47 protein-coding genes are annotated in these 52,923 nt (G+C 48.8%); 33 read left to right on the top strand and 14 right to left on the bottom strand.

Annotated elements, in window-relative coordinates; translation table 11 throughout:
• On the bottom strand, positions 1 to 734 hold a 734-nt coding region (locus AS034_RS23350), incomplete at its 3' end, for a LysM peptidoglycan-binding domain-containing protein (protein WP_272867406.1).
• Between the two features lie 544 nt (positions 735 to 1,278).
• Here AS034_RS23350 and AS034_RS15640 point away from each other — a divergent pair.
• Together AS034_RS15640 and AS034_RS23190 are read left to right on the top strand one after the other, a co-directional pair.
• Complete coding sequence (locus AS034_RS15640; protein WP_058299244.1) at positions 1,279 to 3,258, top strand: acyltransferase family protein; 1,980 nt, start codon at positions 1,279 to 1,281, stop codon at positions 3,256 to 3,258.
• Between the two features lie 213 nt (positions 3,259 to 3,471).
• On the top strand, positions 3,472 to 3,903 hold the full coding sequence (locus AS034_RS23190) for a transposase (RefSeq protein WP_244888176.1): 432 nt from the start codon (positions 3,472 to 3,474) through the stop codon (positions 3,901 to 3,903).
• A 366-nt stretch (positions 3,904 to 4,269) separates the two neighbouring features.
• On the opposite strand, the gene AS034_RS15630 is transcribed toward AS034_RS23190, so the two are convergent.
• Positions 4,270 to 4,614, bottom strand: coding sequence for a DUF192 domain-containing protein (locus tag AS034_RS15630; protein ID WP_058299243.1), 345 nt, complete (start codon positions 4,612 to 4,614; stop codon positions 4,270 to 4,272).
• Positions 4,615 to 4,820: 206 nt separating this feature from the next.
• Between AS034_RS15630 and AS034_RS22795 the strand changes: the two genes are divergently transcribed.
• From AS034_RS22795 to AS034_RS15585, 10 genes are all read left to right on the top strand, one after another.
• Complete coding sequence (locus tag AS034_RS22795; protein WP_141687741.1) at positions 4,821 to 4,976, top strand: Flp family type IVb pilin; 156 nt, start codon at positions 4,821 to 4,823, stop codon at positions 4,974 to 4,976.
• A gap of 63 nt (positions 4,977 to 5,039) precedes the next feature.
• Positions 5,040 to 5,555 (top strand): A24 family peptidase, encoded by a 516-nt coding sequence (locus AS034_RS15625; RefSeq protein ID WP_244888175.1) that lies wholly within the window; start codon positions 5,040 to 5,042, stop codon positions 5,553 to 5,555.
• On the top strand, positions 5,552 to 5,902 hold the full coding sequence (locus AS034_RS15620; protein ID WP_058299242.1) for a TadE family protein: 351 nt from the start codon (positions 5,552 to 5,554) through the stop codon (positions 5,900 to 5,902). Before AS034_RS15625 ends, AS034_RS15620 begins: the two co-directional genes overlap by 4 nt.
• 1 nt (position 5,903) lies before the next feature.
• Positions 5,904 to 6,812 carry a pilus assembly protein TadG-related protein gene (locus AS034_RS15615; RefSeq protein ID WP_058299241.1) on the top strand — a complete coding sequence of 303 codons (909 nt, stop codon included), beginning with the start codon at positions 5,904 to 5,906 and terminating at the stop codon, positions 6,810 to 6,812.
• 18 nt (positions 6,813 to 6,830) lie between these two features.
• Entirely contained in the window at positions 6,831 to 7,421 is a 591-nt protein-coding gene (gene cpaB, locus AS034_RS15610; RefSeq protein WP_058299240.1) for a Flp pilus assembly protein CpaB, read from the top strand.
• On the top strand, positions 7,418 to 8,617 hold the full coding sequence (locus AS034_RS22790) for a CpaE/TadZ family protein (protein ID WP_058299239.1): 1,200 nt from the start codon (positions 7,418 to 7,420) through the stop codon (positions 8,615 to 8,617). The genes cpaB and AS034_RS22790 overlap by 4 nt, the downstream gene beginning before the upstream one ends.
• Complete coding sequence (locus AS034_RS22785; RefSeq protein ID WP_058299238.1) at positions 8,618 to 9,943, top strand: TadA family conjugal transfer-associated ATPase; 1,326 nt, start codon at positions 8,618 to 8,620, stop codon at positions 9,941 to 9,943. It abuts the gene before it with no gap.
• Between the two features lies 1 nt (position 9,944).
• Entirely contained in the window at positions 9,945 to 10,907 is a 963-nt protein-coding gene (locus tag AS034_RS15595) for a type II secretion system F family protein (RefSeq protein ID WP_058299237.1), read from the top strand.
• Positions 10,908 to 10,910: 3 nt separating this feature from the next.
• On the top strand, positions 10,911 to 11,834 hold the full coding sequence (locus AS034_RS15590) for a type II secretion system F family protein (protein ID WP_058299236.1): 924 nt from the start codon (positions 10,911 to 10,913) through the stop codon (positions 11,832 to 11,834).
• 173 nt (positions 11,835 to 12,007) lie between these two features.
• On the top strand, positions 12,008 to 12,880 hold the full coding sequence (locus tag AS034_RS15585; RefSeq protein WP_058299235.1) for an ROK family protein: 873 nt from the start codon (positions 12,008 to 12,010) through the stop codon (positions 12,878 to 12,880).
• Between the two features lie 88 nt (positions 12,881 to 12,968).
• Here the strand turns inward: AS034_RS15585 and AS034_RS15580 are convergent, their stop codons facing one another.
• Together AS034_RS15580 and AS034_RS15575 are read right to left on the bottom strand one after the other, a co-directional pair.
• Positions 12,969 to 14,798 (bottom strand): bifunctional diguanylate cyclase/phosphohydrolase, encoded by a 1,830-nt coding sequence (locus tag AS034_RS15580; protein WP_058299234.1) that lies wholly within the window; start codon positions 14,796 to 14,798, stop codon positions 12,969 to 12,971.
• Between the two features lie 196 nt (positions 14,799 to 14,994).
• On the bottom strand, positions 14,995 to 15,561 hold the full coding sequence (locus tag AS034_RS15575) for a DUF5317 domain-containing protein (RefSeq protein WP_058299233.1): 567 nt from the start codon (positions 15,559 to 15,561) through the stop codon (positions 14,995 to 14,997).
• A 260-nt stretch (positions 15,562 to 15,821) separates the two neighbouring features.
• Between AS034_RS15575 and AS034_RS15570 the strand changes: the two genes are divergently transcribed.
• Both AS034_RS15570 and AS034_RS15565 read left to right on the top strand, forming a co-directional pair.
• The gene (locus tag AS034_RS15570) at positions 15,822 to 17,444 is read left to right on the top strand and encodes an alpha-glucuronidase family glycosyl hydrolase (protein ID WP_058299232.1); all 1,623 of its coding nucleotides are present in this window, start codon (positions 15,822 to 15,824) and stop codon (positions 17,442 to 17,444) included.
• Positions 17,434 to 19,026 (top strand): FAD-dependent oxidoreductase, encoded by a 1,593-nt coding sequence (locus AS034_RS15565; RefSeq protein ID WP_082641713.1) that lies wholly within the window; start codon positions 17,434 to 17,436, stop codon positions 19,024 to 19,026. The genes AS034_RS15570 and AS034_RS15565 overlap by 11 nt, the downstream gene beginning before the upstream one ends.
• 383 nt (positions 19,027 to 19,409) lie before the next feature.
• On the opposite strand, the gene AS034_RS15560 is transcribed toward AS034_RS15565, so the two are convergent.
• Both AS034_RS15560 and AS034_RS15555 read right to left on the bottom strand, forming a co-directional pair.
• Positions 19,410 to 21,635: an FIMAH domain-containing protein gene (locus AS034_RS15560; RefSeq protein ID WP_058299231.1), complete on the bottom strand. Its 2,226-nt coding sequence runs from the start codon at positions 21,633 to 21,635 to the stop codon at positions 19,410 to 19,412.
• Between the two features lie 575 nt (positions 21,636 to 22,210).
• A complete protein-coding gene (locus AS034_RS15555) occupies positions 22,211 to 22,843 on the bottom strand; it encodes a YesL family protein (protein ID WP_058299230.1) in 633 nt (210 codons plus the stop codon).
• Positions 22,844 to 23,185: 342 nt separating this feature from the next.
• Here AS034_RS15555 and AS034_RS15550 point away from each other — a divergent pair, with 342 nt between their 5' ends.
• From AS034_RS15550 to AS034_RS15535, 4 genes are all read left to right on the top strand, one after another.
• Entirely contained in the window at positions 23,186 to 24,442 is a 1,257-nt protein-coding gene (locus tag AS034_RS15550; RefSeq protein WP_058299229.1) for a sugar ABC transporter substrate-binding protein, read from the top strand.
• Positions 24,443 to 24,558: 116 nt separating this feature from the next.
• Positions 24,559 to 25,470, top strand: coding sequence for a carbohydrate ABC transporter permease (locus AS034_RS15545; protein ID WP_058299515.1), 912 nt, complete (start codon positions 24,559 to 24,561; stop codon positions 25,468 to 25,470).
• A gap of 25 nt (positions 25,471 to 25,495) precedes the next feature.
• Positions 25,496 to 26,299: a carbohydrate ABC transporter permease gene (locus tag AS034_RS15540; protein WP_058299228.1), complete on the top strand. Its 804-nt coding sequence runs from the start codon at positions 25,496 to 25,498 to the stop codon at positions 26,297 to 26,299.
• Between the two features lie 23 nt (positions 26,300 to 26,322).
• On the top strand, positions 26,323 to 27,237 hold the full coding sequence (locus tag AS034_RS15535; protein WP_058299227.1) for a Gfo/Idh/MocA family protein: 915 nt from the start codon (positions 26,323 to 26,325) through the stop codon (positions 27,235 to 27,237).
• A gap of 90 nt (positions 27,238 to 27,327) precedes the next feature.
• Here the strand turns inward: AS034_RS15535 and AS034_RS15530 are convergent, their stop codons facing one another.
• The gene (locus AS034_RS15530; RefSeq protein WP_058299226.1) at positions 27,328 to 28,689 is read right to left on the bottom strand and encodes a GGDEF domain-containing protein; all 1,362 of its coding nucleotides are present in this window, start codon (positions 28,687 to 28,689) and stop codon (positions 27,328 to 27,330) included.
• Positions 28,690 to 28,897: 208 nt separating this feature from the next.
• On the opposite strand from AS034_RS15530, the gene AS034_RS15525 reads away from it, so the two are divergent.
• The 12 genes from AS034_RS15525 (at position 28,898) to AS034_RS15470 (ending at position 43,698) form a co-directional block, all read left to right on the top strand.
• Positions 28,898 to 29,914: an NAD-dependent epimerase/dehydratase family protein gene (locus tag AS034_RS15525; protein WP_058299225.1), complete on the top strand. Its 1,017-nt coding sequence runs from the start codon at positions 28,898 to 28,900 to the stop codon at positions 29,912 to 29,914.
• Positions 29,915 to 30,970, top strand: a complete 1,056-nt coding sequence (locus tag AS034_RS15520; protein ID WP_176716105.1) for a dihydrodipicolinate synthase family protein — start codon at positions 29,915 to 29,917, stop codon at positions 30,968 to 30,970.
• A gap of 32 nt (positions 30,971 to 31,002) precedes the next feature.
• Entirely contained in the window at positions 31,003 to 32,007 is a 1,005-nt protein-coding gene (locus AS034_RS15515) for a zinc-dependent alcohol dehydrogenase (RefSeq protein ID WP_058299224.1), read from the top strand.
• 12 nt (positions 32,008 to 32,019) lie between these two features.
• Positions 32,020 to 33,099, top strand: coding sequence for a Gfo/Idh/MocA family protein (locus tag AS034_RS15510; RefSeq protein ID WP_058299223.1), 1,080 nt, complete (start codon positions 32,020 to 32,022; stop codon positions 33,097 to 33,099).
• Positions 33,093 to 34,145, top strand: coding sequence for a Gfo/Idh/MocA family protein (locus tag AS034_RS15505; protein WP_058299222.1), 1,053 nt, complete (start codon positions 33,093 to 33,095; stop codon positions 34,143 to 34,145). Before AS034_RS15510 ends, AS034_RS15505 begins: the two co-directional genes overlap by 7 nt.
• Positions 34,142 to 35,692, top strand: coding sequence for an FAD-dependent oxidoreductase (locus AS034_RS15500; protein WP_058299221.1), 1,551 nt, complete (start codon positions 34,142 to 34,144; stop codon positions 35,690 to 35,692). The genes AS034_RS15505 and AS034_RS15500 overlap by 4 nt, the downstream gene beginning before the upstream one ends.
• 22 nt (positions 35,693 to 35,714) lie before the next feature.
• On the top strand, positions 35,715 to 36,707 hold the full coding sequence (locus AS034_RS15495; protein ID WP_074440058.1) for an acetylxylan esterase: 993 nt from the start codon (positions 35,715 to 35,717) through the stop codon (positions 36,705 to 36,707).
• Complete coding sequence (locus AS034_RS15490) at positions 36,704 to 37,543, top strand: sugar phosphate isomerase/epimerase family protein (protein WP_058299219.1); 840 nt, start codon at positions 36,704 to 36,706, stop codon at positions 37,541 to 37,543. Before AS034_RS15495 ends, AS034_RS15490 begins: the two co-directional genes overlap by 4 nt.
• Positions 37,544 to 37,553: 10 nt before the next feature.
• On the top strand, positions 37,554 to 38,216 hold the full coding sequence (locus tag AS034_RS15485) for a hypothetical protein (protein ID WP_058299218.1): 663 nt from the start codon (positions 37,554 to 37,556) through the stop codon (positions 38,214 to 38,216).
• Positions 38,216 to 39,190: a Gfo/Idh/MocA family protein gene (locus AS034_RS15480; RefSeq protein WP_058299217.1), complete on the top strand. Its 975-nt coding sequence runs from the start codon at positions 38,216 to 38,218 to the stop codon at positions 39,188 to 39,190. Before AS034_RS15485 ends, AS034_RS15480 begins: the two co-directional genes overlap by 1 nt.
• A gap of 54 nt (positions 39,191 to 39,244) precedes the next feature.
• The gene (gene nagA, locus AS034_RS15475; protein WP_058299216.1) at positions 39,245 to 40,384 is read left to right on the top strand and encodes an N-acetylglucosamine-6-phosphate deacetylase; all 1,140 of its coding nucleotides are present in this window, start codon (positions 39,245 to 39,247) and stop codon (positions 40,382 to 40,384) included.
• Between the two features lie 248 nt (positions 40,385 to 40,632).
• A complete protein-coding gene (locus AS034_RS15470; RefSeq protein ID WP_141687740.1) occupies positions 40,633 to 43,698 on the top strand; it encodes an FIMAH domain-containing protein in 3,066 nt (1,021 codons plus the stop codon).
• 212 nt (positions 43,699 to 43,910) lie between these two features.
• Here AS034_RS15470 and glaH read toward each other — a convergent pair whose 3' ends face one another.
• From glaH to AS034_RS15440, 6 genes are all read right to left on the bottom strand, one after another.
• Positions 43,911 to 44,846 carry a glutarate dioxygenase GlaH gene (glaH, locus tag AS034_RS15465; RefSeq protein ID WP_058299214.1) on the bottom strand — a complete coding sequence of 312 codons (936 nt, stop codon included), beginning with the start codon at positions 44,844 to 44,846 and terminating at the stop codon, positions 43,911 to 43,913.
• A 286-nt stretch (positions 44,847 to 45,132) separates the two neighbouring features.
• Positions 45,133 to 45,480 carry a DUF3870 domain-containing protein gene (locus AS034_RS15460; protein WP_058299213.1) on the bottom strand — a complete coding sequence of 116 codons (348 nt, stop codon included), beginning with the start codon at positions 45,478 to 45,480 and terminating at the stop codon, positions 45,133 to 45,135.
• A gap of 32 nt (positions 45,481 to 45,512) precedes the next feature.
• Positions 45,513 to 46,727, bottom strand: coding sequence for an L-2-hydroxyglutarate oxidase (gene lhgO, locus AS034_RS15455; RefSeq protein ID WP_058299212.1), 1,215 nt, complete (start codon positions 46,725 to 46,727; stop codon positions 45,513 to 45,515).
• Positions 46,728 to 46,760: 33 nt separating this feature from the next.
• The gene (locus AS034_RS15450) at positions 46,761 to 47,084 is read right to left on the bottom strand and encodes a DUF4387 domain-containing protein (protein WP_058299211.1); all 324 of its coding nucleotides are present in this window, start codon (positions 47,082 to 47,084) and stop codon (positions 46,761 to 46,763) included.
• A gap of 83 nt (positions 47,085 to 47,167) precedes the next feature.
• Positions 47,168 to 48,547, bottom strand: a complete 1,380-nt coding sequence (locus AS034_RS15445) for an acyclic terpene utilization AtuA family protein (RefSeq protein WP_058299210.1) — start codon at positions 48,545 to 48,547, stop codon at positions 47,168 to 47,170.
• A gap of 335 nt (positions 48,548 to 48,882) precedes the next feature.
• Complete coding sequence (locus AS034_RS15440) at positions 48,883 to 49,629, bottom strand: GntR family transcriptional regulator (protein ID WP_058299209.1); 747 nt, start codon at positions 49,627 to 49,629, stop codon at positions 48,883 to 48,885.
• Positions 49,630 to 49,860: 231 nt separating this feature from the next.
• Between AS034_RS15440 and AS034_RS15435 the strand changes: the two genes are divergently transcribed.
• From AS034_RS15435 to AS034_RS15425, 3 genes are read left to right on the top strand one after another with little or no spacing between them, the layout of a single operon-like run.
• Positions 49,861 to 51,231, top strand: a complete 1,371-nt coding sequence (locus AS034_RS15435; protein WP_058299208.1) for a TRAP transporter large permease subunit — start codon at positions 49,861 to 49,863, stop codon at positions 51,229 to 51,231.
• Positions 51,232 to 51,247: 16 nt separating this feature from the next.
• Positions 51,248 to 51,562 (top strand): hypothetical protein, encoded by a 315-nt coding sequence (locus AS034_RS15430; protein WP_058299207.1) that lies wholly within the window; start codon positions 51,248 to 51,250, stop codon positions 51,560 to 51,562.
• Positions 51,562 to 52,314, top strand: coding sequence for a gamma-glutamyl-gamma-aminobutyrate hydrolase family protein (locus AS034_RS15425; protein ID WP_058299206.1), 753 nt, complete (start codon positions 51,562 to 51,564; stop codon positions 52,312 to 52,314). Before AS034_RS15430 ends, AS034_RS15425 begins: the two co-directional genes overlap by 1 nt.
• 125 nt (positions 52,315 to 52,439) lie before the next feature.
• Here the strand turns inward: AS034_RS15425 and AS034_RS15420 are convergent, their stop codons facing one another.
• On the bottom strand, positions 52,440 to 52,919 hold the full coding sequence (locus AS034_RS15420) for a hypothetical protein (RefSeq protein ID WP_058299205.1): 480 nt from the start codon (positions 52,917 to 52,919) through the stop codon (positions 52,440 to 52,442).
• Between the last annotated feature and the right edge of the window lie 4 nt (positions 52,920 to 52,923).

The following is a 52,923-nucleotide window of genomic DNA, read 5'->3' as shown; positions in this document are numbered from 1 at the left end:
CTGTCATTGTTGGCTGGCTTTGCAGCAGTTCCGGACATCTTCAGTACTTGTCCGACATAAATGCGGTCGCTCTTTAAGCTGTTGAGCTTTTTCAGACTGCTTACCGTCGTACCATATTTTTTTGCAATCGCGGAAAGCGTGTCGCCGCTTTTTACTTTGTATGTGCTTGTTTTACCCGGTTGTTCTGGTTTAGCAGGCGGGTTTTCTTCAAGGAGGTAATACATATCTTTACTGAAAGTCACCCCGTGCTTTGATTGGTAGCTTTTTGCTGTCTTCTTGAACAAGGCCTCCTGCTCTGAGACATTCGCCTCCATTGCTTCCAAGGCGTCGTTGTAATCTTCCTCTGATAAATCCCCATTATAAAAATCAATTGTATCAATTTCAGCGTTATATACTTCTATTAAACTGTTATAAATGTATTCATCCAATTGTCCGATGGCTGTGTTTTTAACATTGACGGGAGCTTCTTTCTCAAGTGCTGCGTCAAAATACCCCATGTATTCATCGTACAGATCCATCATTTCATTTTCAGATTTTGCAGCATTGATTTTCTTTGTATAGCTTTCCAGAGTGCGGATGATAGTCGCATAATGCGATGCGAACTTATCGAGCTCCACCTGATAATTGATTGTTTGAGCGGCCTCCACCGAATATCCCGGCTGCACCATTGCAGTGCCGGAAAATAAAAGGGATGTTGCTAATACAGAAGCCGTTAAAGTCTTCTTCGTAATCATGTTCATTTCTCCTTCAAGAAAATATAAGTATAGGAAACTACTTCCTGACATAATTATAATGACCCGGCAAATAATTGGGAATAGCTTTGGAAGGCCATGCCAAAAAATATTTTTCGACAAGTGGGACAGGGGGACAGGTACCTTGTCCCGTTTATACAAACGCTTGATTGAAAGTCATTAAGGGTGTAAGAGAGGGCTGGATGGGGTTGAACGATTGTTCAAATGATTTTTGTTAAGGTGGCGCGGGAGGTGGGACGCGGTACTTGTCCCCCCGTCCCGCAATAAGGAGAGGTTAAATCCCCTCTTGATTGCTAAAAATGAATACTGAGATCTGAAATCGAATATTTACATAAAACTAACGTGAGTGGAGCCTACTGTTTACATGCGTTTACTATAATACGTACTAACTATAATGCGGGACCGGGTTTTGGTTGCTGCAGTTATCAATTAGAAAACAGAAGGATATCAGTGGGCAGAAGTGCTTGCTCATGCCGGGGCAGTGGGACAAGGGACCTGTCCCGCCTTTGGAATGGAGTTGGTTTGGATGGGTGATTTGAGGGCGCCTGAGAAGAGGTTTCGGCCGGAGCTTGAGGGGGTGCGGACGGTTGCTGCGTTTTTGGTTGCTGTCTATCATATTTGGGTCGGGGCGGTTTCCGGCGGCGTGGATGTTTTCTTTATTGTTTCCGGTTATTTGATCACGACTTCTTTGCTATCGAAGATGGAGAAGACCGGCCGCATCCACTTGATTGATTACTGGCTGGGGCTTGCAAGGAGATTGTTTCCGATTGCATTCACGGTCCTCTTGTTCACTGCGGTTGTGTCCATTTTGATCATGCCGCAGGTACAGTGGAAACAGATCATCGGGGAGATCTTTGCTTCGGCCTTGTATTTTGAAAATTGGTATTTAGCCAATAGCTCAGTGGATTACCTGGCCCAGAACAATCAGGCGAGTCCGCTCCAGCATTTCTGGGCGTTATCTCTACAGGGACAGTTTTATCTAACGTGGCCGTTTGTGGTTTGGTTGGCTTATTTTCTAGCAAAAAAAGTGCTAGGGACACCGGTTAGAAAGACGATGCTGGGCGTGCTCGCAGCTCTCTTCACTTTATCGATTAGTTATTCTATCTTTAAGACTGCGGTGAATCAACCATGGGCCTACTTCGACACATTCGCCCGTGTTTGGGAGTTCAGCCTTGGCGGCATCCTGGCACTTCTCCTGCCTTACTTGAGACTGAATAAATCAGTGAGTACGGTGATGGGGTGGCTAGGGTTGGCAATCATCTGCTTTACGGGGATTCTCCTTCCTGTTTCAACCGTGTTTCCTGGATATGCAGCGCTGCTGCCTACCGGAGGCGTCATCCTTGTCATCATTGCAGCCGAGAACAGCACCCGGTACGGGGTAGATAGGCTGCTTGGTTCCAAACCGTTTCTGTATTTCGGCGGGTTGTCATACGGATTCTATTTGTGGCACTGGCCGCTGCTTATTTTCTCCTATGCTTATTTTGATGTGGAAAAAGTGCCTTTAGCAGGCGGACTTGCAATCATGGCAGCGGCATTTGTGCTCTCCTTCCTATCGGTAAAAGTACTTGAAACACCGGTCCGGAATATCAATATCAAACAATCTAAAAGGAAACTTGCGGTTGTGCTAGTGAGCCTGCTGTTCCCGTTATTCTGCGTCAACAGTGTTTGGGCTTATTATGTTTCCGGACAGGATCATAAGGAATATGACATGAAAAAGTATCCCGGGGCTATGGCCATTTCAGACGGCGTGAAGCCGGATCCGGGAAAAAAGCCGGTTCCATCAGCGCTTGCAGTCAAAGAAGATCTGCCTGCTTTCTACGATGACCCTGAATGTTTTTCGGGAATTGAAGAGGAAAAAGTAACGAAGTGTTCGCGGGGAGAAACGGAAAATCCTGTACACACAATCGCCTTGGTCGGAGGCTCTCATTCAGGGCACTGGTACCCGGCGCTTGAAGAGCTCGCCAAGAAAATGAAGCTGGAAATCGAAATCTACAATAAGGATGCCTGCCGCTTTTCATCTGATGATTTTGACGGGTTGTTGAATGCTTCTTGCATGGATTGGAATGAGAAAGTTCTTGATATGTTGAAAAAAGATCCGCCGGACCTGGTCTTCACAACGGCAAACGTCGGGGCCGGTGATCAAGTACCTGAAGGGTATATAGAGCAGTGGAGGAAACTCGAGGGAACCACAGAAGTGTTCGCTGTTCGGGACAACCCGGCGATGGAAGGAGACCCGCCGACGTGCGTGGAGCAAAAAAAAGATATTGAAGATTGCTCAATGCCAAGGGATAAAGTATTATCAGAAGCCATACCATGGGAAAACACCCAAGGGATCCCGGACAACGTCACCTTCGCCGACCTATCCCAGTACTTCTGTGATGATAAATCATGTCCCCCAGTAGTCGGGAACGTCCTGGTATACCGGGATTACCACCATATCTCCACCCTATACTCCCGCACAATGGCCGGAGCATTAAAACAACCACTCGGGAAGGCACTGGAATAGTGGGACAGGGAGCTTGTCCCACTTGTTAAGAATCACATTTCTATATCGGTACAGCATAGGGACAGTGAACCTGTCCCTATGTTCCGTTAAAGAGGAATTTCTCTATTTATGTCGAATAGAGTAAAGGTGGTACAAGGGGACAGGTACCTTGTCCTTTTCGGGACGCGGTACCTGTCCCCCTGTCCCACCAAAACAAACAAAGGAGATGGTCCATTGCCAAGAACGAAAAGACAGAAGAGCGGCACAGGAATTTACCACATTATGCTGAGGGGAATCAACAAACAGACAATCTTTGAAGGGGAGGAGGATAAGAGGGCGTTCATTAAGAGATTGAAAAAGTATAAAGGTATTTGTGATTATAAACTTTATGGTTATTGCTTGATGGATAATCATGTGCATCTCTTGATGAAAGAAAATGGAGACAGCATATCAGACTGCCTCCAGAGAATCAGCTCAAGTTATGTATACTGGTATAATAATAAATATGAACGATGCGGACACCTGTTCCAAGAGAGGTTCAAAAGCGAAACGATTGAAACCGAAGTGTCATTTAAAAAAGTTCTTCGATACATCCACCAAAACCCATTGAAAGCCGGACTCGCCAAAACGATCTACGAAAGCAAATGGACCAGCTTCCACGAGTAACTCAAAAAAGAAACCTTCATAGACAATCAAGCTCCACTTCTTCTATTTTCAAAAAACCTCCAAAATTCTAAAAACCTATTTCAAGAATACATGCAGGAGCAAAATGATGATCAATTCCTTGAAGAAAGTTATATCAGCAGAAGAACCGATGCTGAGGTCCTGGGGCTTCTGAGTCTTGCAGGCGTACCCAGTATAAGCATGTTGCAGCAACTGGACAAATCCAAAAGGAATCAAATAATAAAAGAGATGAAAGAAATAGAAGGGGTGTCAATCAGGCAGTTATCAAGAATAACCGGGGTTTCGAAAAGTGTGATTGCCAGGATTTAAATAGGGGAAAGGTGGGACAGTGACCCTGTCCCACTGTCCCTATGGCAATTCAATAACCTGCTGAATTTTTAAATTCAGCTTTACTATACTCCCTGCTGGCAGTTCTAAAACAGAACGGGCTTCCTTTACAGGTTTTACTATTGACCAGGGCCTCAGATCCCTTGCCAGTTTAATGATTCTCTGCTGTTCATCAAGAAATACAGCATCAATTGAAAAGTTCATAAAGAACATATGGATGGAATTACAGGGAACAATCAACAGACATTCATTTATGATGGGATCCTTCCTGAACATCAGCCCTTTAAACCGTGCGGCAAATGTATCCGCCATTACAATTGAATAAGGGATCGTTCTATATAGTGTGTCTTCTTTCGGTAAAGGCATGACTTCACTCCTTCCTTATGTAGGCATATAGTCTCAATATATAATAGAAACCTGCTATTCGCAATAGCGAATAATGTCGGTATTTATCGACTTTTTTCTGAATATAGAGTATTTACACGTTCATTATAATGAACTATTATAGAGCTATAAGGTTGTTCTTAAAAAAGAACATACAGTTAATATCAAATCAAAAGGAGGAATTTAGAATGGTGAACAAATTAAAGCAGCTGGTAGTAGAAGAAGAGGGTCAGGGGTTATCTGAGTATGGGTTGGTGCTGGCAGGGGTAGTTGCCGTGGTAGCAATAGCTGTTGCGCTTTTGGAAACTGAGATAAGAGGATTATTCACCAACCTTTTACCTTAAAACACCCAAGCCCTGCCTAAAAAACAGGGCTTATCCAAATCCACATTCCAGAGGTGAGCCAAATTGATTCTTATCTATAGCATTCTCGTTTCAGCCCTGCTGGTATCCCTGATCACGGATCTCAAAACAAGGAAAATATTAAATATCGTTACGTTTCCAGCCATCTTATTCGGTCTCATCTTCTATTCCATTACTCAGGGGTGGGATGGATTTTTTTTTAGCAGCCTGGGGCTGCTGGCCGGTATAGCAACTCTGTTAATCCCATTTATACTTGGAGGAATGGGGGCGGGGGACGTCAAGCTCATGGGGGCCGTTGGGGCATTGATGGGAGCCTCGTTCACGCTTCAGAGCTTTGTTTCTGTTGCGCTTTTAGGCGGACTCATCTCGATCGCCTTGATTATCCAGAAAAGGGGCCTCTTGCAATCTCTCAAATCCCTCTACATATTTCCGGCCCTTCTGATGGGGACAAAAGGAAGGATCCTCATTAAACCTCAAATGGAATCTCCCATCTTGTTCCCTTATGGAGTCCCGATTGTACTTGGTACATTATTAACGTTTGTATGGAGTGTTGCCATGTGAAAAACGAAAAAGGCCAGTCTCTCGTTGAATATGCAATGGTACTGCCGCTTTTACTGCTCCTTATTTTCGGGATCATTGACTTTGGAAGGTATTTTCATGCGTACCTCACCGTGGATCATGCTGGCAGGGAGGCTGCCCGTGCTGCAAGCGTGGGGAAAAATGCGGTGGATGCAGCCTTGAGGAACGGAACAGGCATCGGCTTGTCATCCGGTCAGGTACAGGTGTCTGAAGCCGGCGGTGAAGCTGTCGTGAGAATCGTATATCCCATCACGTTTGTGACGCCGGTCATAGGGTCCCTGGTCGGTCCCCTTCAAGTGGATGATACGACCGTGATGAGGATTGAATGATATGAAGAGAATGATATTTTTACTAAAAAATGAAACAGGAAATATCGCTGTCACGACGGCGCTCTTCCTGGTGGTATTACTGGGTTTCACCGGTCTGGCCCTGGATGGCGGCAAGATTTATTCGGCAAAAAGTTCCCTGCAGAAAGCGCTGGATGCTTCCGTATTGGGAGGCGTTCAGGTGGTTGCCAGCAAAGGGGAGGCAGAAGCGGTGACAGTGGCAAAGGATCTTGCCTTGAAAAACGGACAGACATTGGAAGGGGGATCGATTGCGACGACCAGCCGGTCTATCAAAGCCACTCAGCAGGTGAGTGTCCCGCTGACATTTGCCAAGTTCTTCGGATTTGACAGTACAGTGGTGGAGGCCTCGGCAAAAGCTGTTTCCGCGCCGCTCAAAAAAGGACTCCATATCACCCCGATCGCAGTCGAGAAGGACTCGCTCCCTCACAATACCGAACTGAAATGTGACAAGACAGGCAGTCATCACGGGAACTGCGGTTATTTGGCTTTTGATGGAAGAGGGGCGGCGAATCTTGCAGACAATATCATCAACGGCGTGGAAGTTTCCGTTGGCGGCCTTGAAACTGTGGTCACTGAGCCGGGGCAGAAATGGGGACCGGTAAAAAGCGCATTTCAAACGTTGATCGATCAAGATGCAGGGAAGCCCCATTGCCAAAGCCCCGATACGGCAGACGGGAAATGTTCCAGGGTGATCTATGTTGTTGTGATCGATACGTGGGACGGTGCGAATGGAAGGGATACCTTGAATGCTGTCGGTCTGGCTGCCTATTGGCTGGAGGATGTTCAGGAACCGAAACGGGTCATAGGGAAATTCATCAGGACCATCGGCGCAGGGGAAGGAGATGAAGGAGCACCCGATTACGGACTTTATAGTGTGAGATTGGTTGAATAAATGCTGCAGGAGGATGCTATGAAAACGAAACGGTTATGGATCTTATCTTTACTATTTGGAATCATTGCAGCGCTGGCTGCCTATGTCGTCGTGTTCCCGCCTTCAGCGCCGGTTCCTGCGGTTACGACTGCAGCAGCGGACAATGAAGATGAAAAGCAGGCAGAGAAAGAGCCCGAATTGGAAAACCGCCAAATGAACAATAAAATGCTTGAGGTGGGAGAAGGGAAACGGGCGATGTCGTTAAAAGTCACCGCTTTGGAGCAGGGGGTCTCAGGATATGTAGAGCCCAATTCCTACATAGATATCATTGCTTATGAATCTACAAAGGATGAAAAGACAAAGAAAGAATTCCGGACAGCAAAGCTCGTCCTCCAAAACGTCAAGGTGCTCGGTTCAGGGAAATCGGCTGACGGCGAAGATGAAGCTCTCCGCTATGAGACCATCACAGTTGAAGTGACACCGGAACAAGGCGTTGAACTGAGCCTGGCTTCCAGGGATAAAGACGGTTTTTATTTCATGATGCGCGGAGAGGGCGACGGGACGGTCGAAGATAAAGCCATTTCGTTTACAAGGGAAATCATTAAGGAAGGCGAGAGTGAGGAACAATGATTAATTGGTTTTATTATTGTGATACGAATGCCGCGCCCGGGGATCTCGAGCTGATTTTGCAGAAGCGATCCTATGAACTTCTTCAATTCCCGCATTTGGACGATTTGATTCACCGGATCAAAGACACGGATCACTCCATTTTATTCATCAAGGCGAATACGCTGCAAAACGGATATGATCTCTGTCAGGAGATGTCCATCCTTTTTCCTTATCTTTATATCATCCTGATCGTGCCGGATAACATGGAAAATACACGAAGAGCCATGAATGTCGGAGCATCTGATATCCTGCGATTCTCCTCGGATCTGGAAGAGAAAAAAGACGCTGTAGTAAGGGCGGTGAAATATTTAAAGCTGAGGGAAGAAGGGGTCAGTTATCATCTGGCAAAAAACTGCAGGGTCATCTCCGTCTGCAGTCCGAAAGGCGGAATCGGGAGGACGGCAGCGGTGGTCAATCTGGCTGCGGGTTTTGCCAGGATGGGGAAAAAAGTCGGCGTGCTGGATGCGAATCTGCAGTTTGGAGATGTCCTCATGCAGCTTGATCAGAAACCGGGCGGGACGATTTATGAGTGGGTGAAAGAGGAATATGAGCGCCACAGTTATTCCATTGATAACTATCTGGCTGTCCATGAAAGCGGTGTGGCGGTAATGCCGGCGCCTTCAAGGCCGGAATTTTTTGAAATGATAACAGACATTCATATTGAAAAAGTGATTGAAGAAATGAAGATGAGGTTCGATATCCTCCTCATCGATACCCCTTCATATCTGTCGGAAATCCATTTGAAATGTCTGGAGCGTTCAGACGAATGCCTACTTCTTGTAACAGGTGAAATCTCTGTGCTTAAAAGGAGCAGGCTATTCATTGAAGCCTTGGAGGCTTTTCAGCTGCATGAAAAAATAAAGGTGATACGAACCCGGACAGCCAAGAAACAGATCGATCAGCACAAAATGGAAAGGGTCCTGGATATTCCGATTTTTGCTTCCCTGCCTGAACAGGGGCAATTGGTATCACAATCAATCGACTTGGGGGCGCCCGTGGTGATTTCCCAGCCAAGGACCCCGATAGGAAAAGGCTTTTTAAATCTTGCGCGCACATTGGCAGAAAAGCCGGTGGAATCAGTAAAAGCAAAGCTGCAGGAGCCTTCCAAAAAGTCTAAAAGAGTTAGAAGCCTGGTACCGATGAAGGGGAGGGTATAGATGGTTGTATTCAATAAGGTTGTGACAGAGGAATCCCCGAGTGCGAAGCGGGTTGAAAAAGGGAGAGTTAGGGCACAGGGAGCAAGTGAGTTTTGGGAGACCGGTTCGAGACTCCACCACTTCATTATAGAAGAATTGAAAAAACAAACCGGACATAATGAAGAGCAGGAAAAGATAATCATTAAAGAGTTAAGTGAAGAGTTTATCAAAGAAGAAGGCGGCCGCATGACCTTTGAAGAAAAGCGGATGCTGATTGAATCCGTGGAGGATGAACTTCTTGGATATGGTCCCATCACCCCTCTTCTCGGGGATCATTCCATTTCGGAGATCATGGTGAACGGTCCGAAGCAGGTGTATTATGAGCAGGACGGCAAGCTTATCCGGAGTTCAGTCACGTTCAGAGATGACGCCCATGTACAGAGAGTCATTGAAAAAATCGTTTCTCCGATAGGAAGGAGGGTGGATGAAAGCTCTCCGATGGTGGATGCACGCCTGCCTAACGGATCCCGTGTCAATGCGATTATCCCACCTCTTTCCTTGATTGGCCCGACTGTCACGATCAGGAAGTTCGCGGAGAGCCCGTTTACCGTGGATGATTTAATCGAGTTTGGCAGCTTGAACAGCGAAATGGCTGAATTCCTGAAGGTTTGCGTCATGGGGAGGATGAATATTTTTATCAGCGGGGGTACAGGGTCAGGGAAGACATCTTCTCTGAATGTCCTGTCTTCTTTTATCCCTCAAGATGAACGAATCGTGACAATAGAGGATGCAGCCGAGCTGAAGCTTTCCCAGGATCATACCGTATCTCTTGAAGCGAGGCCGAAGAATATTGAAGGAAAAGGGGAAATCACGATCCGGGATCTGGTCCGGAACGCGCTCCGGATGCGTCCCGACCGCATCGTCGTCGGAGAGGTCAGGGGTGCGGAAGCACTCGACATGCTTCAGGCCATGAATACAGGACATGATGGCAGCTTGAGCACCGGCCACGCGAATTCCCCGCGCGATATGCTTTCCCGGCTTGAAACGATGGTCATGATGGCAGGGTATGACCTGCCTGTCCGTGCGATCAGGGAACAAATTGCGAATGCGCTGGATCTCATCGTTCAGCAGGTGAGATTGAAGGATGGATCAAGGAAGATCACCCATATTACAGAAGTGCTGGGAATGGAAGGCGATACCATCGTCCTGCAGGATTTATTTTTGTATAAAGAGACCGGAGGCGGCCAGGGAAGATTCTTCTCCGCCGGAATCAGGCCGAAGTTCATCAGCCAGCTGGAGGAAGAAGGACTGTCCGTATCGCCTTCCTGGTTCAGGGGAGAGTGGTAGGATGGAACAGATCACGCTGGTCGCTGCGACGTTACTCTTGACCACGACCGTCTTTTACCTGATCGGTTCGGCAGTCATGAAAAAAAAGCGTCATCGCCAAAGGGTAGAGAAGTATCTTACCACTTCCCCCCTTATTGAAGAAAAAAGGGAAGAGAACGGTGAAAAATCTGCAGGCGGTCGATTGGTTGCAGCATTGGCCCGAGCGCTGGAAGGCATAAAATTCGGAGATAAGACAAAAATGCTGCTCGTACAGGCAGGGAGTTCCCTTACTCCCCCCGAATTCATGGCGATCCGCTTGATCGTCGGGGGAGCGGCCGGAATCGGCTTGATGCTGCTGCAGTTCCCTTGGACCCTAACAGTTATAAGCCTGCCGGTCGGCTACTTGCTTCCTAAAGCCTTTATGCAGAATAAACGAAAAAAGAGATTGCAGTCATTACCCTCTCAGCTGATCGATACGCTCGGGATGATGGCCAATTCAATGAGGGCCGGTTTCAGTTTTATGCAGGTCATGCAATTGGTTGGAAAAGAAATGCCTGCACCGATCGGACCAGAGTTTGAAAAAGCGGTTCGTGAATCAGGCATGGGAGTACCATTGGAAACGGTATTTAAAGATATGCTTGAAAGACTGCCTAGCAAAGAACTCGAGGTGGTCCTCGATGCGATCATTGCCCAGAGAAAATGCGGGGGCGATCTGACTGAAATGCTTGAAACGATGGAAGACACCATCCGGAGCAGGGTGAGCATCCTCGGGGAATTGAATACATTGACCTCCCAGGGGAAGATGTCGTCCATCATCATTACTTGTTTACCAATAGGGCTAGGGCTGTACCTCTATGTAATTGATCCGGATTACTTCAATCCGCTGATTTCCCAGCCTTTGGGTATCTTCATGCTGGTGACGGCCGCTGTATTCATCGTGATCGGGTGGTTCACCATTCAAAAGATCCTTCGAATCGAGGTGTAAGAATTGAATCTATTATTTCTGATTCTAGCAATTTGTTCATTTACCTGTCTGTCAGCAGCACTGCTATTCTATTTCAATCGTAAAAGTCTGCTGCTTGAGGGGAGGATCTCGAGGACTTTTCCCATTAAGGAGAAAGGTGCTTCCGATATAGATCCGTTGAGTCAAAAGAAGTCCGGAAAACCTTTCGTCGGCCTTTGGGCGAGAGGGGTGAAGACGGTGGGGAAAAGGACTTCGAAGGGCAAGCAAAAGAAACTTGAGCATCTTCTTCGCGATGCAGGCTATTCAGGTAAAATGACAGCGGTGGAATTCCGGCTCCTTCAGCTGTTGATCAGCGGTGGAAGCGGTGCGCTCGTTTTCTTTTTGATAGCAGCGGCGGCCGGCCGGCCTGCTGTCACACTGCTGCTATCAGGCGCTGTTTCATTCCTTGCTTTTCAGTATTGTACATTTTTCCTCAGCAAAAAAAGGACGCGGAGAATCGCCGAAATCAATCGCGAAATGCCGGATTTCTTCGATACTGTCAATCTGCTGATCGAAGCCGGTTTAGGGCTGGATGCAGCGCTACTGACAGTCTGCCATAAGAAGGCCAGCCCACTTTCAGAGGAATTCATGATCGCGCTCATTGAAATGAAAAGAGGAAAATCGAGGAGGGATGCCTTCTTTGAACTCCGGATGCGCATTCCCTCCGATGGACTGCAGAGGGCACTGACCACCATGATCCAGGCAGACCACCTGGGGGTGGGGATGTCAAAAGTTCTCCGCAATCTCACCATCAGGCTTCGGGAACAAAGAAGGGAATCAGCAAGGGAACAAGCCATGAAAGCCCCGGTCAAAATGCTCTTCCCCATGGTCTTCTTCATCTTTCCGGCCATCTTCATCGTCTCACTCGGCCCGCTCATCGTCAAAATCCTTACCGAAGGATTGATGTAAAGCGAGACAGGGGGACAGGTTCCTTGTCGTATTTAGGTCTTTAATTCAGCTCCCATATACAACCATTTCGAAGTGTGGTTTTATTATATCAATAGAGGACGGATCCTTCCCCGTTTAAATTTGAAAGCTATACAGTGCGGGAGAAGCAATCTTGTACGAAAAGGAGGTTTTCTATGAAGCAGTATATTGCGTTTGATATTGGTGGGACTCATATTAAGTATGGGATCGTGAATGAGGATGGGAGTGTGGGTGTCAGTTTCCTTGTTGATACCGAAGCTCATCTTGGCGGTCCCGCCATTGTTCAGAAGCTGATTCGGCTCAGCCGGAGTTTAATTAAGGAGTACAGCGTTGAAGGAGTGGCCATCAGTACTGCCGGCAGGGTCGATGCGGATAAAGGGATCATCCTTGGGGCAAGCAACAATATCCCCGGGTATAAAGGAATCGATTTGAAGAAGCTGATCTCCGAAGCATTGAATCTTCGCGTCGAAGCGAGAAATGATGCGGACTGCGCGGCTCTGTGCGAGCACTGGCTCGGCAACCACGGGGCCTCAAGCTTCATCATGCTGACAGTCGGGACAGGAGTAGGCGGGGGGATCATCATAAATGGTGAACTTCACTCCGGCCACTCTTTCAGTGCGGGAGAATGGGGGTATATGAGAATTGAAGGGGAGCAGTTTGAGAAAGTAGCTTCCTTTCCGGGCCTCATAAGGATGGCCAAGGAATACAAGAGTGAACGGGAGTGGACTGGGAAGGAAGTTTTTGACGCATATGACCAGGGAAATCCCGAAATCAAAAAAGCCGTCGCTAAGTTCTATAAACATCTAGCTGTCGGGATATCCAATCTTATCTACATATTCGACCCTGAAAAAGTAGTGATCGGGGGAGGGATTGCGTTGAGGGGTGAAGTGTTCCTCAAAGAGATCAAAGAAGAGGTGAAAAAATATACAAATGAAGATTTCTATAACCGAACCGAACTTGTACTTGCAAGATACCAGAACCATTCCGGAATGATAGGGGCGGTCTATCACTTTATGCAGAGGGACTAAGGGACAGGTTCGTTGTCCCAGTGTCTGCTGGGACAATGAACCTGTCCCCCTGTCCCGCCGCCTTGGGACGAAACCGCTGTTCCGCCCCCTACACGACTTTTTCAATTTCAAGTTTATCCTGGTAGTTTTCCTCGATCATGTGGATGAAGGGTTCCACGTATTGGGCGTCGAATTGTTGACCGGCGCATTCTCGGAGTTCCTTGATGGCTTCTGAGAATGATTTTGTTTTCTGATACGGCCTCTCTGTTGTCATGGCATCGAACGAATCAATGACACAGAGGATCCGGGCCAGTTTTGGAATGTTGTTTTCTTTCAAGCCGTAAGGGTACCCCTTGCCGTCATACCGTTCGTGGTGAAGCTCAATCAGCGGCAGCAGTTCATCATACTTCTTGATCGAAGCAATGATTTCTTTTCCGTAGATCACGTGCTTCTTCATCATTTCCCACTCGTGTTCATCAAGTTTTCCCTTCTTATTGATGACATCCCGCGGTATTTCCAGCTTACCGATATCATGGATTAATGCCCCGAGAATCAGCGTCCGCTTTTCTTCACTGCTGAGATTCAGACGCTCACTCATTTCTACAGCATACGAGTAAACCCGTTTACTGTGCTGATACGTGTAAATATCCTTGGATAGAAAAATCTGCAGCTGTTGTTCCAGCGCGTCGATTTCTTCAGCGTACTGGAATTCCTGCTGATAATGATGATCTTCCTTATAAACTTGTATATTGTTCTTCCCCTGTGCTTTTGCAAAATATAGGGCCTTGTCCGCTTTTGACAGAAGTTCAGCAGAGCTGTATGTTCCTTTTTCAAATTCGACGATCCCCCCAGAGAAAGAGATGCAGCCGAGAGGGGAGACTTCGGTTCCCGGAAAATAGGTATTATTCAATTCTTTCCGTACTTTATTCAAAAAGGAGAGCGCTTCCCTTTTTGAAGTATCGGGCAGGATGATGCCGAATTCCTCTCCTCCATATCGGGCAGCGATATATGGGAAATCCCTGGTCTTTTCATTCATGAACTTACCGAAAAATTTCAGCAGTTCGTCTCCTTTTACGTGACCGTTCGCATCATTGAATTTTTTGAAATCGTCGAGATCCAATAGAGCCACACAAAATGATCTGCCTCTATTCTCGGATAAAAGTTCATCCAAACGCAGCTTGAAGTAGCCATGATTATACAACCCCGTAAGGAAATCCATTTTTGCCTTCGCTTCTTCTTCTTTGTATAAGTTGAAAAAATTCCTGAATGCAAACGAAAGCATGACGGCCAGGATGATGAATAGAAAGATGCCGAAGATCGGCTCCTGGCTGAGCAAGATGGTCAGCACGAGTGAAAGGACAAGGGTGCTTACATAACTTACGAATACTTCAGAGAGTATCTGTTTTTGCATCGCTTCCCTCAGGATCGTCTTCAGCGAAGGCCTCCTGGCCAGGTAAAAATAAAACCACATGATGACGACGTTGAAGAAAAAGTATACGGTCAATGAAGCCATATAAGGGAGGATATTCGAGAAATCAGTTGCCCCCACGGTTCCTCCCGTTAAAATGAAAACGTAGTAGGTGGAAATCAGCATGACAGAATAATTGGCAAAGTTAAAGAGATGCTTCCACCAGGCAAGCTTGAATTGGATGAAAAGAAAAACAAGCCCGCTGAGTGCGAGTGTGAGCAGGGGGATTTTCAATCCAAACAAAAAAAGACCTGCTAAGTAGATAGAGGAATCCATGGACAATGTATTGCCGGATAAGGGGATAATGATGTTGAAGTGGTTTAACAGCAGGATGGAACCTACCAATGTGTAGATGATTACCCATTTTGACAGGTCTTCCGATCCCAGGCTCGGGGGAAGGTGATAGGCAAACAATCCTGTTCCCAATAGACAAATGAACGCAATATAAGCATTTTGTGTTTTCAAAGACATCTTTATCACTCTCTCGAAAAGAATAAGGGCCGGCCCATCAATAATAGTATGTACCAATGGGACGGCCTTAGTGTTATTTTTTAGAATTCCCAGAACTTCCATCCTGAAGTCAGGGCTACGATTGCAGAACCAACGATAATAAGGTTAATAACGGCCGCTTTTGCTTTATTTTTCATTATAACTCACCTCCTTTAAATTAAGTAGTGGTTGATAGAAGTTTATCCTTCTTTCGAACCATCACAGATTGGATGAAAAGATAGGCCCCTATGTTCATGACGACATCCCCGATACTGATGGCCTGCTCCCTTGGATAGGGGGCGGACAGAGGGATAATATCCCCCAGGAAAGCCAGATTGGTAGATTCGGTTACCAACGTGTGTTTCGCGTAAAGGGCATTCTTCGTTGCTTCCAGGTAATAAGGATCAATGACAGACGCTGCTTCGAGGGAAACCGGCATTCTTCCTCCATTTACTGCCATGACAATAAAGTTCAGCAGCACCCCGATGAAAATCGTGATGAACTGAGGATGATGGCGATTCGCCAGTAAAAAGTAGAGTCCGACGACATACACAGCCATAAATGAGAGATTACTAATCTGCCCGACCCACTCTATCTTATTTTGAAAATAAAAAATGACGATTTGGAATAAGAGTAATAGAGGGAAGATCCACCCCTTCTTAAAAGTGAGATCGGCAAACCCTTTCAGGCTTCCCCCGCGAATGAAACCGATGATGATGGCAATCAAAATTCCGTCAAAGACCATGAGATATCCTCCGATTTAGCTGTAAATATGAATATGAAGTGACAAAATATTATAAAAACTGACACAATCTACTTCCATTATAACGGAAAATAATTGGAAATGTTTACTTTTTCTGAAATTTCTTTGGGACAGGGGGACAGGTTCATTGTCCCAGCGTGCTGGGACAACGAACCTGTCCCCCTGTCCCTTTAAAGTCATTTTATGGACGTGAGGTAAAGGATATGGTTATAGGTATATAAAGCACGGAGGGGAGTGTTCTGATGAAGGCAATCGCATATTTTAATGACCATGTCACCACGCTTTTCGCGGTGGAGGAGCTAAGGAGGCTCTTCAGGGATGCGGGAATTGAGGCCGCTGTAACGAAGGACGGACATTCTGATCATGAACAGGATGTCATTTTCTTGATGCTTGAAAAAGAGTACAACACGTCTGACTGGTGTGCTAATCAATTGTCCTTGAAAAATGACGGGTTCTCGGTTATCGAAGATGAAAAGCATGTGTGGATCATCGGAAAAGAAGGACGTTCATTGTTATACGGAGTGTACGATTATTGCGCGAGAAAACTTGGGTATAGCTGGGTTCATCTGTCAGAAAAAAGAGCGCCTCTTTCTGCAAAAAATGTTGCCTGTCTGGAAGAACCCTTATTTAAAAGACGCGGCAATATCATTGAAACGGTCGATGACCCCATTTACATAATCCGCCTGATCGACTGGGGAGTCAAAAACGGACTGAATGAATTTTTCTTCACTTTTTTCCTTTGGGATAAGATCAAGAGGTATGTCGAGGCGGAGCTGGCCAAACGTAGTATGAATGTCACGCTCGGCGGCCACAGCCTTTCTTTTTTAATAGAAGAAAAAGGACAACAGGCCCTTCATTTCCTTGAAGACAGCGGTCTGCAGGATCGGGTAATAAAGCGGATTGAGGATATCTGCCGGGAATCGCCGGGCGTTAGTAGGGTCTCGTTGTGGCCGGAAGACGTCGGAATCGGCAAAGAAGAGCACGCTGATTTTATGCCTGCCTACATTGCCTTCACGGAGAAGCTGAAGACAGTACTCGGAAAATTGAATGTCGAAGTGGAACACATCGTGTATAACGCGGGTCTGGAATGGAATATGCTTGAACGCTCAGGGGGGACCGAAGCCTCCAGGGAAGCGGATGTATTGTATGCATACTGGGGCAGGGATTATTCCCGTTCCCTCCATCATCGGCGCGGCGGGCAGGCACGGGCAGCAGACAGCCTCAAGGATTGGAGGGCGGAGACCATGAAAAATGGGCGGTCCTTTACCGTGCTTGAATACTACAGCGACCATTTCATGCTGAGTGAACTTTTCCCGCCTCTCCTGAACAGGATGAAGGAAGATATGGACGACTATAAGAAACTCCAGGTGGACGGAATCCTGAATTTGATCGTACCCTGCCACCTGAAGTCTGAACGTCACGCTGATTACCCTTGGAAATGGATTCACCAGCTGAACAATTACATGTTCGCGGGATTGAGCTGGGGCAAGGAGTTCAGCACGTTGGCCGACGCCTATCGGTCTTTCCTTGGAGAGGATCATTTTTCGACCTTATTGAAATTAGAAAAAGTCATTGCCAGGCATACTTCTTGGAATGTCCCCTTGTTTCCGGCACGGATCGTGGATCCTGAAAAAGTGGAAGGCCGTAAAGCTGGCCGCGAAATCATACGTTTTCTGGATGAAGTCATTGATTTACTTGAAAGTCAAACTCCTGCCGTCGATGACCGGCTGCTCGCCATTCAAACCAAGGACAACTTCGATTCTTTTTCAACTGAGGAAATGATGTTGATCTATTTTGATTTCTTGAAAAAATCTGCCGAGGCCTCTAAGCGCGGCTGGCTGGAGGGAGCCGCTGATGGACTATAACAAACTGAAATACTATGAACCTGCTGGAAAAATGGCTCAGCCTTTCATAGTGAACGAAGATTTAATTGTTTACGGCGCAACCCCTGCAGGCATCACATGCGCCATCCAGGCAAAGAAGATGGGGCTGTCAGTCGCCATTGCTGAATTCAGCCGTCATATTGGCGGGATCACGGCAAGCGGACTGGGTGCGACCGATTTCGGGTCCAAAGAAGCGATCGGCGGCTTGTCCAGGGAATTTTATAAGAGAATCGGAGACTATTACGGTAAAGAAGAGCAGTGGACTTTTGAGCCTAAAGCAGCGGCTGCGGTTTTTAAAAAATGGCTTTCTGACTATCATATCCCGGTCTATTGCAATCAGCACCCTTTAAAAGTAGAGAAGGAAGATAAGAAGATTAAGAGGATCATCATGGAAAATGGCTGTATCTTTGAAGGAAACTTTTTCGTGGATGCAGGCTATGAAGGGGACCTCATGGCAAAGGCGGGGGTTTCCTATACGGTGGGCCGCGAGCCGAATGCAAAATACGGCGAGACCTATAACGGGGTCCGGTTCGGGGAACCTCATCATAAATTTGAGGTGCGGGTCGACCCCTATGTGGCGGCAGGCGACAGGGAGAGCGGTCTTTTGCCTGGTGTGGAGGAGGGTGTCGCTGAATCTGAGGTCCAGGGTGAAGGCGATCACCGGATACAGGCGTATAACTTCCGCATCTGTTTGACAAAAGAGCCTGAAAACCGCATTCCGTTCCCGAAGCCTCCTTCTTATGATGGGGACCGTTATGCCTTGCTGCTCCGTTACATAAAAGCGGGTGTATGGGACGCGATGAATCTCCACACCATGCTGCCAAATGGAAAAACCGATCTCAATAATTACGGGGCGGTCTCCACTGATTTTATCGGTGGGAATTACGACTGGCCCGACGGAAGCTATGAAAAGCGGGAAGAGATTTTTCAGGAACACTTCAATTATAATCTTGGCATGCTGTATTTCTTGAGTCACGATGAAAGTGTTCCTGAAGCGATTCGTAACGAAGTGTCCGGATGGGGCCTTCCGGTGGATGAATTCACGGAAACCGGCCACTGGCCGCATCAACTGTATATCCGGGAAAGCAGGAGGATGATCTCGGACTATGTGATGACCGACCGGAATTGTCTGGGTCAGACAACCGTGGGGGATTCAATCGGTCTTGCATCTTATCAGATGGATTCCCATCACTGCCGGCGGGTCGTCATCGACGGCGCCTGTGTCAATGAAGGGGACGTCGAAATCCCGATTTCGCCTTATCCGATTTCCTGGCGCTCAATCCGTCCAAAAGCGGAAGAATGCACCAATTTGCTGGTGCCTGTCTGTTTATCGAGTTCCCATATTGCCTTTGGCTCCATCCGTATGGAACCGGTGTTCATGATTATAGGGCAGTCAGCGGGCGCGGCGGTGAGCCTGGCTTTTGAAAAAGGATCATCGGTTCAGGATGTGGACTATAGGGAGTTGAGAGATGTGCTGCTTGAAGCGGGTCAGGTCCTGGAATGGGATGAGAGTGTGGAAGATGATCCGGTAGGGCGGATGAGGAGTACGTTTGGGCGTGGGTGAGTGTTGCGTGTTGGTGTCTGGTGATGTGCGGTCTGGGCCTGCAGCTGCTGTGCGCAGAGGTGTCGGTTTTTGTCGAATTGTCGGTATCTGCTGCTTTTTTGTTGGTAAATCTTAAAAATTGTTGGTAAATCCCTATTTTTGTTGGAAAACGCCTAAAATTGTTGATACTGGCCCAACTCTGTTTGGAAACACCTGATACCGCCCCGGTCTCAATTGAAAAACGTCCAGAATCTTGTTGATAAATCCCTATTTCAGTTAAAAATCCCGAAATTGGTTAGAAGGTTATCACAAAAAATGATCGATCACCATCCATATCCCTGCCAACTCCATCCCATACAAAAAACCCGGTTCGGTGCCCCACACCGAACCGGGTTTTTCAAAACTTACAACTCTATCGTCTTAACCGCCAGCTTAACCTCCAAATCATTCACCACATCGTCATCCTTGGCTTTCTTTAAATGCTCCAATGCTTTATCAACGAATTTCCGTGCCTGATCCAAATCACCCTTATCGCGGTGATGGGCCGCCTGCTTCAGTGAGTTGATCAGCTGCTGATGGACAGGGTGGCTGATACTTCCGTTCGCCGCTTCTTCAGAAATCAAGTCCATTGCGGATTCCAACGTATTTTCCAGCACATCGATTTTCATCAAGTCCGTTCCGTCCGCATAATAAATGTCACCGTCGATGCCGACAGTCATAAGCTCTGTCGAACCTAGCGTTTTAAAATCAAGTGAATCCGGATCGATGGCCGTCAGTTTTCCGGCAAGTGTCGTATACATGATGCCGTTGTCATCCCAGCGGATGTGGATCGGGCGCCATCTGCCGTAATTCTTCACATCTTCATAGATGGTCTTGCTTTTTACCACTTCCAGTGTCTCTGGGTCCATGGCGAAGATCGTTCCGTCGGCCGCCGACCATAACAGGCCGTCCGGACCTTCACTCATCCCGCTGATCATGCGCGGGTTGTAGTCGAGACCGGGGATGTCAGGGACAAATTCAGTAATCTTTTCATTGCTTTCAAGGTCCCAAACAAAGACTTTTGCCGCTTCTTCTGTCGGGTCAATTCCAAGGCCGCCTGCAATCGTGGTTGAACCGTACAGCTTGTCTCCTTTTTCCGCCAGGGCGACAATCGCCTGGTTGTGGATGACATTTTCAAAAACCTGGGCATTATCAGGATCAGCAGGATCAAGGATCGTCAATGATCCGCCAAGCTTACCGTAATCAGGGATCGTGCCGATATAGAGCTTATCATTCACCGGCTCCATTTCGAACGGTCTGTCCTGATGGGGGATATCATAGATTTGCTGTCTGTCCAGTACTTCCTTGGTGGTATCAAGCTCGTAGATGATCGCCCCTGGGTAAACCCCGAAATACATCTTGTCCCCGATCGCCGCCATTCCTTCCGCCTGACCGAGTGTGAACATCTCAGAAGTATCGGAATCCGGGCGGTAAACCGCACCCTTTCCGCCCGGGTAGCCGCTCATATACAGATTCCCGTCCGGTCCGTTTTCAAGGGTCTGGATAGGAATCGGATTTCCGACCACCGGAAGTTGGATGGTTTTTACTTTTTTCGTCTCAAGGTTCATGTATGTGACTTGTCCGGCAAATTGGACGGTTACAAGTGAGTAACCTGGAAAATCCGGGTCACCTTCCAGTTCGACCCAGCCTGTGTTGCGAATGAATGTGCCGAACCTGACACCTGTATCACTTGCGTCCAGGGTTTCGTGGTCGATTTCCATGATTCGCCCTCCCTGCTGGAAATAGGCCTTATCACTGCCGGGAAGCCCCTGGATAAGTCGGAGTCCCTTATTATTTTCATAGTAAGTATCTTCCCATTGATCCGTGTTTGTATTGTAGAAAAGCAACGAATTATCACCGCCGCCTACACCTGCAACGATATAGTCGCCGAACGCATCCATCTGCCATACGCTTGACCCCTGGATGACGTGGTCCGGAACAGGGATCGACTCATACTCGCCTGTTTCCACATCAAGCTTCACCATACGGTTGTCGACACCGACACCAAGATAAAGGAATCCATCGTGGTATGCGGTTGAGCGAGTGTAACTTTGACCTGGTGCGACTGTTCCATAATCCCTCATTTCCCCTGTACTTGGATCATACATCCCAGCTTTCGCATTCGGGAAAGACCCGAAGTAAACACGGCCATCTTCATCATAGGATAAGCCGTACACCACGCTTTCCCCGATCCCGCCCAGGTCTTTCACTTCCTGTGTCACGGGGGAGTATTCGTAAAGGTGTCCGTTTCCTCCGATGTACACATTGCCATTTGGAACGGTGATATGTGTCCACACGGCACCAGTCCCTTCAAGCGGGTAGGACCTCAGCACTTCCTGCGATTCCAGGTCGATTACCTGGAAAATGGCCGGGCTTCCTGAAGCGGTCGTGTACATGACGTCCCGTCCGTCCTCCTCCCCATAAGCAGAATCATAAACGGCAACGCTTTCAATTTGGTGGCCGAGATTGACAGGGTCTGCAAATTGCCCGTTTGTTTCGGCTGTGGCAGAACCTGCCGGAACATACATGGATCCGGCCAGCATGACCAAAGCCAATGCCATGATCCAAAACGATTTTCCCTTCTTCTTCATTCTCCCATCTCCTCTGAAAATAGTATTCATTTGAGTAAAACTTCATACACCGCCTTTCTACCTGCTTTATGTAAGTTCTTTCTTAGATGGAGTAGGTGAGTCATTGTGAAACTGCCGCATGCTGTTATTCCTATTTTTATAGATTTAGAACCCCTGAAACAAGTCTTTAAATAGTCGTAATGTCAGATGGGAAAATAGACCTGCCATCGTTCTTTTAGCCAGTAGTTGCAATACCGCTTTTTGATTTCCGTGCAAGACTTCGCTTTCCGCGGGTGACCCGTGAGCCTCCTCGGCTTTGCCTGCGGGGTCTCACATGTCCAGCTGCAGGACTTAGAGGCACATGTCATAAGCCAAATCGACCAAGAAGGCAAAGAACGCCTTCCCGGCCAATTCGTCTTATGCCACCCGCCTCTCTTCAAAGCCCTTCCGCTTTTCCGATTGGCCACTTCTCCCGCAGGAGTCTTCGTCTTGTACTCCAATCAACCGCTGGGGTTGCGATAATCTCAAAAGAGCAGTTTGATAATTTCCCCCTCAAAAAAAAACCGCTCCCAAACCGGAAGCGGTCTACCTCATTATCAAGCTGTCTTATTTTCCTCACTCTTCAATTTCTTCCTCTCCACTTTTTCAAAAGCCCGCAGCCCGATCCACATCACCGCATAGGCAAGGACGCTTCCACTAAAAAGGGGAATGATACCGGGCAGCAGGGACACAATCCCATATAAAAGTCCGCATGCAGCCGCCATCTGGATCAGTTCGAGCGGTGAAGTCAATGCAATCAGCAATGACTGCTTCAGGACCTTGAAGAACGGCAGATCAAAGTGAACGTAAACCGGAAAGAAAAAGAAGAGGGTGATCATATACCAGATCAGGATCAACACGATCACCGGGACGAGGAAGGTCAGCTTCCCGCTGTTCAATCCGATGAAAGTGAAGTCGTAATAAAGGATATAACCGATCACTGTAAAAATAAGGCCGTAGCCGTTCGATTTAAAAAATTCCTTCTTATATGTATGCCAAAACGACGTGAACACCGGGCCGGTCTCGTCACGGAGCTGCCATTTTCTCACCATTGTGAACAGCGCGGCGGTGGCAGGGAAAAAACCGAATGCCACAAGGCCCGCAATAGTAAACAACACCCACAGCAGGTTGAGGTATGCAAGCTTAAGCATCCCGTACACAATCGTATTAAACCGTTCCCATCCTCCCATAATTCCACCCCTTTTGTGAACTACTATACGTCACGGTAGTACAGGAAAGCAATGACTTTTCTTATAATTCAAAACCCTTTCAAGAAGGGACGTGTTGTTTTTATTAAAGACAATTAAGAGACTTGTCTCTTTTAAAGAAACGAATTAGACTTGAAGAAAGGTTATGAATATTTTTACAATTCTGATTTGGCGAGTGAGAATTTGACTGCTCTACAGAAATGACAGCGCTCGATCATTCTGTACAGAATACCAGGGGGGTGTCACAGGAAAGTCAGGATCTTTAAGAGTCATAACAAAAGGGGTACACAGATTCAAAAAATAAATAAGAAGAGGGGATCATTCATGCAAAAGAAATTGACATTTCTCTTAGTGTTGGTCATGGGACTTTTCCTGATGGCTGCCTGCAGTTCAAAGGATGAAAAGGCAGGAGGAAAAGCAGGGGACGGGGAAGTTTCCGGTGAAATCACGGTTTGGGTCCATCCTTATACGGGTGATGCGGATGCAGAGAAAAAGATGTGGGACGAAATTGTTGCTTCCTATAAAGAAAAATTTGATGTGGATGTAAAGATCGAGACGATTCCATGGGCTAACCGGGATCAAAAAGTATTGACGGCACTCGCTGCCAACAACGGTCCGGATGTCTTTTATGCCATCCCTGACCAGATGCCTCAATATGCAAACGAAGGGATGCTTCTAGAGCTGGATCCTTACTTGAAAGATAACGATATGGATGATTTTGTTGATACTGCGCTGCTTTCAACAAAATGGAAGGATAAAACGTACGGCCTTCCAATCCTTCAGGAAGCCTATACACTTTTCTACAATAAAGAAGTCATCAAAGCAATCGGTGAAGATCCTGAAAAACTTCCCGCTACATGGGATGAGTTCTCTGACTGGGCTAAAAAGGCTAAAGACAAAGGGTTCTACGCACTCAGCTATCAGGGCGGCGGCTCTATGAACGGAACATTGTATCCGTTCCTGTGGCAGGCAGGCGGCGAAGTCATCACGCAGGATGATGAAGTGAAAATCAACAACGAAGCAGGCGTCGAAGCGTTTGAATTCATCAATAATATGTATAAAAAAGGATGGATTCCTGAAGATTCCGTCACGGCGATGGAACATGATGCATTATGGAACGGCGGGAAGATGCTCGCTGTTCAGGGATCCGGAATTTCACTGACAAATCTTCAAAAGAGCGGACTTGACTTCGTCATCGCTCCGCCGCTTAAAAACAAGGAACAGGCCACATACGGTACTACGGGAATGTTCGTTGTTCCATCGAACAGTGATAACCCGGATGCGGCAGCAGAGTTCATCAAAGTCGTTACCAATGCTGAAAATCAGCGAAAATTCAACACGCTGACACAGTATATCCCGGCTCGTGAATCAGCGAAGGATATCTTTGACGACCAGAAGTATCTAAGCCAGCTTTCCGAGTATACACAATATGCACAGCCGGGTGTCATCCACCCGATCGGACGTTCCATCATGCCTGGTATCCAGGCTGAAGTGCAGACGATGATGGCAGGTGAGAAGACACCTAAGGAAGCAGCCGATGCAGCTGCAGAAGCAATCAAAGCGGAACTCGCCAAACAATAGTGTTTTAGGCAGAGAGTACTGATCCTTTCCCGGATTGGTGCTCTCTGTTTCCTAACTTACATAAAAAGAGGGTGATGAAACTGATTAATACAGAGACAGTCAAACGCGAATTGAAAATGAAAAATAAAAAATTGCCTCTGAAGACCCGGATTAAACGGGAATGGGACCGGAATGCGATTGTCTACATCTTTCTTATCCCCACATTGATCCACTTCCTGATTTTTCAGATTTTCCCGTTTGCGTTCAGTTTTGTCCTGACATTTCTGGACTGGAAGGTCATCGGTGATCCGGAATTTGTCGGGCTTAAGCACTGGATGAGGTTCCTCGAAGATAAACTCGCTTGGAAAGCGATTTGGAATACGGTCTTATTCTCCATTTACTATATCGTCCCTACGATGGCACTGGGATTGATCCTTGCACTGATCATCAATTCGGGTGTGTGGCTGAAAGGATTTTTCAAGGGTATTTTCTTCCTGCCTGTCGTCACTTCCTTCGTCATCATCGCCGGAATCTGGGGATGGCTGTTCAGGGGGACTGAATCAGGTATGGTGAACTATCTCCTCAGCCTGTTCGGTGTTGATACCCAGCTGTTCCTTTCCGATTCGGGCCAGGCCCTGATCGTCCTTGCGGGCCTAAGTATATTCAAAGTGGCTGGAAGCACGATGATCTACTATTTTGCAGGGCTGCAGTCAATCGACAAGCAGCTATATGAATCGGCCAGGATCGACGGGGCGACGCCGTTCAAGATTTTCTGGTCGATCACGTTCCCGCTCTTGAAACCAATCCATTTTTATGTGGCGATCATCACAACGATCGGTTCGTTCCAGATCTTCGACTCCACCTTCCTTCTCACGGGAGGCGGGCCGAACTATGCAACAACGACGATCGTGTTTTATTTGTACCAGCAAGGGTTTGGAGGACTTAACTTGAGCTACGCAGCGGTTCTCTCCTATGTGTTGTTCTTTATCATCCTGATCATCTCGCTCATCCAGCGGAAATACATGGGTCAGGAAACGAAATATTATTAATCCCCAAGGTAAAGGAGGGTGAACAATGGGAAAAGTCATAAAATATTTTGCGCTGGCGGTATTGGCACTCTGTTTCCTCTTGCCGTTTATCATCATGGCGCTTGGTTCGTTTAAAGATATGCAGTATGCACTGCTGGATCCGCTCTTCTGGATTCCCGAGGATCCGACATTGAGCAACTACACGTATTTAATTGGAAACGGTCTCTTCGTAAGGTGGATCTTCAACTCCATCGTCATCACGATCATACCCGTTTTCAGCCAGATGATCTTCTGTGCGATCCTCGGCTATATTTTTGCAAAAAAACAATTCCCGGGCCGCGAAATCATTTTCTGGGTATTCATGGCGGTCATTATGATCCCGCAGCAGCTTCTCATCATTCCGAAATATATCATGTTCGCGGATTTCGGCTGGATCAATACGTATTGGGCATTGATCATCCCCGAGCTTTGGGGGATCATGGGCGTTTTCCTCGTCCGACAGTTCCTGCAGAGCATCCCGAATGACTTGGAAGAAGCGGCCCGCATAGACGGGGCGAATGATATCAAAGTGTTCTTTAAGGTGATACTGCCGCTGTCGATCCCGGTTGTCGCGACAGTCGGAACGTTCTCGTTCATCTCCAACTGGAACGATCTCTTCCAGCCGCTGATCTATATGACGCGGGAAGAAATGTTTCCGGTGACCGTCGGGCTTGCCTCGATCCTTGGAAAAGAAGGGAACTTTGGGATCGAAATGGCCGGTTCGACGCTGTCCTTCATTCCGACATTCCTGATTTTCTTATTCTTCCAGCGCTACTTCACGGAAGGAATCCAGATGTCGGGACTTAAATAGTCCGCGGAAAGGAGGTCGGATAGATGAAGGATCTCAACATCGGCATGGTCGGGCTCGATACCTCCCATGCCTCTGTTTTCACCAGATTACTGAATGATCCAGGCGGGGAACATCATGTACGCGGCGGGAAGGTCATAAAAGCCTTCCCGGGCGGATCACCGGACTTTGAACTGAGTGTCAGCAGGATCGGCCGGATCACTGAGGAGGTCCGCAGTCACGGGGTAGAAATCGTGGATACTTTGGAGGAAGCTGCGGAAGGGACGGACGCCGTCCTGCTTGAATCGGTGGACGGCAGCACTCATTTGGAGCAGCTGAGGAGATTGATTGTTTACGGAAAGCCGATTTTCATCGATAAGCCTTTCAGTCTCTCGTCCTCGGATGCAGAGGAAATGGCTGCACTTGCATCCGCCTATTCAACCCCAATCATGAGCTCGTCAGCGCTTCGTTTTTCAGAAGGGCTGCGACGCGTATTATCAAGGCAGGATAAAGGTGCGATCATCGGTGCTGATTGTTTCGGACCGATGGATATGATCGCCGGGCAGGGGTACTTCTGGTACGGGATCCATGCGGTCGAAATGCTCTTCGCGATCCTGGGTGAAGGGGCAGAAGCGGTGAACGCAAAATGGAATAATGACCATGACTTCATCGTGGGACAGTGGAGGGACGGAAGAATTGGGACGGTCAGAGGATATCGCTCCGGAAGCCAGCAGTTCGGAGCCCTTGTCCACTTTGAAAAAGGGACGGAGTATGTAAATGTGGCTGCTGATACCAAGCCTTTCTACGCGAGTCTTCTGGAAGAGATCATCTGTTTTTTCCAAGACGGCAGCCCGGGGATCGAGTTAAGTGAAACACTTGAAATCATCCGTTTCATCGAATCGGCGGGAGCAAGCCGGGTTTCAGGGGAGAGGGTGTACATGAATAGGATTCACGGCAAATAAAATAGAATTCAGGACGCTTCCCGAATTCTATTTTTAAATTGTCCAGTACCTGGGGCTGGAGCCTCATGCACGCCGCCTCGCCTTTTTGATTTACTGAACCTTCTCATCCATCGTAAAACTCAATCGGTAGATGCGGCGCGGTCTGCCTTTGTGGGTAAGCTTTTCCTCACCGACAATGTCGACAAGTTCGGCGTCCATCCATTTTAGCAGGATCCGGTGGGCGCTCCTGACCGTGATGTTGAGGGTCGAAGCAAGTTCCTGTGCCGTGTAGTCGACAATTCCGTACCGTTCGACCCTTGCCATCAATTTGGTCATGTAGGAGGCGGACATTCCCGCTTTTTCGGCCCTGTCGAGGAGCTCTGCATCCGTTATGGCGAGATCATACCGCTCGTACTGGGTGTTTGTCGTGATATCGACGGGACCGAGGACGCTCCTGTTCTCGCGGACGATGTAGCATACATCCCCGCCGGAATCCTTGGCCTGCCGCAGAGCAAGCCGGGCATGGCTGCCGGCTTCGGCCGCCGTCGATCCGAAGCCGACCCCGATACTCAGGGTGATCCCCATCGCATGGTTGGTTTCCTGCAGCAGCGGGATGAATTTGTAGCCGCGCGTTTCCCGTTCAAAGATGCCCCGGGTCGTGATGAAGGAGTATTCCTCGCCGCCGAGGTTGATGAGATGCCCGTCCAGTTGTTTTATGTAATCAAGCAGCATCTGCTGGATGTTTAATTTCAGCAGCTGGACATCGTGCTCCGAATGGTATTTCTCGGTGATTTTTTTGAAATCGTCGACATTGATTAAACCGAATACGATTTGGGACTCCTTGTTCCTCCGTGTTTCGGTGGCGAGGAGGGCCCTTTCAAGAGAGACGATCATGTCCTGCTGGGTCGGGGTCACCCATTCGTATGGGATATTCAGTTCATGGAGCCGTTTTGATACTTCCTGGATTCCGGTCAGTGCGATGGCACCGCGCCTTTCATGATTTTCGGCGTGGAACCCTACGATGTCACTGATCAGCGGAGGGTTGGACTGCTTCTGGAAGACGGACAGTTCACTGTTTTCTTCCCCGAGCTCGACCAGGATTTTCTCAACATATTTCTTTTCGATCGTATCTATCGATAGATTCTTCAGACCATGGCTGTTTTTGATCAGGAAAAGCGATCGGTATAATCCGGTCCCCATCAGTGGGACATGATGGACGGGGATCGGGAAATCCAGGAACTGTTTTGCAAGGTTGTACAGATGATACTCGGTGAACATGAGAACATCGACGTCGTACATCAGGTCTTTGGCTGCTTCTGCAATGATGCTCCCGGGTCTGATGATGGAGAAATGAGGTTTGAAATTCGGGAATGATTTTAATGTCTCTTTCGTTTGGGCGACAAGCTCTTCGGGCCCGATGATTCCGATATTGATTTCAGAGTTATCGTGAATGGATTTTTTGCTTCTCAACATGCTCCCCCCACTACATGCTTTTATAGACATGTCTTTTTATTTAATGATAAAGATAATAGTCTGAATTGTCAAAAATCAATTGCGTGAAATATTTCTGTCTGCCCACTTTAAAGACCATTTAAAGACTTGTCTTTTAATAAGGGGCTTCATAAGATGTTGATAAGAAATTATCAGAAAGTTCAATCTTACAGTTTAGGAGAGTGATTTAATGAAAACGATTCAAGAATTAGAAGTTTTTATGACAGAACCTTCACAGGCGCTGGTTGAGGATATCAGGAAGCTGGACGGTGATCTCATGATTGTCGGCGTCGGCGGGAAGATGGGACCGACACTGGCCAAGATGGCAAAAAGGGCGATCGACAAAGCCGGAGTGAGCAAAAAGGTGTATGGTGTTTCAAGATTTTCGACACCTGACTTAAGGAATGAACTGAATGCGTTCGGCATCCACACAATTTCTGCGGACTTGTTGAAGGAAGAAGATCTTCAGGCGCTGCCGCAGGTGAAAAACATCATCTTCATGGCTGGGAATAAGTTCGGGACGGTAGGGAATGAGCATTTTACATGGGCCATGAACGCCTATTTGCCGGGAAGGTTCGCTGAGAAGTTCCCCGAGTCGCGCATCGTGTCATTTTCAACGGGCAATGTGTATCCGCTCACGGATGTGATCAAAAGCCACTGCGCAGAGGATCAACCTGTCAACCCAATCGGGGAGTATGCCCAGTCTTGCCTCGGCCGTGAACGCGTCCTCACTTATTTTTCCCATAAAAATGATACGCCGATGCTGTTTTTTAGATTGAACTACGCCATCGACCTGCGGTACGGTGTCCTGCTTGAAGTGGCGAGGCAGGTATACAATGGACAGCCGATCGATCTGACGATGGGGAATGTAAACGTCATCTGGCAGGGGGATGCGAATGAGTATGCAATCAGGTCCCTGCTGCACACGGATTCCCCTCCAAAAATCCTCAATGTGACGGGGCCCGAGACGATCTCTGTACGCTGGCTTGCTGAAGCCTTTGCCAAACGCTTCAAGAAAGAGGCGGTGTTCGTCAATGAAGAACAGCCGACAGCCCTGCTGAATGATGCTTCACAGGCCCATAAATTATTCGGCTATCCGAAAGTGACTATGCAGCAGATGATCGAGATGACAGCGGATTGGGTGGAGAAGGACGGCTATACGTATAATAAACCGACCCATTTCCAGGAAAGGCAAGGGGCGTTTTAGATGCTGCATCCTTCGGTTAAGAAGTCATTGCATGAAGGTGCCTTCATCCCGGCTCACCCCCTTGCGATCACAGGGGATAAGGAGCTGGATGAGAAAAGCCAGCGGGCATTGACCAGGTATTATATCGATTCTGGCGTTGGCGGCCTTGCCGTCGGGGTCCATACGACGCAATTTGAAATCCGCGATCCCCGCTTCAATCTTTATCAGAAGGTATTGAGACTTGCTGTCGAGGAGATGAAAGAAGCGGGTGTCCCTGATTCGTTCATCAAAGTGGCAGGAATCTGCGGGCCGGCTGCGCAGGCTGTTGAAGAAGCAGAATTTTGTATAGCTGCCGGTTATGATCTGGGACTGCTCAGTATGGGCGGATTGCAGGATCATACAGAGGAGCAGCTTCTGGAAAGGACGAAAAGGGTGGCTGACATGATCCCGGTGTTCGGATTTTATCTGCAGCCTGCAGTCGGAGGGAGAGTGTTTTCGTACGAATTCTGGGAAGCATTCGCACGTATCCCGAATGTCCACGCCATCAAGCTGGCTCCCTTTGACCGGTATTTGACCGCTGAGGTTGTCAGGGCTGTCTGCAGCTCGGGACGGGAGGAAGAGATCGCTCTTTATACCGGAAATGACGATAATATCGTCAACGATTTATTGACGACCTATAAATACAATGTGAAAGGTGATGTGAAAGAGAAGAGGATCGCCGGGGGGCTCCTCGGACACTGGTCGGTATGGACGAAGCGGGCGGTTGAATTATTCCATGAAATCAAACAGCTGGAGCCGGGCGATTGTGTTCCCCCTTCGATGCTGACCCTCGCACAGGAAATCACGGATGCGAACGGTGCTTTCTTTGATGCAAAGAATGGCTTCAAGGGGAGCATTGCCGGGATCAACCAGGTGCTCGCAGCCCAGGGATTGATGAAGGGTCGGTGGTGCCTTGCCGATAAGGAAGAGCTCAGCCCGGGCCAGCTCGATGAAATCGACCGCGTCCGTGCAGCTTACCCTCATTTGCATGATGATGTTTTCGTTGAAAAAAATCTGGCAAAATGGCTGGGCAGCTGAAGTTATTCACAGAGAACGGGAGGCACGTATAGATGAGGAAAATAACGGTCTGCAATAAAAGGGTGGAAATCGTACAGGAGGGTCGGCCGCAGGTGAAACCTTCTTATATTTTGGTCAAAACACTCTATTCTGCGATCTCCCCCGGTACAGAGTTGACGATTCTTCAAAACAGTAAGGACACGCCGATCACGCTCGGATACAGTGCGATGGGAGTGGTGGAAGAGGCGGGGGACGGCATCGAGGATGTAAAAAAAGGGGATCTTGTCGCGGTTTACGGTGCCCCATACGTCCAGCATGCCGATGCCCTTCTCGTGCCCAGGACCCTTTATTCTAAAGTCCCTGAAAATGTAGAGCCGAAGAAAGCGGCGCTTGGCGGGATCGGGGCGATCGCCATCCACGCGCTCAGGACTGCCGGGCTTCAATTCGGGGAAACGGTTGTCATCGTCGGAATGGGGCTCCTCGGACAGATGATCGCCAAGATTGCGAACGCTGCTTCGTATCGGGTGATTACATATGATCTTCACGAAGAGCGGGTGGACATGATTAAAAAAGACCGGGGAATCAAAGCATTCACGACGGCGGAAGAAATGAAAGCGGAACTGGACCGGTGCACGGCAGGACAGGGAGCGGATGCCGTTCTGTTATGTGCGGGGGGGAAGAAGTCGCCCCTTACCGGCCAGAGCCTCGAGTGGATCAGGAACAAAGGGAAGGTGGTCATCGTCGGTGATATCGAGCCGGACTTTCCGAGAAATCTGATGTTCAGTAAAGAAGCACAGCTGCTGATCTCGCGTGCCGGCGGACCGGGCCGTTACGATAAAGTCTATGAGGCGGAAGCCATCGATTATCCCTATGGATTTGTCCGCTGGACGGAAGGAAGGAATCTCGGTGAGTATATCCGGCTTGTGAGCGAAGGGCGGATCGATGTGAAGCCGTTCATCCAGCACGAAATAAGTGTGGGGGAAGCGGAGGCAGCCTATGAAGAGCTCATGAATAAGCCCTCTGCCGCATTGACGAAAATAATCAACTTCTCCAGTTGAGGAGGGATGAAGATGAAGAATGAAATAAGTATAGGATTGATCGGGATTGGATCGATTGCGGAATCCAGCCATATTCCGAATCTGAAAACTGCAGAGGGCGTAAAACTCGCTGCAGTCGCCGATATGGATCTCGACCGGGCAAGGGACATCTCGCAGACATACGGGATCCCCCTATTTTTCAAAACGGCAGAAGAGATGTTCGGGAAGACTCAGCTCGACGCCGTGATGATCTGTACGCCGAATGCGACCCATATCCCGATTGCGATGAAGGCTGCCGAAAAAGGGATCCACGTATTCATGGAAAAGCCGATCGGAACGGATGTAGAAGAAGTGGAAAACTATTTACGGTTCACAAAAGAAAAGAATGTGATGACGATGGTCGGAATGCCCCATCGTTTTCGTCGTGAAGCGCAGATTTTAAAAAAGCATTCATTAAAAGGTACCTTCGGGAATGTGTATTACGTGAAGGCAAAACTTTTCAGGCGGCGCGGGACACCGAAGGGCTGGTTCACGGATAAGGCGTTCTCAGGCGGCGGTGCCCTGATGGATATCGGGGTGCATGTGCTGGACCTGGCGTGGTGGCTGATCGGCAGACCGGAAGCCCGGAGCATCACAGGTAAGACAGTCACCGGCCTCGGAAACTATGAAACAAACTATGTATCAAGCTGGGAATCCAGCAACAAGCAATTGAACAGCGGCCGGATTTTTGATGTGGATGATTTCGGTGCTGCATGGATCCGCTTCGCAAACGGGGCGGTACTTTCTCTGGAAACCTCCTGGGCGCTGAACGGCGAGCAGGATGAGGGAATCGAGATTGACATCTTCGGAGACAAGGGCGGTGCCTCATTATTGCCGCTTTCCATTTTTACAGAAGAAGATGGGCTTCTCGGTAAGACCCAGCCCGTATTTGAAAAAAATGATCCATTCAAGGAGGAAATCGATCATTTCATCGAGTGCATCCGTACAGGAGTGGCACCGCTGATTGATGGGGAAGATGGATTTGAAGTACTGAAACTGCTGATGGGAATCTATGAATCTTCGAGATTGGGAAAAGAAATTCAGATAAACGAGGGGAGAGAGGATACATGTTGAAAGTGGGCGTGATCGGGACGGGATCGATTTCAGAATTTCATATAAAGCCGTATCTTGAGAGCGGGGAGGCGGAGCTTTCCGCCCTCTGTGACCTGAACGGCGAGCGGCTCGCAGAAAAAGGGAGATTATACGGAGTTACCCGATTGTACAGCGATTACCGGGAGCTTCTCGAGCAGGATGACATCGATGCCGTCAGCATCTGCACCTGGAATAATTCGCATGCAGAAATCGCCATCGCCGCACTTGAAGCGGGGAAGCATGTCCTGGTTGAAAAGCCATTGTGCATGACGGTCGAAGAAGCGCTGAAGGTGGAAGCTGCTGTCGAAGCATCCGGGAAGGTCCTGCAGGTTGGGTTCGTCAGGCGTCACGGGGACAATGCCAAGCTGTTGAAGAAATTCGTGGATTACGGCGAACTCGGGGAGATCTATTATGCCAAAACGTCCTGCCTGCGCCGGCTCGGAAATCCAGGCGGCTGGTTCAGCGACCTGTCGAAATCGGGAGGCGGCCCGCTGATCGATCTCGGCGTCCATATGATTGATATCTGCTGGTACTTCATGGGGAAGCCGAAGCCTGTATCGGTGAGCGGCAATGCCTACAGAAAGCTTGGCAACAGAAGCCATATCAAGAATCTGTCATTCTATCAGGCCGCGGATTATGATCCTGCCCATAACGATGTGGAAGATCTTTCGAATGCCCTGATCCGGTTTGAAAACGGGGCGTCCCTCCTGGTCGACGTGAGCTTCACGCTCCAGGCAAAAAAGGATGAATTGTACGTCAAGCTGTTCGGGGATAAGGGAGGCGCGGAAATCGAGCCGGAACTGGCGATCGTGACGGAGAAGCATGACACGATCCTGAACATCACCCCGCAGATTGACAACTTGAAATTCGATTTTGAAAAAGCTTTTTATAACGAAATTGATCATTTTGTTTCATGCTGCCTGCAAGGAAAAGAAACGATCGCCCCTGTGTCTGACGGCGTTCAGGTCATGAAAATGCTCAATGCAGTATACGAATCGGCCCGTACCGGTAAGGAAGTGTATCTATGACTAAGGGTGAAAAGGTGGATCTGCTCATCGCCGGAGGGGGGCTCGGAGGATGCGCAGCGGCAATGGCAGCGTGCGCAAGGGGACTGAAGGTGATCATGACCGAAGAAACGGATTGGATCGGCGGACAGGTGACCGCGCAGGGCGTGCCGCCCGATGAACATCGCTGGATCGAGGAATTCGGATGTACGAAAAGGTACCGCAACTACCGGAACAGGGTGAGGGATACGTACCGCAAGAATTTGAAGCTTAAAGAACAGAAGGAGCAGCTGAATCCGGGGAACGGTCTGGTGAGCAATATTTGCCATGATCCCCGGGTCACCCTGCATGTTTTGAATGAAATGCTCCTCCCTCATCAACTGACCGGCCGGCTGCAGATCCTGCGCAATACGAGGGTGGTCTCGGTGACGAAGGAAGGGAACAAGCTGCAGAAAATGACGCTGGTGAATGAAGCATCCGGGACAGAGAAAGAAGTGGAAGCACGGTACTTTGTCGATGCGACGGAAGCCGGCGACATCCTTCCGCTTGCCGGATTGGAATACGTGACCGGCGCGGAGGCAAAGGAAGAGAGCGGTGAACCGCATGCTGTGGACACGGCGGATCCTTCTGACATCCAGGCGTTCACATACGTCCTTGGGATGGAATACCGGGAAGGTGAGGACCATACGATTCCTGAACCTGCGATGTATTCGTTCTGGAGGGATTTCCATCCCGACATCTGGCCGGATAAACTGCTCAGCTTCTTTGCGCCGCACCCGATCTCGAAGGAAAAAAGGAAATACACGCTGTTCAGGGAAGATGAAGGATTCCCGCTATGGGAGTACCGGAGGATTTTTGACGGCAGCCAGTTCGATCTGCACGCAGCAGGTGGGGACGTCACATTGATGAACTGGCCGCAGAATGACTATTTTCTTGGGAATGTGTACGACGTGACGGAGGATGAGAAGGAAAAGAATCTTTATCAGGGAAAACAGCTCAGCCTCTCCCTGCTGTATTGGCTTCAGACCGAAGCCACGAGGCCGGACGGCGGAAAAGGTTACCCGGGCCTGAAACTGCGGAAAGATTTATTCGAGACGGAAGACGGGCTGGCAAAGGCTCCCTATATAAGGGAATCCCGGCGGATCAAGGCGGAATATACAGTCGTCGAGCAGGATGTGTCACCCGACCTCCATGAAGGGCAGGCCGGCAGGAAGTTCAACGACCGGGTCGGGATCGGGTCTTACAGCATCGATCTCCACCCGAGCATGGCCGGAAGGAATTATCTTGATATCAAGGCGCAGCCTTTTTATATCCCAATGGGCGCGCTCATCCCTAAAGATGCCGGCAATCTGCTCGCAGGATGCAAAAACATCGGCACCACCCACATTACAAACGGCTGCTTCAGGCTGCATCCGGTCGAATGGAATATCGGGGAGGCATGCGGTGCACTTGCTGCCTTCTGTATCGATCGGGGTGTCGAACCGAAAGCAGTCCGGGAAGACCAGAAGCTGCTCGAAACCTTCCAACTCGAATTAAGGGAAGACGGTTTTGAGCTGGAATGGCCGTTTTAATCATGAAAGCGGGGTGAACCAAATGGGAAGGAATGTGGGGGATTTTCCTCTTGAACAATTACGTGAATATAAACCGGAGCTTACGGGCCGGCCGCCGGATTTCCAAGCATTCTGGGCCGGAGAGAAAGTAAAGATGGAGTCTTTGCGTCCAAACGTTAAGGCTGCGAGGCGAGAATATCCCGTCCAGTCAGTAGAGGTGAGCGATCTCCTGTTTGAAAGCTGGAACGGGACGCCCTTGAACGGCATCTTCGTCAAGCCGGCGGGAGCGGAGGAGTGTCCGGTCCTCGTCTGTTTCCACGGATACACGGGAAGCTGCGGACTGGCCGCGGATTATTTGAAATGGACAGCGCTCGGGGCGGCTGTCTATTCATTTGATGTGCGGGGACAGGGATCTTCCCCTGACTATGCCAGATACGAAAACGGAAGCCGGATTACAGGATGGATGCTGAACGGCATCCTTGATCACGAAAACTACTATTATACCAATGCGTACCGGGATGTCATCCTCCAGCTTCAGTGGACGCGGTCCCAAGAGGCGCTTGTCACCCCTTCATCATTCGGTGTGATGGGCTCCTCGCAGGGCGGCGGGCTGGCGCTTGCTGCAGCGGGTCTCGGTGATGGGGTGGACTATATGGTTTCAGACTGGCCGTTCATGACCCACTTCGAGCGGGCAATGGACATTGCGCTTCAAGGCCCTTATATGGAAGTGGTCAATTATTTTAAATGGAACGATCCACAGGGTGCGACCACCGATAAGGTCAAAGAGACATTAAGCTATATCGACAGTCTTCATTTCTGTGACTCTATCACATGCCCTGCCCTGATGGCCGTTGGTCTTGAAGACAATGTAACGCCTCCTTCGACCGTGTTTGCCGCCTTTAACCATCTGGGTTCAGTTGAAAAAGAAATCGAAGTGTATCCCCAGTTCACGCATGAGATGAATGGGTTCCATGAAGAAAAGAAACTCGCATTTGTAGCAAAGCAATTGAATAAAGCAGGGAGGGACCTCACATGAAAATCAGCGTCAGCATGTACAGTCTCGCATCAACGATCAAAAAGGAAAACTGGTCCATATTCGAATTCATCGACTATGCGGCAGACATTTCCCTTGATGGTGTCGAGCTCCTTGATTTTTACTGGAGTGACGGCGACAGGGACAAGGAAATCCAGCATGTCAATCAGGCATTGAAGGAAAAGGGCCTAATTGTTTCCGCTTATGATGTCTCAAATAATTTTGTGAAGGAATCTGCAGAAGACCGCAGGCTGGAGACTGAAAAGGTATTGGAAGGCATCGAGACTGCCAAGAAACTGGGGACGAATATTGTCCGCGTTTTCTGCGGCGATCTTCATGGGGGCTTGACGTATGAAGACGGTCAGAGCTGGATTGTAGAAGGACTGCAACAGTGCGCGGGAAAAGCGGAGGAAGAAGGCGTCTATCTTGCCATTGAAAATCACGGCCTGCTTGCCGGGAAAAGCGAACAGGTGAAAGAAATCATCGGAAAGGTGAACAGCCCTTATGTGGGATCGACCTTTGATACAGGGAACTTTTTGCTCGTGCATGAAGACCCTCTTCACGCGTTTAACAGATTGAAGGAAGAAATCGTTCATGTCCACTTTAAGGATTTCAGGAAAAAAGAGGCACTTGAACCATTGAAGGGATTCAAGTCCACAGAGGGAGTCGAACTGATCGGGACCGTTCCCGGCGATGGACAGGTGGACCTTGCGTCCATTGTGAAAGGGTTGAAGGAAACAAACTACCAAGGCTTCCTTTCCATTGAATACGAGGGTCATGAGGATGCGAAGGAATCGAATGAAGAAGCCGTCAGACGTCTGAAAAAACTGCTGGAATAGGAGGTTCGCCATGAGAAATATGGTAATCGCAAGAAAGGAAAAAATTAAAAGCAGCTCAGTTTCCGGCGGGACGGTGCTGCTATCGATGAAGGAAGGTAAAGGGAAGGCTGCGGAGGAAGCAGGTCATGTATTCATACCCCTGGAATTGGCGGAAGAATACAAAGGGAAACATGCGAAGGTCTACTTTGATTTGGAGCTGTATCCTTTTTATCAGCGTATGAAGGAAGTGATTGCGGGAAGCGGGGATCCCAGAGGCGTCCTGAGACTGAGGAGGACCCTCCCGGAAACCGGCGGTGATACTGACATCTGCGGGGACCTTTTCGTACTTTCAGCCGTCGCGGGTGAACCGGAGCGCATTCATATAACAGCCACAAATCGCGGCAAGGTACCCCGGCATCACATCCTTACACTGAGTTTCGCGGAGGGAAAGATGGCCCATCTGGAGTATACATTCGGCGGGACGGACGAACGGATCGAGCTGGAATGGAGCGGGATCAAAAGGATCGCGGAGTTCGACAGTAAGGAAATGACCCCGGTCAAACCAAGCGGATCCACCCGCCTGCCGCTTCAATACAGTGTGGAGGATATTCTGGAGAAGTCCCGCATTGCCGATGAGGCATTTTACGAAAAGCTGGAAACCTGTAAGAAGCTTGTGAAAGGAGGAGGCGCTTGATGAAAATCGGAATGATGAGCTTTGCCCATATGCATGCCTTCAGCTATGCAGACAGTCTGATGAAACTCGCAGATGTAGAAATCGCGGGGATCTATGATGACGATGAAAAGCGCGGGAAAGAAGCAGCCGGAAGCTATGGGACGAAATATTATCATGATCAGGCTGATTTCCTGACAGCGGATATGGACGCGGTCATCATCTGCAGTGAAAACAGCCGACATAAAGAAATGGTCGTGAACGCGGCTAAAGCAAAAAAGCACATCCTCTGTGAAAAACCAATCGCTACGAACGTAGAAGATGCAGAAGAAATGATTCGCGTCTGCGACGAGCAGGGTGTGATCCTGCAGAGTGCGTTCCCGGTCAGATTCAGCGACCCGATCATGCATTTGAAGAACATGATCGATGAAGGGGAGCTTGGTGAAATCGTGGCATTCCGTACAACCAACCGCGGCCAGGCACCCGGCGGCTGGTTCATCGACAAGGAGTTATCCGGCGGAGGGGCCGTATTGGATCACACCGTTCATATGGTGGACATCATGCGCTGGTATTCAGGACGGGAAATCATCTCCGTCCATGCGATCGTCGATTCCTTCTTCCATGACATCGAAATCGATGATGCGGGCATCCTCACGCTTGAATTCGAGAACGGGGTGATTGCCTCCCACGACGCAAGCTGGTCAAGGTTTTCAGAGTATCCGGTCTGGGGGGATGCAACGATCGAAGTAATCGGCACGAAACGTTCAGTAAGGGCCGACGCATTCAAAGAACACTTCAGGCTTTATAAGAGCGGAGCTAAATCGCTGGAACATGTCTTCTACGGGAATGACATGGATTACGGACTCATAAAAGACTTTGTCGACTGCGTTGACAAGAAAAGGAAACCTTCGATTACAGGCTACGACGGCCTCAAGGCACTCGAAGCCGCCCTTGCCGCATACAAATCAAGCCAAACGAAATCAACCGTATATCTATAACAGAGACGGGGGGACAATGAACCTGTCCCCCCGTCCCAAAGAGGAGGATTGTACTTGTACTATCTTAAAGGCGACATCATCACTGACGGGCAGCGTTTTGCGAATAAAACGATCGGGATTTCCAACGGGAAGGTCTTCTATGTCGGGGAGGATGAGCCGATCGACGTCAGAAATCTGTATATTACAAAAGGAGTGATCTGTCCGGGTTTTGTGGATATCCATGTTCATGGCGTGAGCGGGGATGATTTCATGGACTCTGCGGCAGCTTTTGACAAGATTGCTGAACGGCTGCCGCGTTACGGTGTGACTTCCTTCCTCGCAACTTCAAGAACGGCAGACCTGTCCGATCTTGAAGACTTCCTGCTGCACGCAGAAAGATTTGAGCGGAAGCCTTCCTATGCCAGCCTTCTCGGTGTTCATGTCGAAGGCCCCTGGATCAGTCCTGCCTGCCCCGGGGCCCAGAAGTCATCCTTGATCCGGCGACTCACGGCAGAGGACGCACATCGTATCATCCTTCCCCATTCCAACATTATCTCCCTCATCACGATTGCCCCGGAAGAAGTGGAGGACCCCGAGGTTCTCCATCAATTGTGTTCACACGGCATCCGGCTTTCGGCAGGCCACACGAATGCTTCGCTTGAGGATGTGAGGCTGGCCGTAAAGCATGGGCTCCGTCAGATTACGCATACCTTCAATGCGATGAGTCCCGTTCATCACCGGAGCCCGGGGACGGCAGCCGCTGCCCTGATATTTGAAGAATTGATGTGTGAAATAATCCCGGACGGACTCCACGTTCATCCTGAAATGATCGGCTTTCTGTATAAGGTAAAGGGCAGGGAAAAGATGATGCTTATCTCGGATTGTACAGGATATAACAACCTGGAGGATGGAGAGTATTTCTTGCGGGGGAAACACCTTGTCAAAGAAGGGAATAGTCTAAGACTCAAGGATGGGCCGCTTGCCGGCAGCGCCATCACGATGGATAGAGGTGTGAAATATGCCGTGGAGCACTGCGGGGTTTCGCTGGAAGACGCTGTCTACATGGCGGGAAAGAGCCCGCTTAAAGCAATAGGAAAAGATGCAGTGAAAGGAAGTATAAAAGAAGGATTCGATGCCGATCTGGTTGTGCTCGATGAAGAGTTGAGGGTGGAAATGACAATCGCCGGCGGGGAAATCGTTTATAAGAATGGGTGAGCATAAGGTATATGCTTGCTCTTTTTTTATGGCGGGACAGGGGGACAGGTTCATCGTCCCACCCGGGTGGGACGATGAACCTGTCCCTTTGTGGGTACTATGACCCCTTTCGTGTCTCTTAAGAGAGTAGAAATGACCGTTCAGAGGATTACGGAAGAAGGGGAAAGAAGTCATTAAATGTAAACAATTTTCGAGGAAGGAGGGCCGTTTCTGTCATAATCATACGAAATGTGGAAGGGAGAAAAAGAATGAGTAAAAAAGTAATGCGTACGGTTTCGATAATGCTTTCTTTATTATTGTTGATTTCACTGGTTCCGGCACTCCAGCCGGTTGTGTCTGCAGAGGCAGGATGGAAGGAGCTTCAGGTAGAGAATAGCGGGTTTGAAGCGGTCCCCGGGTCTGATAAGGATATTCCATCCTGGGTGATCTGGAGCGGAGGTAATAAGACGGGCATGAATGTTTCTGAAGAAAAGGCGTTTGAGGGGGAGAGGAGCCTCAGGGTTGATAACTCGGGTTCTTTCGGTCTTTTCAGTCAGCTGATTGATGTGACCGAAGGGAATTCCTATAAAATGACGGCTCAGCTGTTTGTGGACGAGCTGGTAACCGGGAACCCGGGGATCTGGCTGCGCTGGTATGATGCTGAAGGAAAGAACTTCGGGAATACTCCGAAATATTTTGAAGGACTGAAAGAGGGAGAGTGGCAGGAAGTTTCAATTGAAGCGGATGCTCCTGCGGGTGCAGCCGGAGTGAAGGTCTTCCTCTATCAGACCACAAGCACTGTGACAAAAGGGTACTATGATAACATTCAATTCTTTGAGAAATCGAATGAACAGCTGGAACTGCCATTTGAATACGGAGACCCCATCAATCTGGGTCCGTCTGCATTGGCGGCCAAAACCCAGGGAGCGGCGATAGGCGACGGTGAAGTTTACTATGCCACAAACGGGTCCCCGGCCACTTTTTATGCCAATGATGCAGAAACCGGAGAAAAGATTTTCTCCCATGAACTGCCGGGCAGTGATGTCGTCTGGGGGATGACCATCGGATCGGACGGGAATGTGTATTTTGCCGGTACATACAACGGCATCCTGTACAGATACGTGGTGGATGAAAAGAAGCTGGAGGAAGTCGGGAAGAGTCCTTCCGATAACTGGATTTGGCAGCTGGATGCAACAGCGGACGGGAAGATTTACGGGGCAACCTATCCGAATGCCAAAGTGTTCGAATATGACATTGAGGCTGACACCCTCACGGATCTCGGGCGCTTCCATGAAGAACAGAACTATGCAAGGGGACTGGGTGTAACGGATGAAAATTTATATGTAGGGATCGGGACGACGGCCTACTTGATGAAAATGAACCGTGAAACCGGGGAACGTGAGGAAATCGACCTTCCGATCACGGGTACGAGTACTTCGGTTTCAAATGTGTGGGAATACGGAGACCGGCTGTTTGTCGCATATGGAACAAGTATGCTGGTCCTCGATGTGGAGACAGGAGAAGTGGTCCATGAAATGAATTGGCAGGATGAAGCTGCCTATGATGGATTGATTTCACCTCCTTCCCCGTATGATGAAAGTCTGATTTATTTCAAGGACAAGCGGACAAGCGAGCTGTGGACCTATGATATGGATACGGATGAAACACAGCCGGTGGAACCGAGGGTCACGCTGCCAGCTTCCCCGGTGAAAGCATTTGAATGGACAGAGAATAAAGAAGGAAAGCAGGTCCTGTCTGTCCTTCACCATCAGATTGAATACTCCACCTATGATCCGGAGACGAATGAAGTGAATGTCATTTATCCTGATGTTGAACTTCAGGGGTTATCCATTCAGAGTCTGGAAATCGGCCCGGATGAAAACGTGTATATGGGTGGATATCAAGGGTCGTTCGGGGTATTTGATACGTCCACTGAATCCTATTTGCTTCGTGAGCGCAACCCTCATCAGATCGAGGGCATCGGTTTTATGAATGGTAACGTTTATATGGGGATATACGGTGGAGCACAAATCTACAAATACAACCCCGAGCTGCCTTTTAAATATGAAGACGGCAAAAGCGGGGATAATCCTGAGATGGTTCATGATATCGGGGATGACCAAAGCAGACCGTTCACTTTTGCATCGGGTGACGACAAGCTATTTACCGGCACGATCGCCGATTATGGCAAACTCGGAGGGGCACTCACCATATTTGATGAAAAAACAGGTGAATGGAATACCATCAGGAACATCATTGAAAATCAGAGCATTATCGGCCTCGCCTATAAGGACGGAACGTTATACGGGGGATCCACCACGGCAGGCGGACTGGGCATAGACCCGACCGAAGAAAGGGCAAGGATGTTTGAATATGATGCCACTTCAGGGGACTATGAGTTATTTGACCTGGAAGTGGAAGGAATCAAGACTCCAGAAATGATTGGGGAACTTTCATTTGGCCCGGACGGGAATCTGTGGGGCGCAGCCTATGGGGTGAATGCTGAAGGGAAAGCGAACAGCGTCATCTTCGCAATGGATCCTGACTCGAAAGAAGTCATCAAGCAGAAAGAATTTTATACAGGTGTGCACCGCGGCAGTCAATGGCGTCCGTTCTTCATGAGATGGGATGAAGAGGGCATGCTTTATACCACCGCCGCACGAAAATTGACGGTCATCGATCCTGACACGATGATGAGCAAACAGCTGATCGGGGATACAGTCAATTTGATGGACATCGATAAGGAAGGGAATATCTATTACGCAGATGGGGCGGACTTGATGAAGCTGCCTGTTCCTGTGGGAAGTGCGGAACTGTCTGTGGAGGACAGCACCCTTATGCAGGGCGAGACTTCGGATCTTGATCTGAAGGTCACATTGGCAAACGGTCAGGAAGCGGATCTTGCCGGTGCGAAGGTCGAATGGGAGAACAGTAATCCTGAAGCGGTCGAGCTCGGTGAGGGAGAAGTGACTGCATTGAATGCAGGAACAGCCGAAATAAAGGCGACGGTTACGTACAATGGTCAAACCGTAACCACCGACGCGCTGATCATCACCGTTGATGTCAGCACCGCGACACTGGCGGAACAAATTGAGGGCATGAAAGAAAACGGTGATCTTGACCATGCCACTGCAAAACAGCTCCTTAACAGGCTGAAGCAGGCACAGCATCACTACGACAAGGGAAGAACAGAGCAGGCCCTCAAGCACTTGGCAGACTTCTCCAAGCATCTGCACAGAAGCAATGCCGAAGAGGTTATCAAGGATTTGCTCGAACAAAATGTCCAATCCATCAGAGATGGGTGGGACGCGGGGACAGGTACGTTGTCCCAATAGTTTGCATGATTCATAAAAAGCCTGGAGACGTTGGAGTCTCCAGGCTTTCTTAAGTTGAGGGACAGAGGGACAACGTACCTGTCGGATTCAGAAATACTTCTATAACATAAAGCCTGGAGAAGTTGGCCATTCTCCAGGCTTATAAAGTGGTGGGGAGGGGAAAGGACTTTCACCGTTTAGTGGGACACTGTCCCTGTCCCCCTGTCCCCAAATTATTTGGAAAACTGCCCCCTCTGCCTCAACAGCTCCCGGTTCAATTCCGGATTCTTCTCAAACGCTGCACGGCCATGGAGCCAGAAGAGGTTGTTCAGGACGACAAGGTCGCCGACTGGGAGTTTCAGTTCGATCAAACTCGGATCGTTTTCCATAGAGTGAGAGAGTTCTTTCAGATATTTCGCTTCATCGATTTTTTCCGGATACACGAACTGATCGATGAAGCAGATGCAAGGCTTGTTGTTGTCGAGGAAGAACGTGGCTCTCTGGACTTCCTGGCTGACATTTTTACTCGCCGGTGCTTTGTACGTGAACTTATGGGAAGCGAGCGGGTGATTCGAGAATCTGTCGAGCTCCTTCCAGTCGTCGAGGTGCAGCAAACGGGATTCCCCTCCGGAGGCATTCTCCTCTTTCATCTTCATCATCAGCAGCCAGTCGGTCGGTTCATCGACGAACGTCCCGTCGGTGTGCAGGGTGAAGAGTCTGTATGGCTGGCGCAGGTAAGAATCGCTATTGTCGATGTGATTGACGGTGAAGCGGGCGTAGTATTTTCCGGACATCGCATCGAAATTCGGGCTTCCGACCAGGTGGGTGATGGCGGTTGAGAACTTCACGTAATCATCGGGATCTTCCGTCTGTCCCTGTAAACCGATCGTGTAGCCGCCGGTTTCACGGTCGTGAAGAATATCCGATAGGACCTGCTGCAGGGAGTTGTTTGTCAGGGTGTTCAAGTGGTCGGCCGCAATATGACGCATGTAAGGGATGTATTCGAGCTGCTGTACGGAAATCTCCCTTGTCAGTGACAGGAATTCGCTGATCACGGCAGGGGCAAGGTCGACTTGGAACATCCGGCTGCTCTGCGGATGGAAGTTCACTTCGTACGTATCTGTCTTTCTGATAAACTTCGATTCTTTTTTGGATTTTAGCATACTCATTGTTATTCCTCCTGAATTTTTATAGATTTGATAGGGAACACAAAAAGCCAGTTATATTACAGGGATATCTCCCGTAATATAACTGGCTCGTATTTACCTGTATGCTCTACGGAAATAGAGTCGCGGTAAATGGACAGTTTATAGTTAGTTATTGATTGGATCTTACCTTAATTAAGGAATGAGCTGATCGTACTCACGGTTTTGAAAGGGCTGAAGTTTTCAAAAGGTGGATACTGATTTACTCGATGATCTAATCATACTGGTAAAAGAGAGATAAGTCAATTATTTATTTAAAAATTCTGACATTATGAGAATCGTCCTCTTTTAAACTTTGAAATTGCAGCTGCAGATCCTTCACGGCCGCCGTCAGCGCGTTGATGGCTTTGCCTTTGTACTGTGCCTGCAGGAGGGAAGTTGCTTCTTCTACCCCGTCCGCCAAACTGATTCCCCTCAGTAAGCGGCCGATAAAGTCGCTCCCATGTTCCGTTGCGAGCGTACAGGAAGCTTCCAAAATGACGCCGTACTTTCGTTCGATCTCTGCTGTGATCGTCAGGGTGTCGTAGACATTCTTTGCCGCCATGCCCTGGGGCAGGCGGGCGTGCCCGGCGATAAACACGATATTGGATGGAACCATGGTCCAAAACCCCTTTCCCGAATTGATTAACTCTATGAAATGATGGCCTCCGTCAAATGTTCCTGAGCCGCGATCCTCCTGACCACTTCCTTGCCGATTTCAATCGAAGCGGTGGCTGCGGGGGAGGGGGCGTTGCAGACATGAATGCTTTTCTTCCCGATGACAATATGGAAATCATCGACCAGGTTCCCGTCTGCTTTCAGCGCCTGGGCACGCACTCCGGCCGGTGCTGGGACGAGGTCATCCTCCTTGATTTCCGGGATAAGTTCCTGAAGGCTTGCGACGAACCGGGCCTTGCTGAAGGAGCGGGCCATTTCGTCGATGCCTTCTTTCATATAGCGGCCGGCAAGCTTCCAGAACCCGCTGTAGCCCATCACTTCGGCGAAATCCTTCATGGAAAAATCGGTCTTGTGGTAGCCTTCACGTTTGAAGCTCAAGACGGCGTTCGGCCCTGCATCGACTTCGCCGTCGATCATCCTTGTAAAATGAACGCCGAGAAACGGGAAATCGGGATTGGGCACGGGATAGATCAGGTTTTTTACGAGATGTCTTTTTTCCGGCTTCAATTTGTAGTATTCTCCGCGGAACGGAACGATTTTCATATCGGTCTCATAGCCTGATGCCTTTGCGACCCGGTCACTGTGAAGGCCTGCGCAGTTGATGACGAGGTGGGTCCTGAAGTCTCCTTTATCCGTTTCGACCACTACCTCATCGTTATGTTCCGTCACCTTCTGGACCTTCGTACCGAGCATGATTTCCCCGCCATGACGTTTCATGATTTCAGCGAACTTCTCGCTAACCTGCTTATAGTTCACGATTCCGGCAGCAGGGACCTTGATGGCTCCGAGTCCCTTGACGTGGGGTTCGATTTCCTTCAGTTCATCTTCACCGATCAAGGTCGTGTCCAGGCTGTTCTCGATGCTGCGTTTATAGAGATTATTCAGTAAAGGAAGCTCCTCTTTTTTGGTCGCGACAATCACTTTTCCACATATATCATGCTCAATTTTATGCTCTTGACAAAAATCTTTCATTGATTTGCTGCCTTCCCGTGCAAAGCGGGCTTTGTAGCTCCCTGGTTTATAATAGATTCCGGAATGAATCACGCCGCTGTTATGGCCGGTCTGGTGAAGGGCCAGCTCATCCTCTTTTTCAATAAGGAGGACCTTTGCGCCTTCGTATTGTTCAAAAAGAGCCATTCCAACCGACAGTCCGACAATCCCTCCTCCGACGATGATAAAGTCATACATAGAGTCTGCTCCCTCCCAATGTGATTTTGCCAATCAAGCCGTCGGGACTTCCACCGTCAAGAGGGGAGGGTATTGCTGCGAACCGAAAATATCCCCGTCTCCCGGGTCTCCGCTCGGGCGGTCACGCTTTATTGTGAATTTAATGGCATTCGCGGGATCGTAATGCACGAAGTCGGTGATCTTTTCTTCAGGAATCTTATAGAGTTCCGATACCGATTGTTTCGAGAGCACGCCGCTGTTCCTGACAAGCTCATACTTTTCTTTTTCTTTAAAAATGATATCGAATGTGATTTTATCGGTTCCTGCGTTTTTGGAACGGATGGTTTTCGCCAATTCGTGTAATGGTTTGGTGGTCATGTTTATTTCTCCTTTTTGAATGGATTATGATATTCCCCCTCGGCAGTCTTGCGGTCTCAGGGGGAGTGTCCTCAATAACAGCTTCAGGCTTTCACCAATGATCCGACTTCTTCCACATGCACATCAAAAAGTTCCATTGGATCCTTCACCGGGATGACGTGATTCATCGTCCAGCTGTAGGAAGCACGGGCATAGATGACATCATCGATCAGGAAGGATGCCGTCCCGGCCGTCCCTTTCACTTCAGGGAGACGGGCATAGAAGATTTGACGCGTCGCGAACAGGGTCAGGGCTTCTGCCGTTTCCATCGAATCGGCGATCCCTTCCACGACGATGCCGAGTTCATGGGATTTGATCTCCTTCACCGGCTCCAGGGCTCCCATTACGCCGTCCTTCCCGAACGTCCTGAAGTTCAGGTGGTAATCAACGCCTTCAAATTCCTTGGCAGTCTGCTCTTTTGCGAGAGAAAGGACCTGGTCGATATGCTGGATCGTATATGGATCGCGCACTCCGGCAATGCCGATGAATTTCTCCCCGACTTTCCCTGCGCCTTCCAGCTTCACCTTCACATCCCCGTCTACAGGGACGTATTTGCTGCCGGTGATGCGGCACGTTTTTTCATCGAACTGTTCATAATGGCAATTGGTCATATCCAGCATGCCGCCTGCGAAATACTCATAGAACGGATTGGCCCGTTCGTACATCGCGTGGCCGGAAACCGAAGCGATCGTACAGCTTTGATCGGGGTGCATCGCCGTAACCTTGACGTCATCATGGGTGATTGTCCCGATGATGCTTTCCTTTGCACCGTACGGCTCTGCACAGAAGGAAGCACACTCAAGTACTTTTCCAATATAGTAGGCATTCGCTTCCGGGAACCCTTCACGGATCGCGGGTGCCGCAAAGATGGCACAGTCGCTCGAGCGTCCTCCGATGATGACATCCGCCCCCATATCAAGCGCTTTCACGAAAGGGTGAATGCCGGCGACCGCCACGACACGCTCCGTCTTATCGAGGTCTTCTTTTGAAAGGGAATCCCTGCCGTCCAGTCCTTCGATGGTGACTTCATTGGCTAGCGCATCATTTAGGTATCCTTTATCTACTTCAGAGTAAAAAAAAGCAAGTTTGAATGGAGGGAGGTCATGTTCCTTTGCGAGGTCCTTGATGATTTGGACGTACATATCCACCCGGCTGTTGGCCCCGGTATCGCCTGAAGATCCGACGATCATCGGGACGCCCTGCTCGCGGGATGCGAGAAGCATCAGCTCCAGGTCATGCTTCTGCCATTTATACATGGATACGGACCGGTCTCCGCCAAGTGCAGAGGCACCGATATCATCACTTCCCGAATCGCAGCAGTAGTAATCGGGTTTGGTGGCAGCGGCGATGCGGAAGCTTTCTTCCTTTGTAGGGGCGAAACCAAGGTGACCGTTTGGACAAAGAATGCGTAACTGTTTTTTCATAGTAATGAATCCTCCTTGTGTTTTGTTATAACATGTTATAACCAGCGACTACAGTGTAACGCCGTTTAAATTGTTTGTCAATTCAGAAAATGAAAAATATATTATTTGAGGATGAAGTTTGGGAGAGGGCAGCTAGTATAGATTGAGGCCGGTGTTCCTGGTACAAACGGTTCTCGGTGTACCAGGTGCAAATCGTTCTCAATGTACCAGGTCCAATCTGCTATCCATGTACCAGGTGCCAAATGTTAAAAATGTACCAGGTACAAACCACCTTCAATGTACCTGTTACAACTCAAAAGAAAGGGGAAACAAAAAAATACCCGGTACCATGCAGTTTACATGTGCCGGGTTATGAAGAATTTATATTGATCACCTTTATAGTAGGTTTCCTTGTATTCAAGCGGGGTTTTATCCTGATAGACGATCGATGTGACCCGGAACAGAGGGAAGCCTTCTTTTATATCAAGGATATTGGTGATGGGGGCGTAGGCTGCCTGCGCTTCGAAGGTTTGTTCTACATGGGTGGGATGCAGATCCATCTCTTCGTCCATTTGATATAAGTCGAGTGTGGAGAAGGGTTTCTCCATCTTAAGCGCCTCTTGTGCAGCTTTTTTCATTTTTTCCCCGACATGATGGGGGAAATAACTATTATAATAGACAACAGGACTGTTATCTCCGTACCCGATCAGCTCGAGCCTTGTGACTTTCTCCATCACATTGATATCGAGCATCCTTGATAATTGAAAGTCACTTCCGATTATCCCGGTGCCGACTAATTTCGTCGAAGCGATCAACCCCTGCTGCTGGAGGGTGGATTGGAAGTTGTTGAACGAACTGAGCTCCTGCTGCATTTTTGGGTGGGCCACAAATGTGCCGACTCCATGGATCCGTTTAACGAGGCCTTCCCTTTCAGCGAGATTGATGGCCTGTCGGACAGTGATGCGGCTAACATTGTATTGTTCAACGAGCTCCCTCTCCGACGGGATTTGCTGGTCCGGTTTGAGTTCCCCGTTTTTTATTTTTAGATGGATTTCATTTTTTAATTGTTCATAAAGAGGCGCCGATTGTTTGCGATCAAGCATAAGATCACCTTCCATATCTTGTTATTACTTATTATAACCACTATGGATTCATTATGAAAGTAATTAATTTCAATGGATAATTCTTATAGTAATTTAGGTTGGTTTTTCAGATTTCCAGTATATTTTTTTATAAAAGTGTTTGATTATTCAAAAAACTCTGCTATAATCTTCATTAAATGTTATAACCACTAAGGTAATGGTTATGACAATGACGCAAAGGGGGAACTATATGTGTTTGGAATACCTGCAGCCATCTTTTATTTACTTGCACTGATTGCATTTGTAGCCGTCTTATTTGTTTTGTTTAAACGTCCGATGTACGAGGTGATGACGCTTGCTTTTGTTTTCATAGTGGTTATTTCCGGGGCATACGAACTTGCCTGGCAGTCGCTTCTGTTTCCGTCGACAAGCTCACTTTTCTATGCGATCTTTGCTTTTATGGTAGTCGCCATCATTTTTGATTCTACAAAAGTGGTGAACAGCATCATCAAGCTCATGCTTTCGATCGTCGGAAGATTCAGGGGCGGGGCGGGATATGTCGCTTTGCTTGGAAGTACGTTCATGGCATCGTTATCCGGGACTGGCCCGGGGAATGTAGCGACGACCGGGGTATTTACAATCCCGATGATGAAAAAATCTAACTATCCAAAGGCGCTTGCTGCGACCACGGAAATGTCGGCAAGTATGCTGGGGAATATCATTCCCCCATCAGGTATCGTCATCCTGACATTCGGTATCTTGAACGATGTCTATCCAGACAGCATATCGCTGAGCAGCTGGATGGTTGTTGCCTACGGAATCGGATTTTGGTTCTTCGTCCAGCGCTGGCTCACTTTATGGGCGCTCTGTAAGTATTACAAGGTGGAACCTGTTCCTAGGGAGGAGCTGCCTACCTTCAAGAGAAGCTTATCACTCGGCTGGCCGGCCCTTATTTTACCTGCATTGATCTTCCTGCCGCTTCTCGCGGATTCACAGTTCAAGGACTTTATCATCGGCCGTATCGGTGAAGAAGGGGCTGGAGCGTATTCTTCTTCTGTCCTGATGTTCACTCCGGGACTGGCCGGGGCTTATGCACTGGCGATCGGGCGCAAAGCGCTGCCTTCAAAACGGATCAACTTCCCGAATCTTTTCAATATGTTTAAGTCTTCGCTGCCGAAAGTCGTGCCGATCGGTGTGACCATTTATATGGCATACGCGATTTCGCAGGTGTTTGTAGGCCTAGAGATGGAACAGGCTGTGAGAGAATGGTTTGTTTCGTTCGGGCTCAGCACAACGGCTCTTATTATCATTCTGCCGCTGTTTTTCATGATTCTGGGCATGGTCTTGCCTGGTTCAGCACAGGTAGCCATCCTTGGTGGAGCGATGATCGCAGTCTTCGGTACTCTCGGAGGGAATCCGGTGCTGCTGGCTGCTATGCTGCCGGCAATGACGGGCGCGCTCGAAGGAATGACGCCGCCGCTTGCATTGGGACTGTTTGTCGCGATGGGGATAGCGGGCTCCACTTTTAAAGACACGGCCAAGCTTGCCGTAGTGTGGGTCTTGCTGCATGTACTGGTGAGTATCATTCTTCTGGCTGGAATCATACCGATCATCGGATTATAAAAGGAGGAGACATGTTATGTTGGCGAATTTAATGGAGAAAACATATACTTGGCTTGCGTTCATCACGATGTTACTGGGACTGGTTGTTGGATTGTTGTTCGGTGTCACGATGGTGATCGGAGGGGAAATGGGAGCCTCTCTTGCCGTATTCGCAGGCAAATTGATGACATGGGGCATCAGGCTGGCCGCAATCGCTGCTCTGGCAGGAATCGTCCAGATTTATCTAAGCAAGAACCATACTCTGACGATCAAGGGTGAAGTACACTATATGGAGACGGAACCCGAGACGTCACGGGAAAACCTGAATATGATTGAAAAGAAGGCTCTATAATGACAGCGTTTACACCGGATATGGTCGGTGTCACCGTCCATGCAGATGAAGGAAGCCGTGATGATATTTACCCTGGTCATCCGTTACTATACGTCGAGAGGGATACCATCGAGCTGGTCAGGAGCGTGGGGCTCGAGCCATACCTGATCCCCATCTACCGGGATTGTTCACTTCCGCCGCTCGACCATTTAAAGGGACTCTTGTTCACCGGAGGGGGATATCTCCCGCTTAATAGAAGAAACTCGCAGCTCGCCGGTTTGAAATCGTCCGGGCCCGGCCGGTATAAAGCAGATAAGCGTTTGGTTGAATACGGACTGAAAAGGGGGCTGCCGATGGTTGGTTTCTGCAGGGGCGCCCAGATGATCAATGAAGTGCTCGGGGGCAGACTGGCAAGCATACCCGACAGCGGCATCGAGCATCACCAGGAACGTAAGTTGATACCACCCGATCAGCCTGTACATGATATCGTTGTCAGGGAAGAAAGCAGGTTTTATTCCATCATGGGTCAGTCAGACCTTCCCGTCAATTCCTTCCACCGCCAGCATATGGTCGAGCTGGGAACCAGCTTGGAAGCGGTAGCTTTGTCCAAGGAAGACAGGCTGGTGGAAGGTTACGAATCCACCACCCATCCATTCCTGTTCGGATTTCAATTTCACCCGGAGAAGCTGTGGGGGAGCCAGCCGGTGTGGATGAAGTTTTTTGAGGAATTTGCCTCGGCTGCGCATAGTTTTAAGCCGGTTCATACCGTATAATGGAGGCCCGTCCCTCGTTGCTTTAAAGCAACGAGGGACGGGCTTTTAATTTGACAGTGGGACAGGGGGACAGGTACACTGTCCCGCTCCATAAAAGGGACACCGTTCCTGTCCCCTGGTCCCAACTACTCCGTCAATTCCACATTATGCTCATCGGCGAGTTTTTCCAGTTGATTGGTGTATTTTCTGATCCCGGCTCTTCCGTCGGCTAGCATTTCGTTCGCATCGGCAACCATCTCGTAATCTTGCTGCTCTAATGCGGCAAGGATTTTAATGAAGGCATTATTTTGCATATTAACGGCATCGATGTAGAGTTCGTGTATTTCCTGGACTTCTGAAGTGGCAGGCTTCACTTCTTCAAGCTGGTCGAGAAAATCCTTGTATGCGGGCATGACCACGTCTTTGATATGAACGTAGGTTGTGTAGTCATCCTCATAATTATCGCCTGTGACACTTTCGTATTCGGCCAACGCTTCTTCTTCAAGTACGGTAAGGTCTTTCAGGTCTTCGTTGATGTAGTTCAGTAAATCATCTTGCACTGGGTCACTGCAGCCTGATAACAATAGCAGCATCATCATTCCCAGAATCATCACTTTACTTCTCATTCAT

This window comes from [Bacillus] enclensis (assembly GCF_001456935.1).
GTDB lineage: Bacteria > Bacillota > Bacilli > Bacillales > Bacillaceae_B > Rossellomorea > Rossellomorea enclensis.
Note: the sequence above shows the minus strand (reverse complement) of the source record. Positions and strands in the feature narration are given on the sequence as shown.

What these genes read in the sequence shown, in the direction of transcription:
- AS034_RS15530 (WP_058299226.1), bottom strand. Translation starts at nt 28,689, where the DNA reads ATGTTGAGAAGCAAAAAATCCATTCACGATAACTCTGAAATCAATATC.
- AS034_RS15585 (WP_058299235.1), top strand. Translation starts at nt 12,008, where the DNA reads ATGAAGCAGTATATTGCGTTTGATATTGGTGGGACTCATATTAAGTAT.
- AS034_RS15535 (WP_058299227.1), top strand. Translation starts at nt 26,323, where the DNA reads ATGAAGGATCTCAACATCGGCATGGTCGGGCTCGATACCTCCCATGCC.
- AS034_RS15495 (WP_074440058.1), top strand. Translation starts at nt 35,715, where the DNA reads ATGGGAAGGAATGTGGGGGATTTTCCTCTTGAACAATTACGTGAATAT.
- AS034_RS15580 (WP_058299234.1), bottom strand. Translation starts at nt 14,798, where the DNA reads ATGTCTTTGAAAACACAAAATGCTTATATTGCGTTCATTTGTCTATTG.
- AS034_RS15550 (WP_058299229.1), top strand. Translation starts at nt 23,186, where the DNA reads ATGCAAAAGAAATTGACATTTCTCTTAGTGTTGGTCATGGGACTTTTC.
- AS034_RS15440 (WP_058299209.1), bottom strand. Translation starts at nt 49,629, where the DNA reads ATGCTTGATCGCAAACAATCGGCGCCTCTTTATGAACAATTAAAAAAT.
- AS034_RS15570 (WP_058299232.1), top strand. Translation starts at nt 15,822, where the DNA reads ATGAAGGCAATCGCATATTTTAATGACCATGTCACCACGCTTTTCGCG.
- AS034_RS15545 (WP_058299515.1), top strand. Translation starts at nt 24,559, where the DNA reads ATGAAAAATAAAAAATTGCCTCTGAAGACCCGGATTAAACGGGAATGG.
- AS034_RS15505 (WP_058299222.1), top strand. Translation starts at nt 33,093, where the DNA reads ATGTTGAAAGTGGGCGTGATCGGGACGGGATCGATTTCAGAATTTCAT.
- AS034_RS15425 (WP_058299206.1), top strand. Translation starts at nt 51,562, where the DNA reads ATGACAGCGTTTACACCGGATATGGTCGGTGTCACCGTCCATGCAGAT.
- AS034_RS22785 (WP_058299238.1), top strand. Translation starts at nt 8,618, where the DNA reads ATGGTTGTATTCAATAAGGTTGTGACAGAGGAATCCCCGAGTGCGAAG.
- AS034_RS15510 (WP_058299223.1), top strand. Translation starts at nt 32,020, where the DNA reads ATGAAGAATGAAATAAGTATAGGATTGATCGGGATTGGATCGATTGCG.
- AS034_RS15480 (WP_058299217.1), top strand. Translation starts at nt 38,216, where the DNA reads ATGAAAATCGGAATGATGAGCTTTGCCCATATGCATGCCTTCAGCTAT.
- AS034_RS15540 (WP_058299228.1), top strand. Translation starts at nt 25,496, where the DNA reads ATGGGAAAAGTCATAAAATATTTTGCGCTGGCGGTATTGGCACTCTGT.
- AS034_RS15460 (WP_058299213.1), bottom strand. Translation starts at nt 45,480, where the DNA reads ATGGTTCCATCCAATATCGTGTTTATCGCCGGGCACGCCCGCCTGCCC.
- glaH (WP_058299214.1), bottom strand. Translation starts at nt 44,846, where the DNA reads ATGAGTATGCTAAAATCCAAAAAAGAATCGAAGTTTATCAGAAAGACA.
- AS034_RS15565 (WP_082641713.1), top strand. Translation starts at nt 17,434, where the DNA reads ATGGACTATAACAAACTGAAATACTATGAACCTGCTGGAAAAATGGCT.
- AS034_RS15485 (WP_058299218.1), top strand. Translation starts at nt 37,554, where the DNA reads ATGAGAAATATGGTAATCGCAAGAAAGGAAAAAATTAAAAGCAGCTCA.
- AS034_RS15595 (WP_058299237.1), top strand. Translation starts at nt 9,945, where the DNA reads ATGGAACAGATCACGCTGGTCGCTGCGACGTTACTCTTGACCACGACC.
- lhgO (WP_058299212.1), bottom strand. Translation starts at nt 46,727, where the DNA reads ATGTATGACTTTATCATCGTCGGAGGAGGGATTGTCGGACTGTCGGTT.
- cpaB (WP_058299240.1), top strand. Translation starts at nt 6,831, where the DNA reads ATGAAAACGAAACGGTTATGGATCTTATCTTTACTATTTGGAATCATT.
- AS034_RS15555 (WP_058299230.1), bottom strand. Translation starts at nt 22,843, where the DNA reads ATGGGAGGATGGGAACGGTTTAATACGATTGTGTACGGGATGCTTAAG.
- AS034_RS15575 (WP_058299233.1), bottom strand. Translation starts at nt 15,561, where the DNA reads ATGGTCTTTGACGGAATTTTGATTGCCATCATCATCGGTTTCATTCGC.
- AS034_RS22790 (WP_058299239.1), top strand. Translation starts at nt 7,418, where the DNA reads ATGATTAATTGGTTTTATTATTGTGATACGAATGCCGCGCCCGGGGAT.
- AS034_RS15490 (WP_058299219.1), top strand. Translation starts at nt 36,704, where the DNA reads ATGAAAATCAGCGTCAGCATGTACAGTCTCGCATCAACGATCAAAAAG.
- AS034_RS15500 (WP_058299221.1), top strand. Translation starts at nt 34,142, where the DNA reads ATGACTAAGGGTGAAAAGGTGGATCTGCTCATCGCCGGAGGGGGGCTC.
- AS034_RS15470 (WP_141687740.1), top strand. Translation starts at nt 40,633, where the DNA reads ATGAGTAAAAAAGTAATGCGTACGGTTTCGATAATGCTTTCTTTATTA.
- AS034_RS15525 (WP_058299225.1), top strand. Translation starts at nt 28,898, where the DNA reads ATGAAAACGATTCAAGAATTAGAAGTTTTTATGACAGAACCTTCACAG.
- AS034_RS15420 (WP_058299205.1), bottom strand. Translation starts at nt 52,919, where the DNA reads ATGAGAAGTAAAGTGATGATTCTGGGAATGATGATGCTGCTATTGTTA.
- AS034_RS15450 (WP_058299211.1), bottom strand. Translation starts at nt 47,084, where the DNA reads ATGACCACCAAACCATTACACGAATTGGCGAAAACCATCCGTTCCAAA.
- AS034_RS15615 (WP_058299241.1), top strand. Translation starts at nt 5,904, where the DNA reads ATGAAGAGAATGATATTTTTACTAAAAAATGAAACAGGAAATATCGCT.
- AS034_RS15515 (WP_058299224.1), top strand. Translation starts at nt 31,003, where the DNA reads ATGAGGAAAATAACGGTCTGCAATAAAAGGGTGGAAATCGTACAGGAG.
- AS034_RS15520 (WP_176716105.1), top strand. Translation starts at nt 29,915, where the DNA reads ATGCTGCATCCTTCGGTTAAGAAGTCATTGCATGAAGGTGCCTTCATC.
- AS034_RS22795 (WP_141687741.1), top strand. Translation starts at nt 4,821, where the DNA reads ATGGTGAACAAATTAAAGCAGCTGGTAGTAGAAGAAGAGGGTCAGGGG.
- AS034_RS15445 (WP_058299210.1), bottom strand. Translation starts at nt 48,547, where the DNA reads ATGAAAAAACAGTTACGCATTCTTTGTCCAAACGGTCACCTTGGTTTC.
- AS034_RS15630 (WP_058299243.1), bottom strand. Translation starts at nt 4,614, where the DNA reads ATGCCTTTACCGAAAGAAGACACACTATATAGAACGATCCCTTATTCA.
- AS034_RS15640 (WP_058299244.1), top strand. Translation starts at nt 1,279, where the DNA reads ATGGGTGATTTGAGGGCGCCTGAGAAGAGGTTTCGGCCGGAGCTTGAG.
- AS034_RS15430 (WP_058299207.1), top strand. Translation starts at nt 51,248, where the DNA reads ATGTTGGCGAATTTAATGGAGAAAACATATACTTGGCTTGCGTTCATC.
- AS034_RS15560 (WP_058299231.1), bottom strand. Translation starts at nt 21,635, where the DNA reads ATGAAGAAGAAGGGAAAATCGTTTTGGATCATGGCATTGGCTTTGGTC.